The organism is Streptomyces sp. NPDC058289, from assembly GCF_042880975.1.
In the GTDB taxonomy this organism is placed as follows: domain Bacteria; phylum Actinomycetota; class Actinomycetes; order Streptomycetales; family Streptomycetaceae; genus Streptomyces; species Streptomyces stoeckheimensis.
Window position 1 is genome coordinate 1 of sequence record NZ_JBHVYI010000052.1, and the last position, 57,671, is coordinate 57,671.

The 57,671-nt window shown below is 73.5% G+C and carries 45 protein-coding genes; 20 read left to right on the forward strand and 25 right to left on the reverse strand.

Annotated elements, in window-relative coordinates; all coding sequences use genetic code 11:
- The first annotated feature begins 379 nt into the window (after window positions 1-379).
- The 9 genes from ACFVX6_RS24960 to ACFVX6_RS25000 all read left to right on the forward strand — a co-directional run bounded on the left by ACFVX6_RS24960 (window position 380) and on the right by ACFVX6_RS25000 (window position 10,790).
- The gene (locus tag ACFVX6_RS24960) at window positions 380-1,408 is read left to right on the forward strand and encodes a D-alanyl-D-alanine carboxypeptidase family protein (protein ID WP_389694917.1); all 1,029 of its coding nucleotides are present in this window, start codon (window positions 380-382) and stop codon (window positions 1,406-1,408) included.
- A gap of 38 nt (window positions 1,409-1,446) precedes the next feature.
- A complete protein-coding gene (locus ACFVX6_RS24965; RefSeq protein WP_389694919.1) occupies window positions 1,447-1,794 on the forward strand; it encodes a hypothetical protein in 348 nt (115 codons plus the stop codon).
- A 22-nt stretch (window positions 1,795-1,816) separates the two neighbouring features.
- Window positions 1,817-2,221, forward strand: coding sequence for an ATP-binding protein (locus ACFVX6_RS24970; RefSeq protein WP_389694921.1), 405 nt, complete (start codon window positions 1,817-1,819; stop codon window positions 2,219-2,221).
- A gap of 297 nt (window positions 2,222-2,518) precedes the next feature.
- Complete coding sequence (locus ACFVX6_RS24975; protein ID WP_389694923.1) at window positions 2,519-3,091, forward strand: DUF2231 domain-containing protein; 573 nt, start codon at window positions 2,519-2,521, stop codon at window positions 3,089-3,091.
- 201 nt (window positions 3,092-3,292) lie between these two features.
- Window positions 3,293-4,546 carry a tyrosine-type recombinase/integrase gene (locus ACFVX6_RS24980; protein ID WP_389694925.1) on the forward strand — a complete coding sequence of 418 codons (1,254 nt, stop codon included), beginning with the start codon at window positions 3,293-3,295 and terminating at the stop codon, window positions 4,544-4,546.
- A 1,339-nt stretch (window positions 4,547-5,885) separates the two neighbouring features.
- Window positions 5,886-6,959 carry a tyrosine-type recombinase/integrase gene (locus ACFVX6_RS24985; RefSeq protein WP_389694927.1) on the forward strand — a complete coding sequence of 358 codons (1,074 nt, stop codon included), beginning with the start codon at window positions 5,886-5,888 and terminating at the stop codon, window positions 6,957-6,959.
- Between the two features lie 569 nt (window positions 6,960-7,528).
- Entirely contained in the window at window positions 7,529-8,845 is a 1,317-nt protein-coding gene (locus ACFVX6_RS24990) for a PQQ-binding-like beta-propeller repeat protein (RefSeq protein ID WP_389694929.1), read from the forward strand.
- Window positions 8,846-9,191: 346 nt separating this feature from the next.
- Window positions 9,192-10,151: a Ku protein gene (locus tag ACFVX6_RS24995; RefSeq protein WP_389694932.1), complete on the forward strand. Its 960-nt coding sequence runs from the start codon at window positions 9,192-9,194 to the stop codon at window positions 10,149-10,151.
- Window positions 10,152-10,301: 150 nt separating this feature from the next.
- Entirely contained in the window at window positions 10,302-10,790 is a 489-nt protein-coding gene (locus ACFVX6_RS25000) for a DUF6328 family protein (protein WP_389694934.1), read from the forward strand.
- A 36-nt stretch (window positions 10,791-10,826) separates the two neighbouring features.
- On the opposite strand, the gene ACFVX6_RS25005 is transcribed toward ACFVX6_RS25000, so the two are convergent.
- From ACFVX6_RS25005 to ACFVX6_RS25090, 18 genes are all read right to left on the reverse strand, one after another.
- The gene (locus tag ACFVX6_RS25005; protein WP_389694936.1) at window positions 10,827-11,237 is read right to left on the reverse strand and encodes a DUF5133 domain-containing protein; all 411 of its coding nucleotides are present in this window, start codon (window positions 11,235-11,237) and stop codon (window positions 10,827-10,829) included.
- A 331-nt stretch (window positions 11,238-11,568) separates the two neighbouring features.
- Window positions 11,569-12,123, reverse strand: a complete 555-nt coding sequence (locus ACFVX6_RS25010; protein ID WP_389694938.1) for a type 1 glutamine amidotransferase domain-containing protein — start codon at window positions 12,121-12,123, stop codon at window positions 11,569-11,571.
- A 14-nt stretch (window positions 12,124-12,137) separates the two neighbouring features.
- Window positions 12,138-12,335, reverse strand: coding sequence for a hypothetical protein (locus tag ACFVX6_RS25015; RefSeq protein ID WP_389694940.1), 198 nt, complete (start codon window positions 12,333-12,335; stop codon window positions 12,138-12,140).
- A gap of 99 nt (window positions 12,336-12,434) precedes the next feature.
- Window positions 12,435-13,499 carry a hydrogenase expression/formation protein HypE gene (gene hypE / locus ACFVX6_RS25020; protein WP_389694942.1) on the reverse strand — a complete coding sequence of 355 codons (1,065 nt, stop codon included), beginning with the start codon at window positions 13,497-13,499 and terminating at the stop codon, window positions 12,435-12,437.
- On the reverse strand, window positions 13,492-14,634 hold the full coding sequence (hypD, locus tag ACFVX6_RS25025; protein WP_389694944.1) for a hydrogenase formation protein HypD: 1,143 nt from the start codon (window positions 14,632-14,634) through the stop codon (window positions 13,492-13,494). Before hypD ends, hypE begins: the two co-directional genes overlap by 8 nt.
- The gene (locus tag ACFVX6_RS25030; RefSeq protein WP_389694946.1) at window positions 14,631-14,927 is read right to left on the reverse strand and encodes a HypC/HybG/HupF family hydrogenase formation chaperone; all 297 of its coding nucleotides are present in this window, start codon (window positions 14,925-14,927) and stop codon (window positions 14,631-14,633) included. The genes hypD and ACFVX6_RS25030 overlap by 4 nt, the downstream gene beginning before the upstream one ends.
- Window positions 14,896-17,334, reverse strand: coding sequence for a carbamoyltransferase HypF (gene hypF, locus ACFVX6_RS25035; RefSeq protein WP_389694948.1), 2,439 nt, complete (start codon window positions 17,332-17,334; stop codon window positions 14,896-14,898). Before hypF ends, ACFVX6_RS25030 begins: the two co-directional genes overlap by 32 nt.
- A complete protein-coding gene (gene hypB, locus ACFVX6_RS25040; RefSeq protein WP_389694950.1) occupies window positions 17,334-18,269 on the reverse strand; it encodes a hydrogenase nickel incorporation protein HypB in 936 nt (311 codons plus the stop codon). Before hypB ends, hypF begins: the two co-directional genes overlap by 1 nt.
- 3 nt (window positions 18,270-18,272) lie before the next feature.
- Window positions 18,273-18,677, reverse strand: coding sequence for a hydrogenase maturation nickel metallochaperone HypA (locus ACFVX6_RS25045; RefSeq protein WP_389694952.1), 405 nt, complete (start codon window positions 18,675-18,677; stop codon window positions 18,273-18,275).
- A 116-nt stretch (window positions 18,678-18,793) separates the two neighbouring features.
- Entirely contained in the window at window positions 18,794-18,898 is a 105-nt protein-coding gene (locus tag ACFVX6_RS25050) for a DUF6893 family small protein (RefSeq protein WP_389694954.1), read from the reverse strand.
- Window positions 18,895-19,437: a hydrogenase maturation protease gene (locus ACFVX6_RS25055; RefSeq protein WP_389694956.1), complete on the reverse strand. Its 543-nt coding sequence runs from the start codon at window positions 19,435-19,437 to the stop codon at window positions 18,895-18,897. The genes ACFVX6_RS25050 and ACFVX6_RS25055 overlap by 4 nt, the downstream gene beginning before the upstream one ends.
- Window positions 19,434-20,852, reverse strand: a complete 1,419-nt coding sequence (locus ACFVX6_RS25060) for a hypothetical protein (protein WP_389694958.1) — start codon at window positions 20,850-20,852, stop codon at window positions 19,434-19,436. Before ACFVX6_RS25060 ends, ACFVX6_RS25055 begins: the two co-directional genes overlap by 4 nt.
- Entirely contained in the window at window positions 20,849-21,541 is a 693-nt protein-coding gene (locus tag ACFVX6_RS25065; RefSeq protein WP_389694960.1) for a DUF6084 family protein, read from the reverse strand. Before ACFVX6_RS25065 ends, ACFVX6_RS25060 begins: the two co-directional genes overlap by 4 nt.
- Window positions 21,538-22,191 (reverse strand): DUF5947 family protein, encoded by a 654-nt coding sequence (locus ACFVX6_RS25070; RefSeq protein WP_389694962.1) that lies wholly within the window; start codon window positions 22,189-22,191, stop codon window positions 21,538-21,540. Before ACFVX6_RS25070 ends, ACFVX6_RS25065 begins: the two co-directional genes overlap by 4 nt.
- Window positions 22,188-22,730 carry a hypothetical protein gene (locus tag ACFVX6_RS25075; protein WP_389694964.1) on the reverse strand — a complete coding sequence of 181 codons (543 nt, stop codon included), beginning with the start codon at window positions 22,728-22,730 and terminating at the stop codon, window positions 22,188-22,190. The genes ACFVX6_RS25070 and ACFVX6_RS25075 overlap by 4 nt, the downstream gene beginning before the upstream one ends.
- Window positions 22,727-24,511 carry a nickel-dependent hydrogenase large subunit gene (locus ACFVX6_RS25080; RefSeq protein WP_389694966.1) on the reverse strand — a complete coding sequence of 595 codons (1,785 nt, stop codon included), beginning with the start codon at window positions 24,509-24,511 and terminating at the stop codon, window positions 22,727-22,729. The genes ACFVX6_RS25075 and ACFVX6_RS25080 overlap by 4 nt, the downstream gene beginning before the upstream one ends.
- Before the next feature lie 106 nt (window positions 24,512-24,617).
- Window positions 24,618-25,691, reverse strand: coding sequence for a hydrogenase expression protein HypE (locus tag ACFVX6_RS25085; protein ID WP_389694968.1), 1,074 nt, complete (start codon window positions 25,689-25,691; stop codon window positions 24,618-24,620).
- 96 nt (window positions 25,692-25,787) lie between these two features.
- Window positions 25,788-27,614, reverse strand: a complete 1,827-nt coding sequence (locus tag ACFVX6_RS25090; protein ID WP_389694970.1) for an enoyl-CoA hydratase-related protein — start codon at window positions 27,612-27,614, stop codon at window positions 25,788-25,790.
- A gap of 883 nt (window positions 27,615-28,497) precedes the next feature.
- Here ACFVX6_RS25090 and ACFVX6_RS25095 point away from each other — a divergent pair.
- Genes ACFVX6_RS25095 through ACFVX6_RS25105 form a run of 3 tightly spaced genes read left to right on the forward strand, consistent with a single transcriptional unit; the run spans window position 28,498 to window position 32,288 of the window.
- Window positions 28,498-28,719, forward strand: a complete 222-nt coding sequence (locus ACFVX6_RS25095; protein WP_389694972.1) for a hypothetical protein — start codon at window positions 28,498-28,500, stop codon at window positions 28,717-28,719.
- Between the two features lie 51 nt (window positions 28,720-28,770).
- Complete coding sequence (locus ACFVX6_RS25100; RefSeq protein ID WP_389694974.1) at window positions 28,771-31,263, forward strand: SpoIIE family protein phosphatase; 2,493 nt, start codon at window positions 28,771-28,773, stop codon at window positions 31,261-31,263.
- A 29-nt stretch (window positions 31,264-31,292) separates the two neighbouring features.
- Entirely contained in the window at window positions 31,293-32,288 is a 996-nt protein-coding gene (locus ACFVX6_RS25105; protein ID WP_389695014.1) for a SigB/SigF/SigG family RNA polymerase sigma factor, read from the forward strand.
- Between the two features lie 3 nt (window positions 32,289-32,291).
- On the opposite strand, the gene ACFVX6_RS25110 is transcribed toward ACFVX6_RS25105, so the two are convergent.
- The 4 genes from ACFVX6_RS25110 to ACFVX6_RS25125 all read right to left on the reverse strand — a co-directional run bounded on the left by ACFVX6_RS25110 (window position 32,292) and on the right by ACFVX6_RS25125 (window position 33,382).
- Window positions 32,292-32,657, reverse strand: coding sequence for an STAS domain-containing protein (locus ACFVX6_RS25110; protein ID WP_389694976.1), 366 nt, complete (start codon window positions 32,655-32,657; stop codon window positions 32,292-32,294).
- A gap of 2 nt (window positions 32,658-32,659) precedes the next feature.
- On the reverse strand, window positions 32,660-32,839 hold the full coding sequence (locus ACFVX6_RS25115) for a CsbD family protein (protein ID WP_389694978.1): 180 nt from the start codon (window positions 32,837-32,839) through the stop codon (window positions 32,660-32,662).
- A gap of 96 nt (window positions 32,840-32,935) precedes the next feature.
- Window positions 32,936-33,172, reverse strand: a complete 237-nt coding sequence (locus tag ACFVX6_RS25120) for a DUF6213 family protein (RefSeq protein ID WP_389694980.1) — start codon at window positions 33,170-33,172, stop codon at window positions 32,936-32,938.
- Between the two features lie 54 nt (window positions 33,173-33,226).
- Window positions 33,227-33,382, reverse strand: coding sequence for a DUF6131 family protein (locus tag ACFVX6_RS25125; protein WP_243332865.1), 156 nt, complete (start codon window positions 33,380-33,382; stop codon window positions 33,227-33,229).
- Between the two features lie 298 nt (window positions 33,383-33,680).
- Between ACFVX6_RS25125 and ACFVX6_RS25130 the strand changes: the two genes are divergently transcribed.
- Window positions 33,681-34,994 carry an MFS transporter gene (locus tag ACFVX6_RS25130; RefSeq protein ID WP_389694982.1) on the forward strand — a complete coding sequence of 438 codons (1,314 nt, stop codon included), beginning with the start codon at window positions 33,681-33,683 and terminating at the stop codon, window positions 34,992-34,994.
- 67 nt (window positions 34,995-35,061) lie between these two features.
- Here ACFVX6_RS25130 and ACFVX6_RS25135 read toward each other — a convergent pair whose 3' ends face one another.
- The 3 genes from ACFVX6_RS25135 to ACFVX6_RS25145 form a co-directional block, all read right to left on the reverse strand.
- Entirely contained in the window at window positions 35,062-35,478 is a 417-nt protein-coding gene (locus ACFVX6_RS25135) for a GNAT family N-acetyltransferase (RefSeq protein WP_389694984.1), read from the reverse strand.
- Between the two features lie 360 nt (window positions 35,479-35,838).
- Window positions 35,839-37,149, reverse strand: a complete 1,311-nt coding sequence (locus ACFVX6_RS25140) for a hypothetical protein (protein ID WP_389694986.1) — start codon at window positions 37,147-37,149, stop codon at window positions 35,839-35,841.
- A 137-nt stretch (window positions 37,150-37,286) separates the two neighbouring features.
- Window positions 37,287-38,180, reverse strand: a complete 894-nt coding sequence (locus tag ACFVX6_RS25145) for a LysR family transcriptional regulator (protein WP_389694988.1) — start codon at window positions 38,178-38,180, stop codon at window positions 37,287-37,289.
- Between the two features lie 789 nt (window positions 38,181-38,969).
- Between ACFVX6_RS25145 and ACFVX6_RS25150 the strand changes: the two genes are divergently transcribed.
- The 7 genes from ACFVX6_RS25150 to ACFVX6_RS25180 are packed head-to-tail and all read left to right on the forward strand — an operon-like array spanning window position 38,970 to window position 57,530.
- Complete coding sequence (locus ACFVX6_RS25150; RefSeq protein WP_389694990.1) at window positions 38,970-47,369, forward strand: SDR family NAD(P)-dependent oxidoreductase; 8,400 nt, start codon at window positions 38,970-38,972, stop codon at window positions 47,367-47,369.
- Window positions 47,362-52,116, forward strand: coding sequence for a beta-ketoacyl synthase N-terminal-like domain-containing protein (locus ACFVX6_RS25155; protein ID WP_389694992.1), 4,755 nt, complete (start codon window positions 47,362-47,364; stop codon window positions 52,114-52,116). The genes ACFVX6_RS25150 and ACFVX6_RS25155 overlap by 8 nt, the downstream gene beginning before the upstream one ends.
- Entirely contained in the window at window positions 52,106-52,444 is a 339-nt protein-coding gene (locus ACFVX6_RS25160) for an acyl carrier protein (protein ID WP_389694994.1), read from the forward strand. The genes ACFVX6_RS25155 and ACFVX6_RS25160 overlap by 11 nt, the downstream gene beginning before the upstream one ends.
- A gap of 7 nt (window positions 52,445-52,451) precedes the next feature.
- Window positions 52,452-53,339: an alpha/beta fold hydrolase gene (locus ACFVX6_RS25165; RefSeq protein WP_389694996.1), complete on the forward strand. Its 888-nt coding sequence runs from the start codon at window positions 52,452-52,454 to the stop codon at window positions 53,337-53,339.
- Window positions 53,336-54,511, forward strand: coding sequence for a glycosyltransferase (locus tag ACFVX6_RS25170; RefSeq protein WP_389694998.1), 1,176 nt, complete (start codon window positions 53,336-53,338; stop codon window positions 54,509-54,511). Before ACFVX6_RS25165 ends, ACFVX6_RS25170 begins: the two co-directional genes overlap by 4 nt.
- Window positions 54,508-56,553, forward strand: a complete 2,046-nt coding sequence (locus ACFVX6_RS25175) for a methyltransferase domain-containing protein (protein WP_389695000.1) — start codon at window positions 54,508-54,510, stop codon at window positions 56,551-56,553. Before ACFVX6_RS25170 ends, ACFVX6_RS25175 begins: the two co-directional genes overlap by 4 nt.
- Window positions 56,550-57,530 carry a galactokinase gene (locus ACFVX6_RS25180; protein ID WP_389695002.1) on the forward strand — a complete coding sequence of 327 codons (981 nt, stop codon included), beginning with the start codon at window positions 56,550-56,552 and terminating at the stop codon, window positions 57,528-57,530. Before ACFVX6_RS25175 ends, ACFVX6_RS25180 begins: the two co-directional genes overlap by 4 nt.
- The last annotated feature ends 141 nt before the right edge of the window (window positions 57,531-57,671 follow it).

Genomic DNA, 57,671 nt, shown 5'->3' on the forward strand with positions numbered 1-57,671 from the left:
CTCAAGGACTAGCTCGGCAGGGCGACTTCTCTACACCGACGCCCAAACGTCAGCGGCCACGGCCTCCCTCCCCGGAAACGGGCGACGGAGGCCGTGGCCGTGGTCGTACCGACGCGTACGGCGATCCCTCCGCGGACCCCACGACGTTCCACGTCCAGGCCTTCCCGGGCGCCCTCGGGGAACGCGGCTGCGCTGCGGCTCCGGCTGCTGCGGAACTGGTACACGGTGGAGCGCCTGCCGATGGACGGCAGCCGGGGTTCCGATGCGTGGGGCGGCCATGCTCCGGTGTGTGCCCCCCGCTGCCGGGCGACCCGGGCCCGGACCGTTCCGGGCGCGGCAGGGCACTTGCCCCCACCGCGAACCCGATCCCGGGAGTGTCATGTCTGTCCACGCGTTCCTCCGACGGTCCGCCGAGCTGCCCGGGCGCGGCCGCCTCGCGGCCTGCCGGGCCGGTGACGCGGCCCTCGCCGCCGCCCGTCGCGCCGTGTCTACGGCAGCGCTGCCCTGGCCCCACGAGGGTCAGGCGAGCGTGCTGGTGGAGGGGGTCGGCAGCCTCGGTACGGTCGGCGAGCAGATCCCGGTGCCGATCGCGAGCCTCACCAAGGTGATGACCGCCTACGTGGTCCTGCGCGAGCACCCGCTCGGCCCGGGGGACTCCGGTCCCGTGGTCCGCGCCGACCGGGCTGCCGCCCGCGAGTCGGGCTCCGCCGTCGAATCGGTCGTGCCCGTGGAGGAAGGGCAGGAGTTCTCCCTGCGGCAGCTGCTCGCCTACCTGCTGATCCCCTCGGGCAACAACATCGCCAGGCTCCTCGCCCGCTGGACCGCCGGGTCCGAGGCGGCCTTCGTACGCCGGATGAACGAGGCGGCCGCGGAGCTGGGCATGGCCCGTACGACCTTCACCGGCTCCTGCGGCATGGACACCGGGAACACCAGCACGGCCGAAGACCTGCTCCTCCTGGCCCGTACGGTCATGCGGGACGAGGTGTTCCGAACCATCGTCGCCACCCCCTCCGTCCGTCTCCCGGGCGACCTGGGTGAGGCACGCACCACCAACCGGCTCCTCGGCCGGTACGGCGTCGTCGGACTCAAGACGGGCACCAGCACCCCGGCCGGGGGCAACGTCCTGTGGGCCGCCTACGCGGACGTCGGCGGCACCCGCAGGCTGGTGCTCGGCGCCGTCCTCGCCCAGCGGAGCGGCTGCTCGCCGGTGCGTGCGCGGGCCGCGGTCTGGGCCCACAGCAGGCGGCTCGTCGAAGCCGTCCAGCACGCGCCGCTCGACGCACTCGCAAGGCCCCGGCCGTGTGCGACGGCCGCGGCTCCGTCCCCGGTGCCGCCGACCCGTGTCGCGCGGCGGAATGCCGGGACGGGAGGTCCGGTCGCGCTGTCTGGTCGCGGCCGAGCGGGGTAGGCGGTCAGCAGGGGGCAGGCGCGACGGAGGAGGCAGCCATGAGCGAGCACGGACAAAAGGCCGCGGCAGGGAGCGGCTCCGCAGGGAGCGACCCGGCCCGGACTGACCCCGCACGGGGTGACACCGGTGGGCACGCCGCCAAGCGCCAGCGGCCGGGCATCGGACGCGAGGAGCAGGTACGTCCCGACCACCCCCGGGACAGCCGGCCCCAGGGCGGTCATCGCCCCGGGCTGCTGCCCGACGAGGGCGCCATGGTCGACGAGCACGGGCGCCCGCCCGGAGTTCCGTCGCGGACGGGTACCGGCTCCGGCTCGCCACCGTCCGACCCGGAACGCGTCGAGCGGGCCGCGGCGGGGGACGACGGGCCGGGCGCGCCCGGCCGGTGACACGACGGCCGTGGGAGCGGGGATGACTCTTCATCTGAGACAGCACAGCGATCTTGACGGCACGGCCGCGGCCGCTACCGCCCGCGACCTGACCCGGCACTTTTTCGACGACGCCTCGCGCGGCGGCCGCTCCGTAGCCCCCGAGGTCAGGGACACGACGCTGTTGCTCGTCAGCGAACTCGTCACCAACGCCATCCGCCACACGGCCGACGGCTGCGTACTGGACCTCGCACTCGAGCCCGACGAGATCGCCATCGACGTCACCGACTACAGCCCGGCGGAGCCGCGACTGAGGGCGCCCGATCTGGAGGGCGGCGGTGGATGGGGCTGGGCGCTGGTCCATCGGCTCGGCAGCGGCGTACGGATCCGGCACCGGCCGGGAGGCAAGACCATCCACACGGGAGTCCGGCTGTTCCCGCCGCAATGACCTCCACCGGCGCCGGTCGGCTCGTGTGTGCGCACCACCTCTCCGGGTAGGCGCCGGACGTGAGCGAGGGGTGCACGTACGACCGTACGACCACGGGCCGAAGGAGAGAACCGTGAAGGGGACACATCGGGGCCGGAGGCAGACGGCCCGTTCCGAGGAGACGGCGCGGAACTGCTGGGAGGACTTCGAAGCGGTGCGCGGCCAGATGGACCGCCTGTTCCGGCAGCCGCCCCACCGCATGCGGCAGACGGAGAGAACGGATACCGAGCACGGGGACGACGGAGGGCGGCGACGCGCATGAACGCGCAGATCAACACCGTGCCACAGACTCCCGGGCATGCCCTCGACCCGGTGTCCGGGGCGTGGCTCAAGGCCCTCGACGCCATCGAGCGGACCTCCGGCGGGGATCGGGCCGTCCGTGCGCTCCAGCAGCGGATCCGCGCCCTCCCACTGGGCGGCGTACGCGACGTCCTGCGCGGCAGGCAGCTCGGGCATCCCCTGCATCCCGTGCTGGTCCACGTCCCGGTCGGCTGCTGGTTGTCCGCCGCGGTGCTGGACGCGGTGCCCGGCGGACAACCCACGGCGGGGACACTCACGGCCGTGGGCCTGGCGGGTGCGGCGCCGGCGGCCGTCGCGGGCTGGGTGGACTGGGCGGAGCTGCCGCTGCCGCGCGCCCGGGTCGGACTGGCCCACGCCGTGTCGAACGTGGCCGTGATCGCCTGCTACACGCTGTCCCTCGCGTCGAGGGTGCGCGGGCACACCCTCAAGGGCCGGGGCTGGTCCCTGGCCGGTCTGGCAGCCCTCGCGGTGAGCGGTGCGCTGGGCGGGCACGTGGCCCATGGACGGACCGGCGAACCGATCGGGACGTGACGCCCTCGAGCAGCCCGCAGACCACGCTGGAGGACGCCCGCACGTGCATCCGCGACTGCGCGGGCGCACGAGAGGAGAACGGTGGTGGTGGACATGGCGAGACCAGTGTGGGCGGGCGTGCTGAGCTTCGGCCTGTCCCGTTGACTGAACTAAAGAGTGCGTATTCGCAGGTCAGGGAGGGTTTCTGCTAGCTTCCCGGCCATGCTTGAGACAGGTGGTTCTGACCGGGATCTGGTCGGCTTCACGCTGCCGGAATCGGGTGGGTTGGTGGAGTCGGCGGATCCGGCGCGGCCGTACGTGTTGCTGGACGCAGACGGAGCCGTGGTGGAGCCAGTGGAGCGGTTCTTCGCTGAGCTTCAAGCCTGCGGCCGACCACCGGCGACGGTCCGGTCGTATGGGATGGATCTGCTGCGCTGGTGGCGGTTCCTGGCCGGTTGGGGGCTGGCATGGAACCGGGTCAGGCGAGTGGATGCCCGGGACTTCGCCCGGTGGATGCAGATCGCGCCGAAGCCGGTTCGCGTCCACTGGCGCCGCAAGTCACAGGGGGCGTCCACCCCGCCTCTGGCGCGGCCGCTGCCGGGGGTGCCGAACGCAGTGACCGGCCGGGCCTCACCGGGGGTGATGTACTCGGCCAGGACTCGGGTGCACAGCGAAGCGGTGCTGAGGTCGTTCTACGCCTTCCACCTGGAGGAGGGAACGGGCCCGATCATCAACCCGTTTCCCGCCGGCCGGGATCGTCGACGCCCTCCAGGAACGGGGCGCTCTCTCCGCGTGACGAGCGGCGGCCGCTACCGGCCGTCCGTACCCACCCGGTTGCCGCGGCGGATCCCAGACCACCGGTTCAATGAGCTGTTCGCCGCTCTGAAATACAACCGGGACCGGGCTCTACTGGCGTTCTGGGTCTCCAACGGTGCCCGCACAGAGGAGCTGTTGACGAGCCGACAGCAGGATCCGCTTCCCGGCGATCAGCTGTTGGGGGTCATCCGGAAGGGTACGCGCGCCTACCAGCAGCTTCCGTCATCCCCTGACGCCTTCGTGTGGTTAAGGCTCTACCAGGAGGAGTCATGGCGGGCGGGAACGCCCCGGGATCCGGCGGCGCCGTTGTGGTGGACGTTGCGCCGACCGTTTCGGCCGCTGAACTATCACGCCGCCCGGGCGATGCTGAACCGGGCCAACACCCTGCTGGAGGCGAACTGGACACTTCACGACCTACGGCACACGGCCGCGTACCGGATGGCCCGGGATCCGAAGCTGGCGTTGACGGACGTGCAGTGGGTTCTTGGCCACGCCCACCTGACCACCACGCAGATCTACGTGCCGGCCGGGCGCGACGAGATCATCGAGGCCGTACGGGCACATCATCTGCGCCAAGAGCGGCTGGCACGCATCCCGGCAGTGCCCGCAGCCGGGTATCGGCCCCAGGCTCTCAACGACCTGTTCGGAGGATCCCTGTGACGTCCCGCGTCCGGCACCTCACGGGTACGCCCAGCGCCGGCCCAGGCGAACGGCGGCCAGTGCCCCAGGCCGCGGGCGGCCCCCTGGAACAGGCCCGCGCCCGCTTCCCTGCCCGTGCAGCCGGGACGAGCTGGCCAATGACGTGCAGGTCCGCGGACGAGGTACTCACCGCGCTCCAGCTGCCGCCGTACACCGGGGCCAGCATCAACACACGCTGGTACCGGCTCACGGGAGCACGCGCGATCCTCACCTGGCTGGCCACCTTCTCAGGAAGCAGCTGGCAGGAACGGTGGGAAGCCTCCCCCGCGTCGGCATCCGCGCGCGCATGGGCCGATGACGGGCACGCGTGGGTCACTTCGGTCACCGAGGTGAAGCGGCGGTCCACCGTTTTGTCGGGCCTGCTGTTGCTGGCCGGAGCTGATGTGCTGCGGCTCCCGGTGTCCTGGCTGTCCGGCCACAGCAGCAACCATCTGCGGGACTTCGTCGAGGAGGTCCGTGATCCTGCCGGATACGCACGGCTGAAGGCACACGTCGGACCGAAGCGGTGGGAAGAGCTCGGGGCCGGCAAGTCCCGCCGTGCACTGGCCCGGATTCTCCTCGCCAAGGGCGGCAGCCTGGCGGACATCACCGTCGGCGACGCGATCGAGCACCACACGCTCGTACGGGGCGAGGGCGGGAGCAGCCTGTTCTACTCGTGGCTGCGGGAGCTCGGCGATCTACCGTCCGACGCACCGGCGACGCTGCGGCTACTCAGCCGGGTCACCGGCCAACTCACTACCGAGCAGCTCGTCGACCGGCACGGTGTGGAGTGTGCACCTATTCGCGAGCTGCTGATCGACTACCTGGAAGAGCGCCGCCCCCGACTGGACTACGCCTCGTTGGACGGCCTTGCCCGCCACCTGACCAGGAACTTCTGGTCAGACCTGGAACGGCACCACCCCGGCATTGCCTCTCTCTACCTTCCCCCCGAAGTGGCCGCCGCGTGGAAGGAACGCCTGCGGACCCGAATCCAACGACGCCGGCGACCGGATGGCACGGTGGAGGAGACGGTGGTCGAGCGGGCGGACAAGGCCATGGTGCTGATGTCCGTCCGCGCGCTCTACCTCGATATCGCGCGCTGGGCAGCGGAAGAGCCGACCCGGTGGGGAGCATGGGCGGTCCGATGCCCGATCAAGGAAGCAGAGACCTTGAACGGCAAGCGCACCAAACGGATCAAGGCCCGGATGGACCAGCGCACACGCGAACGGCTGCCTTCGCGCGGGCCGCCCTCGACCACCATCGCCACCGCCTGGCGTGCCTCGAAGCGCTGCGAGCCGTACCGCAAGGCGCGGCTTTCACCGTGGCCGGCGGCTCCTTCATCCGCACCGAACACGGCGGCGACAGCGCCCGTGACACAGCCAGCAAGCTCATCCACTTCGACCGCGCCGAGCACCGCGCATTCTGGGCCTGGGCAGCGGTGGAGTTCCTGCGCCACACCGGCGCCCGCATCGAGGAGATGCTGGAGGCCAGCCACCACGCCCTGGTCCAGTACCGGCTGCCCACGACCGGCGAAATCGTTCCCCTCCTCCAGATCGCCCCCTCCAAGAACGACCAAGAGCGTGTGTTGCTGGTCAGCCCCGAACTCGCCGACGTCCTCTCCGCCGTCATCCGCCGGGTCCGCGACCCAAAGACGGGCACGATTCCCCTGCTGGCTGCCTACGACTACGAGGAGCGCACCTGGAGCCCGCCCGCTCCACTGCTGTTCCAATGGGACTGGGCCGGAGAGCGATCCCGCATGACCGGCGAGCTGATCCGAAGAGCCCTGGGAGAGGTCCTCAACTTCATCGGACTCACCGACACAACCGGTCAGCCCCTGGACTTCGCCCCCCACGACTTCCGGCGGATGTTCATCACCGACGCCATCCGCTCCGGCCTGCCGCCCCACATCGCCCAGGTCATCGCCGGCCATGCCGACATGAACACCACCATGGGCTACAACGCCGTCTACCCCACCGAGACCATCGAAGCCCACCGCGCCTTCATCAACCGGCGCCGCACCCTGCGCCCCGCCGAGGAGTACCGCACCCCCACCGACGCCGAGTGGGAGGACTTCCTCGGCCACTTCGAACGCCGCAAACTCTCCGTCGGCACCTGCGCCCGCGCCTACGGCACCGCCTGCATCCACGAACACGCCTGCGTCCGCTGCTCCCTCCTGCGCCCGGACCCAGCCCAGCGCGGCCGGCTCGTGGAGATCCGCGACAACCTCCTGGACCGGATCAGCGAAGCCGAGCACGAAGGCTGGCTCGGCGAGATCGAGGGCCTCCGCGTCAGCCTCGCCGGGGCCCAATCCAAGATCAGGCAGATCGACTCGGCGGCCCCGGGCCAGCCGGTCATGCTCGGGCTACCGATGCCTAGGACGGATCGGCATGGGTGAACCGCAGCACGTCCCAGCAGCCCAGCGCCTCCAAACGCCGTTCGGATTTTACTGATCCTTTCGTAAGTTCGGTGGGTGTGGTGGCCATGTAGATGTTCCATTTGGGTGTCTCGCGGAGCACGGGGATTCAATGCCGTCAGCTCGTCACGTTCACTCAGGCGGGCACGGCTGTACGGTCAGCGCTTTGCCCGGATGAAATCCGTTGGTCTACCCCGCCGCCCGACGGGATCATGAGCTGCCGCCGTGCCGCGCCAGGGACGGCGGTCGTTCATGTACCGCCCTGGGAGGAACCCTGTATGACCCTCGCACCGATAGTCCGACGTGTGCTCGGCGACGGCCCATTCGCCGAGATCGGAGAACCCGCACTGGCCGTCGCTGATGAGCGCTCGCGGACGGTCGCTGTGGGCGGGGACCTCGGACATGTCCAGTGGAGCGGCAGTGCGACCGCGGACTCCCGATGGACGGGGCACCGGATCGGTGTCTATGAGCAGGACGGGCTGAGGTGTCGGAACCTGGTCCGGTCTTGGTACCCCGTTCGGTCCCTCGCCTTCCACCCTGTTCTTCCCCTGTTGGCCGTTGGTACGGGGCGCTACGACGGCGGCTATTCGTTCGAAGGTGAGCTGCTGCTGGTCCATCTGGACTCCGGGGACGTGGTGTCCGCCCTGCCGCACCCGCGGGAAGTGCTCGGCGTGGAATGGAGCAGCGATACGGCACTTCGTCTGCTCTTGGCGCCGTATGACGACTGGGAAAACCCACAGGCACACGAGCAAGGGCATGCGGTCGTTGTGGCTCGCTCAGACTGGGGCGCCGTCGGGCAGGGGACGATCGGAGCCGAGGAACTGGCCGCCCCCGCGGAACCGGTCGTTCAGCCGGATCACAGCGCGGAAGCCCGCCAAATCCTCGCGGACCTCGCGTCCTCCGCCGGTCGGCAGTGGTCCGTACGCCGACGGGTATGGGCTGTCGAAGGTACCGAGGACGGCCGCGTGCTGGCCGCTTTGGACGGGATCCTGGCGGAGTCGTGGCTGCCGTCAGGAGACCTGCAATGGGCGGTCGAGGATGAGGAAGGCGGCCGACAGCTGGTTCCGGCCTCCGACGGCGCATCGGTCTGGACGAACGCCGAACGCCGCAGTCGGCGCAAGGGAAGGCGCTGGGAGACATCCGCACCCCGAGTCGCCCGGATCGCCGTCGACACAGGGCAGGTGCTGGAGACCCTGAGCCCAGGCGTGTTTACGGTTCTCGTCCCGGGCGGCCAGAGGACGATCCTGAGGCCGTTGGACGGCCGCCGCAAGCACCCCGAACGGCTGATGATGTTTGACCTCGACGGTCCGGTGAACGGTCCGGAGGTCGGCCACTTCGACGTGTTCAATCACCCGTTCGCAGTCCGTCGCGCAAGCCGCCCGTACGTCCTGGTCGGCACTGACCCGGACAAGCCACACAGGGACAAGTGGGTCACCGCCCTGGACCCCGATGGGACTTCGCGGCGGCTCTTCCCCCACTCCTGGGAACCGGCAGAACATCATTTCGGGGGTCCCGCAGCCGAAATCGGGCAGTCCCTGGTCTATGCCGGCGCCGTCCATCACGGCCAAGGACTCCAACCTGGTGGCGCCTACGTAGTGCGGCGATCCCTAAACGGCTCAGTGCGGTGGCAACACCGCACCGATCACCCCGCCACCGCCCTCGACACCGACGGGCACACCGTCTACGTGGCCTACAACTCCGGCGCTCTGACCGCGCTGGACGCTGACGACGGCTCGGTGCGATGGCATATCGATCTTGAGATTGACGGAGCACCGACCACCGCACTGTCCATCGCTGTGGCGCCCCAAGGACACTTGCTCATTGGGACCGTCGACGGCCGGATCCTGGAGTGTTCGCATCGGCCGTGACCCCGAGAGGGAAGCCTTGTTCTTCGCGATTCGTGTTTCTCACGAGGCGTGGCCTCTCTTCGTGGTGTGGGGATGGGCTTCATGCGCTTCGGGGGCCGGGTGAAGTGACGCGGCCATCAGAGGCGGATGAGAGTTCTTAGCGGAGTTGAGTGTTGTCGTGGTGGAGGGCGGCGATGGCTGTGGCCGCTGAGTCCAGACGTCTGCTGAGGAGGGTGTACTCGCGGGTCTTTTCCGTGAGTATCGACAAGGCGCGATCTTGTGCGTCGGCGACCACCACCGCGAGCAGAAGCGAGCAGTGGTCAGAGCACTCGGTCAGCCCCTTAGTTCAGAGAAGGTCAGCCTGCCCGTGGGCCTGTACACGGCGACCGACAGCCACACCATCCACTTTCATCAGCTGCAGCGGGGCACCTCCGACCGGGTCCGCAACAAGCGGGTCAACGAGCGGACCGGCGAGGAGGTGCCCTTCGAGGAGATCGTCAAGGGCTTCGACGACGGTGACGCATACGTGCTCGTCGAGCCGGAGGAGCTGGACGAGATCGCGCCGGGCCGCTCCAGATCGCTCGACATCGAGGGGTTCGTGGACCTGGCCGAGGTGGATCCGATCTTCTTCGACGCGACGTACTACCTGGCGCCGAAGGGCAAGGAGTACGGGAAGATCTACAGCCTCATCGAGCAGGCCCTCGCCAAGGCGGAGAAGGCGGGGATCGCCAGATTCGTGATGCGCAGCCACGAGTACCTGGTGGCCGTGAAGGCGGAGAACGGCCTGCTCACCTGCCACACGCTCCATTGGGCCGACGAGATCCGCGATCCCCGTGCGGAGATCGATTCCCTGCCGCGCAGGGCCAAGGCCTCGCAGAAGGAACTGCGCATGGCCGAGCAGTTGGTCGAGGCGCTCAGCATGGAGTGGAAGCCCGAGGAGTTCCACGACACGTTCCGGGAGAAGGTCGCCACCCTGATCAAGGCGAAGCGGGCGGGCGAGAGCGTGGAGAAGGCGGAGCCCGCGGCCGAGTCGACCAACGTGGTCGACCTCGCGGAGGTGCTGCGTGCCAGCGTCGAGCGGGCCGGCGGCTCCCGGGGGAAGCAGGGGAAGCGCGCGAAGCACGGGAAGCCCTCGACACATGTGGGGAACCGTGCAAGCGGTACGCCCGAGGCGGAGGACCCGGCCGGCATGACCAAGGCGGAGCTCTACGAGAGGGCCGCGGCGGCGGGGATCCCCGGGCGCTCGACCATGACGCGCGACGAACTCCGCGAGGCGCTCACCGCCTCCGACACCGGTTCCGGCCGCGGTTCGAGCAGGGCAGCCTGACGGGAGGCCTGCCCGACCGCCGGCTCACCGGCCGGGCCGAGTACGTGGCTGCCGTGCGCTTGCGCATCCCGCGGCGGGGGCACCGCGGAACATGATGCGGGAGCCCGGGGGTAGACGAGGGCGAAGACACCCCTTCAGAGAGGCGGCCCGATGGCGAACGGGACGGAGCAGGCGGGACGGGACGAGTCGGCGGAGGAACGCGCGGACCGGCAATGGCAGGAACTGGTCCAGGAGATCCGGGTCGCCCAGACGGGTGTCCAGATCCTGTTCGGTTTCCTGCTCACGGTGGCCTTCACCCCCGTGTTCGCGGGGCTCGCGCAGACCGAGAAGACGATCTACGTCGTGACCGTGGTCCTGGGATCCCTGTCGACCGGCGCCCTGATAGGCCCGGTGGCCTTCCACCGTCTCGTCTCCGGGCGCAGGATCAAGCCCGAGGCCGTCGCCTGGGCCGCGCGCCTGACCTTCACCGGCCTCCTGCTGCTCCTGGCCACGAGCACCTCGGCCCTGCTCCTCGTCCTCAGGGTCGCCACCGACAACGCCCTCGCGCCGTGGCTCGTCGGCGGAGTGTTCGCCTGGTACGTGCTGTGCTGGTTCGTGCTGCCCCTGTGGGCCCGTGTCCGCTACACCGCCAAGGGCTGACCGGGCGGCCCCCCCGGGGCGTGTCGTGGCCGCGCCTTAGAGCACGCCGGCGAGCTGCTCCTCCGCCGCGATGATGGCTTCGAGGGCGGTCGGCCTGCCCATCAGTACGCACAAGGTGTACGCGGTGTCGTCCATGGCCCGCAGGGCCGCGGGGTCCTGGGGTGCGGCCGCGAGCCGGGCCTGGCAGCCCCGCAGACGGGTCAGGACCTCCTCGGTCCGGGCGGGGTTCGGCGCGAGCCCGGCAGCGCGGGGACCGCCCGCCGGCCCGCGGGTCCGGGCGGCTTCGACGGAGCGGCGCAGGGCGCGTTCGAGGCGGGCGGGCAGGGCCGTGCCGCACGCGGTTGCGGTCATCGCGGCAGCCAGGTCCTCGACGGCGACGTCGGCCAGGTCCGCGGCCGTCGCGAGGATGCGCAGCGCGTCGCGGGCCGAGCAGGGTGTCGTGGCCATGAGCATCCCGACGGCCCAGTTGCCCGCCTGCGTCGGCTGCCCGTGCGTGCGTGCGGCGGCGGGGGCCTGTCGGGTCGGTGGAGTGGGTTCTCCGGGTGTCGGCACGGGGTTCCTCCGGTCCGGGTCGGTGGCGGCGGTGCGGTGGTCCGCGTACGGACGGTATGCCCGCCGTCTGAGCACGGGCCGCGCGGCGCGCTGGTTCAGGGTGCGAACACCCGCGATGACCCGTGCGGCCGACCGGCTCGGACCGTGCGGCGCCCCCGGCGTATGCCGCGAGTGCCCCCGGCGTGTGCCGCGGGCGCTCACAGGCGTGTACCGGGAAGCGCCCGCGTCAGGACCGCCCGTGCCCGTTCACGTTCCCGAATTCCTCGACGAGCGCCGCGCAGAAGGCGTCGAGGTCGTCCGGTTTGCGGCTGGTGACGAGCGTCGAGGGCGCCGCTTCGCACACGCGCAGGGGTTCGTCCACCCAGGTGCCCCCGGCGTTGCGGATGTCCGTGGCCAGGCTCGGCCACGAGGTCAGCGTGCGGCCCCGGACGACGTCCGCTTCCACCAGCAGCCACGGTGCGTGACAGATCGCAGCGACGGGCTTGCCCGTCTCGAAGAAGCTGCGCGTGAACCCGACGGCCCGCTCGTTCAGCCGCAGGGCGTCCGGGTTGGCGAGCCCGCCGGGCAGCACGAGGGCGTCGAAGGCGTCCGAGGTGTCGCCGGCGAGGACGTGGTCGACGGGGAAGGTGCCGGCCTTGTCGAGATGGTGGTAGGCGCGGACCCGGCCCGGTCCGGTCGACACCAGCTGCGGGTTCCAGCCGGCCCGTTCGACGGCCTTCCAGGGCTCCGTGAGCTCGATCTCCTCCACGCCCTCGGGCGCGGTCAGAAAGGCGATGCGCACCGGATTCGCCTCCTTCAGTCGGGGGGTTCCGGCACCACGGGCCGCTCGCCGGGCGAGGGCTGCGCGGGAACCGGGTCGGGGTCCTCGGGGCCGGGGCCGGGATCCGGACGCGCGGGCACCGGGTCGCGGGGCAGGGCGTCCGGCCCCTCCGGTGTGGGACCGGGGCCTTCCGGCGCCGGCTCGGGGTGCGGTTCAGTGGTCCGCCGCTCCATGCGCTTCACCTCCGGTCGGGCTCCCGTGCACCTCCGCGGGCTCCGTCCGTACGGGGACCCGGTGCACGGGGGGCGCCTGCCCCGTCCCGCGCGCCGCAATCAGCAGATCCGCGGCAGCTGCTCCCCGATCGGCAGGTCCACCACGCGGGTGCCGCCCAGCCGGGTCCGGGCCACGACCATGCCGGGGTGGGCCTCCACGGCCTCGCCGATGACGGTCGCCCCGCGCCCCAGCGGATGCGCCCGCATCGCGTCGAGCACGGCCTCGGCGTGCTCGACGGGCACGAAGGCCACGAGCTTGCCCTCGTTGGCCACGTAGAACGGGTCCAGGCCGAGGATCGAGCAGGCGTTCGCGACGGCCGGGGGCACGGGCACCCGCGCCTCGTGGACGAGGACGCCGGTGCCGGAGGCCGCGGCGATCTCGTTGAGGGCGGCGGCCAGACCGCCCCGGGTGGGGTCGCGCAGGACGTGCAGGTCCGGGGTGACCGCGAGCATGCTCCGTACGAGGCCGGCCAGCGGAGCGCAGTCGCTCTCCACGTCCACCCCGAACTCCAGGCCTTCGCGCACGCTCATGATGGCCACGCCGTGCAGCCCGATCTCACCGCTGACGATGACCACGTCGCCCGGTACGACCCGCTGCGCGCGCAGGTCCACCCCCGCAGGGATGACGCCGATGCCCGCGGTGTTGATGTAGACGCCGTCCCCGTGCCCGCTCTCCACGACCTTGGTGTCCCCGGTGACCACCTCCACGCCCGCGGCGCGGGCCGCCTCGCCCATCGCGCGGGCCACCCGCGAGAGCACGGACAGTTCCACGCCCTCCTCCAGGATGAACCCACAGGAGAGATAGGCCGGTTCGGCCCCCGACATCGCCAGGTCGTTGACCGTGCCGTTGACCGCGAGGTCACCGATGCAGCCGCCCGGGAAGAACAGAGGGCGCACGACGTAGGAGTCCGTGGAGAAGGCGAGCCGGACTCCGCCGAGGGTGAGCGCGGCGGAGTCCCCGAGCTGGGCGAGGGCAGCGCCGCCGAACTCCGGGAGGAAGAGGTGCTGGACGAGTTCGGCGGACAGCGCGCCGCCTCCTCCGTGGCCCATCACCACCCGTGGATGGTCGCGCAGCGGGGCCGGGCAGGTCCAGCCGGTGATGTCCAGCGGTGCGGTCTCAGCCAACGGGGCTCGCCTCCAGCGATGTCGTCGGGGAGGCCGGCGCGGCCTGGAGGTCGAGCCGGCGGTAGAGGTAGTACGCGGCGCAGGCGCCCTCGCTGGAGACCATCGTGGCGCCGAGCGGCGAGCGCGGTGTGCACAGGGTGCCGAAGGCCTCGCACTCGTGCGGTTTGATGAGTCCCTGGAGCACCTCGCCGCTGCGGCACTCGGCGGGCTCCCGCGTGGTGATCCCGGTGACCGAGAAGCGGTGCTCGGCGTCGAACTCGCGGTAGCGTTCGGACAGTCGCCAGCCGCTGTCCGGGATGATCCCGATGCCGCGCCAGGCCCGGTCCGTGACCTCGAAGACGTCTTCCAGCATGGCGAGGGCGGCGGGGTTGCCCTCCGGGCGGACGGCGCGCGCGTAGGCGTTCTCCACGGTGTGCTCGCCCCGTTCGAGCTGGAGCACGGTCCGGCGTACGCCTTCGAGGATGTCCAGCGGCTCGAAGCCCGTCACCACGATCGGCACCCGGTACCGCGCCGCGAGCTCCGGGTACTCCGCCATCCCCATCACGCTGCACACGTGCCCGGCGGCGAGGAAGCCCTGCACCCGGCAGCTGGGGGAGCGCATGATGGCCTCGATGGCGGGGGGAACCCGGACGTGGGAGACCAGCAGGCTGAAGTTGGGGATGCCCAGCTTCTTCGCCTGATGGACCGTCATCGCGTTCGGCGGGGCCGTGGTCTCGAAGCCGATGCCGAAGAACACGACCTCCCGGTCCGGGTTCTGCCGGGCGATGGTCAGGGCGTCGAGCGGCGAGTAGACCACCCGTACGTCACCGCCCTCGCTGCGGACCCTGAACAGGTCCCGGCCGGTTCCGGGGACGCGGAGCATGTCGCCGAAGGAGCAGAAGATCACGCCCGGCCGGGAGGCGATCTCCAGGGCCTTGTCGATGACCTCCAACGGGGTGACGCAGACGGGACAGCCCGGTCCGTGAATCAACTCCACCTGATCTGGGAGGAGTTGATCGATTCCGTGCCGGATGATGGTGTGGGTCTGGCCGCCGCACACCTCCATCAGCGCCCAGGGCCGGGTCACCGCGGAGTGGATGTCGTCCAGGAGCCGCCGAGCGAGGGCAGGGTCCTGGAACTCGTCGATGTACTTCACCGCGGACCTCCCTCGCCCCCGTCGGCGGCATCCGCCGCCAGCTCCCACGGGTCGCCGAACTCCTCCTGGAGCATGCCGAGTTCGGCGAAGAGCTCAAGGGTCTGCTTGGCGGACTCCTCGTCCAGGCGCTGCAGGGCGAAGCCCACGTGGACGATGGCGTACTCGCCGACCTGGAGGTCGGGCAGGTACTCCAGGCACACCTCCTTCTGTACGCCGCCGAAGTCGACCGTGGCCATGCGGGTTCCGTCCTTCTCCGCGATCTCAAGCACTCTGCCGGGTACCGCCAAGCACATGGGCCTCTCCTCGCTGTGGGGGGTCGGTGGCGCCGCGGGCGGCCGCCACCATGAGCTGACCGAGTGCCAGCCCGCCGTCGTTCGGCGGGACCTGGCGGTGCCGCAGTACGGTGAAGCCGCGCTCGCGCAGCACGCGGGCGCAGGCCGAGGACAACAGGGTGTTGGCGAAGACCCCGCCGGTCAGCACCACCGTGTCCAGCGCGTGCCGTTCGCGCGCCAGAACGCACAGCTCCGCGACCAGTCCCGTGGTGGCGGCATGGAAGCGCGCCGCGATCACGGACGGATCCACCCGCGCCCGCAGGTCGGCCACCACCGACGTCAGCAGGGGGGTCGGATCGGCGGTGACGGGGGCCTCGAGGCCGGGTGCCGGCCCGTTCAGGGCGAAGGTGTAAGGGAGCTGTCCGGGCCCGGAGACGGGGCCGGTGTCCGAGTCCGGTACCGCCCCGTGCCCCGTGCGTTCCACCGCCCGCAGCGCGGCGGATTCGAGCTCCATCGCGGCCTGGGCCTCGTACCCGGAGTACTGGCAGATGCCCGTCAGGGAGGAGACGGCATCGAAGAGCCGTCCCATGCTGGACGTGGCAACACAGTTCAAGCCGAGCTCCAACTGCCGCGACAGCACCCGGAGTTCCTCCTCGGGACAGCTGCTCGTACACGGCAGGTCCGGATCCCAGGGGATGCCCGCCGCCCGCAAGTGGGACAGGGCCATCCGGTACGGCCGCTGCACCGCGGCGTCACCGCCCGGCAGAGGCACGTACGCGAGGTGGGCGAAACGGGTGTAGCCGGCGTAGTCGGCGAGGAGCACCTCGCCGCCCCACACCGCGCCGTCGTCGCCGTAGCCGGTGCCGTCGAACGCGACGCCGATCACCCGGCGGCCGCCGTCCAGGCCGTGTTCGGCCAGAGCGGCCGCGATGTGCGCGTGATGGTGCTGGACGCGCACCAGCGGCCGGCCCCCCGCGTTGCGGGCCGCCCACCGGCCCGACCGGTAGCCGGGATGCCGGTCGGCGGCCAGCAGGACGGGCGAGACTCCGGTGACGGACTCCAGCTGCCGTTCGGCCCGCTCGAAGGCGATCTGGGTGGCCAGGTCGTCCATGTCGCCGATGTGCGCCGACAACCAGGCCCGGCGGCCCTCCCCGAGACAGAGGGCGTTCTTCAGATCGCCCCCCGTCGCCAGCGTGGCGGGGACCGGAAACGGCAGCGGCAGCGGCAGCGGGGCGTAGCCGCGCGAACGCCGGACCAGCAGCTCGGCGCCGTCGCAGACCCGCACCACGGAGTCGTCGCACGGGACGTGGATGGGCCGGTCGTGCGTGAGCCAGCCGTCGGCGAGACCGGCCAGCCGTTCCAGGGCCTCGTCCTCCTCGGTGACGATGGGCTCACCCGCGAGGTTCCCACTGGTCATGACGAGCAGCGCCGGCCCCGGGGGATCGCCCGGAAGTCCGAACAGCAGGTGGTGGAGCGGGGTGTACGGGAGCATGACGCCGAGGTCGGGGCTGCGCGGCGCGACCTCCTCGGCCGGTCCGGGGACGCCGGCCCGCCTGCGGAGCAGCACGATGGGCCGCACGCTGCCGGTGAGCAGGTCGCGTTCCTCGGGGCCGAGGTGCGCCAGCCGCTCCGCTTCGGCGAGATCGCGTGCCATCACGGCGAAGGGCTTGTCGTCGCGCGACTTGCGCCGGCGCAGTTCCGCCACGGCCTCGGGCCGGGTGGCGTCGCAGGCCAGGTGGTATCCGCCGAGCCCCTTGACCGCCAGGATCGCGCCCCGGGCCAGCATGCGGCGCGCCTCGGCGACCGGATCCGTACCGGTGTGCTCGTACGGGTCCCGCCCCCCGCCGTCGACCAGCAGCCGCAGCCGGGGACCGCAGGCCGGGCAGGCGACGGGCTGGGCGTGGAAGCGGCGGTCGGCCGGATCGGCGTACTCGCGGGCGCAGTCGGGGCACATCGGGAAGCCGGCCATGGTGGTCTGCGCGCGGTCGTAGGGCAGCCCGGTGACGATCGTGAAGCGGGGGCCGCAGTGCGTGCACGTGATGAAGGGGTGGCGGTGGCGCCGGTCGGCCGGATCCGCCAGCTCCGCGAGGCAGGCGGCGCACGTGGCCGTGTCCGGGGAGATCAGGGTCCGGGCCGGGCCGCCGCTCCGGGAGGCGATGATCGCGAATCCGGCGCCGCCGACCACCGGCACCTCGCAGTGGTCCACTGCGTCCACCACGGCCAGCGGCGGCGCGTCCGCCGCGAGGCGCTCGCAGAACGCGGAGACGGCGGCCGCCGCTCCCTCGACCTCGGTCACCACGCCCTCCGGGGTGTTGGTGACGTGCCCGGCCAGCCCCAGCCCGGTGGCGCGGGCGTAGACGTACGGCCGGAAGCCGACGCCCTGCACCACGCCCTGGACGGTGACCCGGCGGCGCTGTACGGAATCCATCAGAGGCTCTGCCCGCGTGCTCGCCCTGTCGCCGGAGTGCCGGTCGGCATCGGTGCGTGCTCCGGGCCGTGGTCATGGCTGTGCCCGTGCCCGTGCTCGTGCTCGTGCCCGCTCTCCGGCCGGTGCGGGTGACCGTGGTGGTGGTGGTGGTGGTCGTCGTGGTCGTGGTCTTGGGCGTGGTCATGGTCGCCGTGCACGTGGCTGTGGTTGTGGCCGCCGACCGCAGCGGCGCTCTGCGCCGGAGCGCACGCGCGGGCCATCACCGGGATGTGCGCCGCGGCTCCCGCGCCGACCGCCTGTGCCCGGTCCAGCAGGAGGCCGAGGCCCTCGCCGGTGCGGGCCGAGGTGAGTGCCACCTCCACCCCCGGGTTGACCCGCTGGACGTTCGCGCGGAAGGCCGCCTCGTCGAAGTCGACGGCCTGCGCGATATCGGTCTTGGTGACGATGACGAGCTGGGCCAGCCCGAAGGCCGTCGGGTACTTCAGCGGCTTGTCCTCGCCCTCGGTCACGGACGCGAGGACCACGCGCAGCGACTCCCCGAGGTCGTACGAGGCCGGGCAGACCAGGTTGCCGACGTTCTCGACGAAGAGCAGCCGCGTCTCCTCGGGCAGCCAGCCGTGCAGGTGGCGGCCCAGCATCACGGCTTCCAGGTGGCAGAGCCCGTCGGTGAGCACCTGCTTGACCGGCGCCCCCGAACGGGCCAGCCGTACCGCATCGTTCTCGGTGGCCAGGTCCGCGGTCAGGGCGGCAACGGCCACGCCCCGCTCCCGGGCGAGCAGGAGTTCGCGCTCCAGCAGGGCGGTCTTGCCGCTGCCCGGACTGGACAGCATGTTGACGACCGTCGTGCCGCGGGCGGTGAGTTCGGCGCGCAGGGCCTGTGCGGCCCCGTCGTTCTTGGCGAGAACCGCCTGTTGCAGGTCGACCACTCGGCACATGGTTCAGGCCTCCTCGGAGATCGGTGCGCGGCAGGGGGTCACGGTGGCCCCGGCGGCCCGTGCGTCCTCCCAGGTCACCGTGAGGATGCGCAGCTCGCGTCCTGAGAGCAGCTCCACCTCCGTCGCCCTTCCGCACGTGGGGCAGCACAGTTCGGGAGGCATCCCCACGGCCCAGTCGCCCGTGCAGGCGCCGCAGCGCGCACGGGCCGGTACGGACCGGACGACGAGCTCGGCCCCTTCCAGGACCGTTCCGGCGCAGGCCAGTTCGAAGCAGAAGCCGAGTGCGTCCGGGACCACCCCGGCCAACTCGCCGACTTGGAGCTCCACTCGGCTCACGACGCTGCCGGCCTCCGGGGCCGCCTCTTCCACCTGGCCCACGACGGCCATGGCGATCGACATCTCGTGCATCGGATTCGGTCTCCGTCCTGCCGGGGCTCATTACACCGGCAGGACCGGGGCGGCACGGCCGGGCACGCCGGGAGCCGTACGCCCCGTACTCCATTCGGAGGCCGGGGCGTACGCGTTCACATGCGGCGGATGCGCAAGTAGCGCCTGATGTCGGGCAGGATCTGCTTGAGGACGGCGACCAGGGCCAGGGCGGCGGCCCCGCCGACGACGACCTTCTTCATGGGGTACTCCTCAATTCTCGGCGGTTCGGGTCATCCCTCTCGGGTGCGTACGGCTCCTCCTGCCCGAGCAGGTCCAGGAGCGCGCGCACGGCCTCCGGCACCGCGTCTGCCACCGGCCGGCTCAGCCCGATGCCCTCCACGACGCAGGCGGGTTCGCAGCCGAGGACGAGCACGCGCCGGGGCGCTTCGGTGCCGGTCCCGGCGCACAGGGTGTCCAGCAGGGCGAGGACGGTGGCGGGCGACATGTCGTGGCCGTCGAGGGCGCACCCGCCCGGCGCGGCGTGCACGTCGTCCACGCCGACCTCGATCAGGTACAGGGTGCCGGGGGCCCCGCCGCGCGCGGTGGCGTCGACGAGGACGGCCGTGTCGTAGCCGTCCAGCAACTGGTAGGCGAGGTGGACCCCGCGGACCCCGAAGTCCACCGCCTCCACGCCCGGCGGCAGCGGGTGCGCCGACAGGGCCCGCAGGGTCTCCACACCGAAGCCGTCGTCACCGAGGAAGACGTTGCCGATGCCCGCGATCAGGGTGCGGCCGCTCACGCCGGCTCCCCGGGGGCGACGGTGACCTCGTCCGGCTGGAAGTACAGGAACCGGCCCTGCTCCCGGCGGATGTCCGCGCCCGGGTCGCCCTCCACGGTGACGGCGAGGTGGACGCCTCCGTCGACATCGTGCAGCACGGTCTCCACCAGGGCGGTGCGGCCCCGGAGGAACAGGTCCTGGGCGTCGGTCCGCCGCAGCCCCGGTCGCAGCACCACGCGGCTTCCGGCGCCCACCCGGACGCCGTCGACCGTCACGTGATCGGGTACGGGAGCGGCGGAGTCCGCCCCGGCCGGGTCCCACCACGGTGTCCCGGGCCGGAACAGTGCGTCCGGGTCCGGCACGGCGTCCTCGCCGGTGATGTCGCGCAGGCCCCGTACGGCCCCGTGCAGCCGTTCCAGTACCTCGGGCGGCATCGAGTCGGCCAGTTCGATCACGGCCGCGGCACGGGGATCGGTGCCGCGGGCCTCCCGTTTCTCCTGGTCGGTGAGGGCGGCGGTGCGCAGGGCCAGGATCTCGTCGATCTCGGTGGCGTCGTACATGGCGCCGGCGCTCTCGGGGGCGATGGCCGGATGGTCCTCGAGGATGATGGGGGAGGACAGGACCACGTCCGCGCGGCCCGGCTCGCCCGCGAGCACCGGCCAGGTGTGCCGGTTCTCGCAGGCGGCGACCGCCCCCTTGGCCCACTCGGGCGGGTCGGTCATCGACAGGAAGGAACCGGAGCTCAGCGCCAGCAGGAGATGGGCGGCCACCAGGGAACGGGGCAGCGCTTCTTCGCGGGGCGCGGACGGATCCGCCGGGGTCCACGGGCTGGTGTTCTCCACCACGGCGGTGAGCTTCGACACCCGGTAGGGGCCTTCGAGTTCGACGGCCCGCAGGCGCAGGACGCCCTCGATCCGCTCCGTACGCCGCACCAGGCGACCGACGGGGCGGCCGTCGGTGTCGAGGACCGGCTCGACCTCCTCGCGGGCCGGCCGGGAGAAGGGGAAGACAGCTTCGGAGCCTGTCAGTTCGGCGGCCGGAACGTACAACTCGACGCGTTCCTCGGTCCCTTCGTCCCAGGGGACCAGCACCCGGTCGTCCAGCTGGAGTTCGGAGACCTCCTCGAACGTGCCGTCGGCGCAGGCCCGTTGGACCGTACGCCGCTGCGCGTGCAGGAAGCGCAGTTCCAGGGAGAGGGTCGCCGCACCCCGGGGCTCCAGCAGGATCTCCGTGCGCTGGAAGGAGTGCTCCCCGTGGGCGGGGGCCCAGGCGGGCGGCACGAGCACGCCGAACTGCCACCGCATCCGGTTCTTCGCCGCGGAGGCCCGGTACGGGTAGAGGACGTACCCCTCGAAGAGGACGGCGTCGGCCACCTGCCGGGCCGTGGCGAAGCGGCAGTCCTGGGCGCCGGCGAGGCCGGAGGCGGTCGTGGTCACGGCGCGGTCCTCTCGATGACGAGCGGCGGCGGCGCCCCCAGCCGGACCGGGGCGGGCGCCGGCCCGTCCGCGCTGTCCAGGAGGGCGCGCACGGTGGCCTCCCAGGAGGGGAGGGCGTGCCGCGAGCGGAAGGCGAGCAGATCGGCCATGGTGTCGGCGGGCAGCCGCAGCCAGCCGCATCCGGGGAAGTGCTGCTCGACCATCTCCCGCCACACGGCCACGGGCATCCGGTACGCGGCCTCGCGGTCCCAGGGCACCGGTTCGACGTGGAAGCCGCCCGCCCCGGTGAAGGCGGTCCCCGAGAACAGCATCAGCATCGGGACCTCACCGCCCCGCAGCGCGGCGAAGTAGCGGGTCGCCGCGATGTCCATGTCGTAGCTGCACGGCACCACGAGGTCCACCTCGGTTTCGCCGGTGAAGCTCGGGACCATCACCGAGACCTGCGCGAACTGCACCGGCTGGAGGGTGGACCCCCAGCGGGAGGGGTCGCCGAACAGGTCGGCCAGGCCGTCCGCCTCGGCGGGGCCGTAGCGCCGCTTGGCGGGCTCCACCCTGAGCTGGCAGCGCAGGGCGACGGCGTGCACGCGCACCCCGGGCGAGGCGGTCAGCCGCAGCCGGAACACCAGGGTGGGTCCGGCGGCGTACGGGTCCGCGCGCACCCCGGTGCAGGTGAAGGCGAAGTCCGTCACGGCCGCCCCGCTTCCACCGCATCCGGGGCGAGCACGCGGGCCCGCCGCTCCACCCGCTCGAAGAACACGCGCAGCGCCTCCCGGGCTTCGGCGCCTCCGTCGAAACCCTGCCAGAGCATGCGCATCCGGCCCACCAGCTCGTAGCAGATGTCGATGGGGACCAGGTGGCAGGTGGTCTCCCCGTCCGCGCGGTGCAGCAGCAGGGCCTCCACGTCGGGCTCCAGCAGGCCGGCCAGGCGTCCGGCGCCGAGCACCTGCTGCCAGGTTTCCGGGTCGAGTTCGCTCTCGGTGGCCCCGGCGGGGCTCGGGTAGAGCGCGACCAGGCGGTCCAGCGCGGCGTTGCGGAAGAGGAAGGCCACCCCGACGGGGATCTGGAGGGCCTCCCAGGCGCCGTCGCCGAGCGGATGCGCCGGGTCGGTGAGGTAGCGGTCCGGGACGGCGCGGAACCGGCCGGCGGCCGCGCCGGGCCGGTCGAAGAGCAGCGCGCAGGCGGTGCACGCGCAGACCAGGGCCCGCCGCTCGGTCTCCACCAGGTGGCGGTGCCCGTCCTCGGCGACCGCCACCGCGCACAGTTCGCAGGTTTCGGGGCGCGGCGGACGGGCGCCGGCGAACCTCCGCAGGCCGCGAGCGGCCGGAGCGGGCGCGCTCACCGCGCCCGTGCCGGGGTCTGCGGGCGGGCGCCGATCTGGAGGAGGGCCGGGGCGGGGGCCGCCTTCTCCACCTCCACCGAGGTCACTTCGGGGGCGAAGGCCGCCAAGGCGTCCGCCACACCGCGCGGGACCCCGTCGGTGCCGGCGTCCGAACTGCCGCAGCCGCAGCCGCCGCCGGCGGGAACGCTCAGCCGCAGGATGCCCGAGGCCGGATCGAAGCCGAGCAGTTCCGCTTGCTCCGGCGCGGACCGCAGGGCCCGCCCGATCCGCAGGTGCACGTCCTCGGGGTTGAGGTCGTGCAGGGCCAGCAGGCTCGCCACGAGCTCGTCGTCCAGCAGCGGAGCCAGGCCGTGGTCGCCGAGCCGCTCCGTGATCCGGGCGAGCCCCGCCCCGTAGAACTCCATGAGTCCGCGGACCAGTTCCTCGGCGGCGGCGCAGGCCGCCCGGTCTCCCGTGGCGGCGAGCCGGTCGAGGACCTCGTCCACCCGCTGCCCGGCCTGTCGTGCGTCCAGTGCGACGCCCGTGCGCGCGGCGCTCATCCGCCCAGCCCGCTCAGGCCGGTGGGCACGTGCATGGTCTTGACGGTCTTGCCGCCGCCGACGTACATGTGCACCCCGCACGGCAGGCACGGGTCGAAGCTGCGGACGGCCCGCATGATGTCGATGCCCTTGAAGTTCTCCGGGGTGTTCTCCTCGAAGATGGGGGTGTTCTGCACGGCGTCCTCGTACGGTCCCGGTGTGCCGAAGGTGTCGCGGGTGCTGGCGTTCCACGGGGTCGGCGGGTACGGGTGGTAGTTGGCGATCTTCCCGTCGCGGATGACCATGTGGTGCGACAGGACGCCCCGTACGGCCTCGGTGAAGCCGACGCCGACCGCCTGGTCCGGGACCTCGAACTTCTCCCAGGTCTGGGTGCGTCCGGCGCGGACCTCCGCCAGCCCCTTCTCGGCGCAGTGCAGTGCGATGGCGGCCGCGTACGCCTGGAAGTAGGTACGGGCCCGGTTGCGCTCCAGGGCGTTGCTCCACTTGGGGATCTGCCACTCGAAGGTCGTCTCGGGCTTGGTCATCGTCTTCGGCAGGTTGATGACCACGCTGTGCCCGGTGGCCTTGACGTAGCCGACGTCCACCAGCCCGGACAGCGCCGTGGACCACAGCCGGGCGAGGGGGCCGCCGCCGGTGTCGAGCGCCAGGTGGTCCTTGCCGTCGAACCAGCGGGGCGACATCACCCAGCTGTACTTGTCGTCGAAGTTCCGCTTCTGCGGGGCCGGGATGGTGTGCTGGTTCCACGGGTGGCGCGGGTCCACCGGGTTGCCGAGCGGGTCGTGCGTGACGAACTGCTCCTGCCCCTGCCAGTCGTCGTAGTACGAGCTGCCCAGCAGGATGCGGATGCCCAGGTTGATTTCCGTGAGGTCGTTGGTGACCAGTTTGCCGTCCACCACCACGCCCGGGGTGACGAACATCTTCCGTCCCCAGTCGGTCATGTTGGCGTACGTGAAGTCGCAGTACTCGGGGTCGTTGAGGGCGCCCCAGCAGCCCAACAGGACACGCCGGCGGCCGACTTCCTCGTAGCCGGGCAGGGCCTCGTAGAAGAAGTCGAACAGGTCGTCGTGCAGCGGCACCACCTTCTTCATGAACTCCACGTACCGCATCAGGCGGCTCATGTAGTCGGTGAAGAGCTGGACCGAGGCGATGGTGCCGACGCCGCCCGGGTAGAGCGTGGAGGGGTGCACGTGGCGGCCCTCCATCAGGCAGAACATCTCCCGCGTGTAGCGGCTGACTTGGAGGGCCTCGCGGTAGAACTCGCCCTCGATGGGGTTGAGCGAGCGCATGATGTCGGCGATGGTGCGGTAGCCGTGCTCGCCCGCGTGCGGGGCGGCGGTCCGCTCGGCCAGCTCCAGGACCCCGGGGTTGGTCTCGCGGACCATCTTCTCGCAGTAGTCGACCCCGACCAGGTTCTCCTGGAAGATGTTGTGGTCGAACATGTACTCCGCGGACTCGCCGAGGTTGATGATCCATTCGGCGAGGTGCGGGGGCTTCACCCCGTAGGCCATGTTCTGCGCGTACACGGAACACGTGGCGTGGTTGTCGCCGCAGATCCCGCAGATGCGGCTGGTGATGAAGTGCGCGTCACGGGGGTCCTTGCCGCGCATGAAGACGCTGTAGCCACGGAAGACCGACGAGGTGCTGTAGCACTCGGCGACCCGCTTCTGCTTGAAGTCGATCTTCGTGTGGATGCCGAGGCTGCCCACGATCCGGGTGATCGGATCCCATGCCATCTCGACCAGGCCGCTGCCGTCGCCGGCCGCCTTCGTCTTCGGTTCCATCGTGTGTGCCGTGACCCTTCGTCAGCGCGGGTGGAGGAGGAGCGGGTGGAGGGGGGAGCGGGTGGGGGAGGTGTGCGGGGCGGGTGGGCGGCCGCCGGGCCGGGGTTCACCAGGGCGGGCGGTAGCCCGTCGTCAGCTTGTCGCCGGTGTGGCGCCACTTGGGCTCTTGGTCGACGGTGTGCAGGGTGATCGCCCGGAGCCTGCGGATCACGGCGCCGTACGCGCCGCTGGCCTTGGTGGAGACCTTGGCGCCCGGCGGTTCGTCCATGAAGGGCATGAACTTGTCCGGGAAGCCCGGCATCGTGCAGGCGATGCAGATGCCGCCCACGTTCGGACAGCCGCCGATGCCGTTCATCCAGCCGCGCTTGGGCACGTTGCACTTGACCACCGGACCCCAACAGCCGATCTTGACGAGGCACTTGGGGGAGTCGTAGGTCTCCGCGAACTCGCCCTGCTCGTAGTAGCCGGCCCGGTCGCAGCCCTCGTGCACCGTGCTGCCGAACAGCCACGTGGGCCGCAGCTTGTCGTCGAGCGGGATCATCGGGGCCGAGCCGGCCGCCTGGTAGAGCAGGTAGGTGAGCGTCTCAGAGAAGTTGTCCGGCTGGATCGGACACCCCGGCACGCACACGATCGGGATCCCGGCGTGCGACTTCCAGTCCCAGCCCAGATAGTCGGGCAGGCCCATCGCACCCGTCGGATTGCCCTCCATCGCGTGGATGCCGCCGTACGTGGCGCACGTGCCGATGGCCACCACGGCGAGCGCCTTGGGCGCCAGCCGGTCGATCCACTCGCTGGTGGTGATGGGCTGGCCCGTCGCCGGATCGTCGCCGAAACCGCACCAGTAGCCCTCGGACTTGATCTTCTCGTTGGGGATGGAGCCCTCGACCACCAGCACGAACGGATCGATCTCGCCCCGCTCGCCCTTGAAGAACCACTCGATGAACGTGTCCGCGCCCCCGACGGGACCGCACTCGAAGTCGATCAGCGGCCAGTGCACGGCGATCCGGGGCAGCCCGGGCAGCGTCCCCGTCACGATCTCCTCGATGCTCGGCTGCATCGCGGCGGTCAGGGACACGGAGTCACCGTCACAGCTCAGGCCCGCGTTGATCCAGAGGATGTGGATCAGCGGATCGTCCGCTGCCGGGTCGTCTGCCACCGGGGCCGGCGTTGCTGCGTCCATGCGGAAGCCTCCTTGGGGAGGGGGAGGAGGAAGGGCGGCGGCGGGGCCCGCAGGGAGGCCCGTCACCACGGGGGCTCATCGGCCCCACCTTTCTTGCTAGCACCGACCGGGGTCCGGTGCCGCGTCGGGTACACCCGGTCCGGTGACGGGAACCGGTCGCGCGGCCGGCGGCGCGCCGTGCCGGGCCGGTACGGCGCGCGCGAGGTGCGGCGGCGTGGCGTCCGGGCGCACCTTGCCCACGAAGGCCCGCCGCAGCGCGTGGTACGGGGCCTGCGGGTCGAAGAAGGTCTGCCGCATCCGCTCCAGCTCGGCCGTCCGGTAGGAGGCCAGCGGACGCCGCGCCTCGTCCAGCTCCCTGCGCGCCTTCTTGGCGGCGATCCGGGCGGTCGTGGCGGGATGGCCGGCGAGGCGCGCCGCGAGCGCAGAGGCCCGGTGCGCGAACTCCCCGGGCGGGCAGTCGACCGTCCGGTCGACCAGACCCAGCCGCCGGGCCGTACCGGCGCTCAGCGGCAGGGCTTCCGCGGTGAGGAGCTCGGCACCTGCCGGGCCGATCCGGCGCGGCAGGGTGTACGTCCAGAACTCCGATCCGTACAGGCCCATCAGCCCGTAGTGCGGATTGAGGACCACGCCGGATCGGCACCACACCTCGTCGGCCGCGAGCGCCAGCACGGCTCCGCCGGCGGCCGCGTTGCCGCCCAGCGCGGAGACCACGAGCCGGTCGGTGGTGGTCAGAACGGCCTCCACCAGGTCGTCCATGGCGTTGATGTTGGCCCAGGACTCCTCGGCGGGATCGGCGGCGGCCTCGATGACGCCCAAGTGGATCCCGTTGGAGAAGAAGTCCCGTCCGCCGCCGAGCACGAGCACCGAAGTCGGCCGGGCGCAGGCCGCACGGTAGGCGTCCAGCAGGCGGCGGCAGTGGGTGGTGCTCATCGCACCGCCCGGGAAGGAGAACGACAGGAACCCGGCCCCGCGCTCCTCGTGGTAGCCGATGTCGGACCAGGTGCGGGGCCGGGGCCGGGGCCGGGGCCCGGGACTCCGGCCGCCTTCCGCCGGGGCTGCCGGCTCCGGCCGTTCGGGTGGATGGGGCCGTTCCGGCAGCTCGGGCAGCAGCTCGCCGAGCGCGAGCACGGCGGGGAGCTTGGGGGCGGCCGGTTCCCCCGGGGCGCGGTGGGCCCGCAGCTCCGGGATCCACACGGCTCCGTCCACGGTGGCCCGGCAGATGGCCCCCGCCCTGGTCGCCAGCAGTTCGCCGGGGCGGCCGCGCATCCGGTCCTCCGGGTGGCCGCCGTGCAGGTACCACGTACCGCCGAGGAGCTCGTCCCGTACGCCGGGCCGGGAATCCGCCGCGCGCAGGGTGCGCAGCACCCTCTCGGTACCGTCCCGCAGCCAGTCGATCCTGCGGTGCTCCTGGCGCAGCAGGGGGCGGGCCAGGCCCTCGGTCTGCGGCTCGGGGACGTACGTTCCGGAGGCGAAGCGTTCCACGGCGAGCAGGACGGCCTCCAGGGCCGCGTCGGCTACCTCGCCCCGGTACCAGGCGCTCTTCGACCCGCCCGGGTCCGGCCCGGGACACTCCACCGAGGCCCACACGTCGCCGGCGTCCATCTCCGCATTGGCCTGCAGCACGGTGACGCCCCACCGCGGGACCCCGTCGAGCACCGCCCGGTCCAGCGAGGAGGGACCCCGGTCCCCGACCGGACCGGGATGCACGATCAGGCAGGTGTGGGCGGACCAGACCTCCTCCGGCACGGCCGAGGTCAGCATCGGCGCGACGATCAGCTCGGGGCGGTGGCGCCGGACGGAAGCCACCAGGTCGGCCGCGGGGAGCGCCAGCTCCACGGCGACGCTGTGGCCGTGATCGCGCAGCTCTGCGTGGACCCGCTGGGTGAGACTGTTGAAGGCGCTCGCGACGAGCAGGACGTGCACGGGGACTCCCTGCGACGGACCGGTGCCACGGCACGGGGTTGCCCGGCCGGATCGGCGGTGCGGGCCGGCGCGTGACCAGCCGCCAGAGATCCTTCGCTACGCCGCGGGGCGAGCGCGCGCACCCCGCTGCCCTTGTCACCCGTACGCGCCTCCCCACAGGGCCGCTCGGCGGCAGCCCCGGAGCCTGCTCGACGGCCCCCGGCCCCCGGTCCTCGGTCCTCGGTACCGGCCCTGCTGCGGCCCGGTGTCCACGGGGTCGCGGGCTCGGGCAGGCGCGGAGTGCCGTGCGTGCTGCCGTGAGGCGGCGATCCGCGCGCGGACAGGCTGCTGCGGGAGCCGGCCGACGTGGGGACCACGGCCCTGCTCACCTGGGTCCCCGAGCCCCTGGGCGTCGCCGACATCGGCACCGCGCCCGGGCGGCCCTCACCGCCAAGACCGTCGTGGACGACGCCTGCGGCATGCTGTCCGCCGCCACCGCATCCCTCCGGCCCCGCGAGGAGGAACCGCAGCTGCGGGCCTTCACCGCACGGCGCCGGCTCCCGGCCGCCGACGTGGCCGCGCGCCTCCGTACGGCGTGGGATCCTGCCCGCGGACCTCCTGGCAGAGGTCATGGACGGGAAACGGGGCACCCGGCGGTCGCGCGGCCCCGGTGCGGTGGCCTCCGGCGACGGAGTGCGGCCCCCGTCGCAGCCATGATGGCCGAGGCCGCACCCCGCACCGGGCGCCTACCCAGCCGTGCGGGGCCGACGCGGAACCGGTCGTAGGGCCGGGACCGCAGGACGGGGCGCCCGCCGCCACCGGTTTGCGCCGCCCCGGGCGGGGCAGTCGCCCGTGCGGGGCCGCCGCCGAGCCGCGCGGCTCCCGTCGAGCGAGGAGGACGGCCATGGACGAGCAGGGTGGTGCTGGAGGAGTGCCGTTGGAGGGCGGGGGAGAGCAGGGCCGGCGCCGCAAGGCGAAGGCGCCCGCCGACCGCCGTGACGGCGGTACCACGCCCGCGGCCGACACGGACGAAGCCAGCCGTCTGGACCGTCCGCAGCAGCCGGAGAAGCCGAGCGGGAAGCCGGGTCGGAAGGGGACGCGGTGGGTCGGCCCGCGCGATGAGTGACGCCGGTGCCGCACCCGGGCGGGAGACAGGCGGGCGTGGCATGCTCAAGGGGTGAAGGGCGATGCCGCACCCGTGGGTGAGAGCGCCGCACCCGAGGTGGTGGCGCTCGCCAGGGTCGTGGCCAGACTCCGGTCGGAAGTCGTCGACCTGGAAGGCGTTGCCGCGACCACGGCCGTGGTCGAGCGGGCCAAGGGCGTACTCATGGCCCAGGCGGGCATCTCCGCCGACGCGGCGAACGAGTTGCTCCTCGAGCGGGCCCGCCGACGCGGCCGGACCGTCCTGGAAGAGTGCTGGATCACGCTGGGGCAGGTCCGCGTGCGCCAGTCGCCGGGGACCGCGCGGATCTCCCTGCCCACGGCCTCGACCACGGGCCCGAGGAACGAGCCGGGCACCTCGGCGTTCAACCGTCGCCGCTATCTCGCCGGGCACCACCATGGCGACGGCGAGCTGAACCGGCTGCTGGCGCGGGTCGCCGACGGCCTGGCCGCGGCGCACGGCGGCGACGACATCGCGGAACTGTTGGTGACCGTGCTCGGCGGGGCCACCGACGTGGACGCGGTGATGATCTACACCGTGGCCGCCGCCGGGAGCCTGGATCTGACCGGAAGCGCCGGAATCGACGAGGCGCTCGCCGAGCAGTGGCGCCACATTCCCCCGCTGAGCGGAGTCGCCGCCCTGGAAGCGATCGCCGCCCGCCGTGCCCTCTGGCTGGAGGACCCCCGTGAGGACGCCCGGCGCTATCTGCTGATCGGAGACCCGCCGGAGCGGTGGCCGGCGCGCGCCTGGGTCCCGGTGCCGGTCGACGGGCAGCCGAGGGCGGCCATCGGGTTCCTGCGCACCCGGCCGGGCCCCTTCGCCGCCGAGACGCGGGCCCTGTTGCGCAAGGCCGGCCGGCTGTGTGCGGGGCCCCTGGGGGCGCCGGAACAAGCCCGGGACGCCGAGGCCGTGGGAGCGGCCGGCAGCGACTACGTGGCGTCCGTCCAGCTGATCCTGGACACCATGGCCGGACCCGCGACCCTGCTCACCCCCCTGCGCTCGGAGACGGGCGAGGTGGAGGACTACCGCATCGACGCGGCGGCACCCGAGTCCGTGGACGTGGCCGGCCGGCGCGGCAAGGAGCTCGTGGGCCGCCGGATCCTGGAGACGTACCCCACCGTTGCGGGCACAGCCCTCTGGGAGGGGTACCTCGAGACGCTCACCACCGGAACGAGGTACGAGGGGGAACCCTTCACCTACCAGGAAGTGGTCGCCGGCGTCCCCCGGCAGTCCGTCTACTCGGTCCGGGCGTCCAGGCTCGGAGACCACCTGGTCGTGTCCTGGGTCTGCCATGACACCAGCCAGCGCGAGGTCCGCCGGCTGGCCGACATGCAGCGCCTCGGCAACCTCGGCTGGGCGGGCTGGAACCTGGTCACCGACACCGTCACCTGGTCCGACCAGGTGTACGCGATCTTCGACCGCGATCCGGGCCGGGGGCCCATGACGCTGGAGGAACTGCCGAGCCACCTCGTCCCCGACGACCTTCCCCTGCTGGGTGCCGCCGTCGAGCGGCTGCTGAGCGAGGGGGAGCCCATCGACCAGCCGTTCCGGATCACCACCGGGCGCGGAGTCCGGCACCTGCGGATCGTCGCCGAGGCCCAGACGGACGCCGACGGCACACCCGTCGAGGTACACGGCTTCTTTCAGGACCTGACCGCACAGCACGACATCGAACACGCCTTGCACGAGAGCGAGCGGGCCGTCCTCCTCCAGCGGGGCATGCTCCAGGCGGAACGCGCGCTCGCCGCATCGCTCCAGGACGCGCTGCTGCCGATCCCCGAACAGTCCCTGGAACTGGCCGGCCTGTGCATCGATGTGGCCTACGTCCCCGCCGACAGCGGGATCAACGTCGGAGGCGACTGGTACAGCGCCATCGAACTCCCCGACGAGAGCGCCCTGTTCGTCGTCGGAGACGTGGCCGGCCACGGGCTGGCCGCCGTCGGGACCATGGCCCAGCTCCGGTTCACCGCCAAGGGCATGGCGATCACCGGCTCTCCCCTGCCCGTAGTCCTCCGTCGACTCAACACCCTGCTGCTGCACACACGTTCGGACCCGTCGGGCAGTGCCACCGCCACCATGGTCATGGCCCGCTACCGGCCCCGGGACCGGCGGCTGATCTGGGTACGGGCAGGCCACTTGCCGCCCCTGCTGATCCGCGACAACCGGGCGGAGTTCCTCGAGCAGCCGCAGGGCGCCCTTCTCGGCGCGACCTTCGAAGCCTCCTACGAGCAGGCCGCCGTCGACCTGCTGCCCGGCGACCACCTGCTCTTCTACACCGACGGGCTCGTGGAGGAACCGGGCGAGGACATCCAGACCTGCCTCGACCGCCTGGCGGAGACGGCCGTGCGACTCCTCCGGGAGGGCCTCGGGGAAATCCTCGCCCCCACGCTCGCCGCGCTGTGCACGGCCCACCGCGACGACATCTGCGTGCTGCACGTCCACGTCCCGGACGAGGAGGCATCGGGCGGGGAGGCGGACGAGGGGGTACCGGACGAGGAGGTTCCGTAAAAGAGGGGTCAGCCTTCCCCCGTCCGGGTATATCCCCTCGGGAAGACCACGACGGTTCCCGCCGCCCTCCTCGGGGCGGCCGGTGGCCACCAATCCGTCGGAGGAAGCTCATGGCACCCGTTTCCAGCGACACCACGGATCCGCTCCGCATCGGCCTCCGCAGCGAGACGCCCGATGTCCCGGAGGATCCGCTCACCGTCAGCACCGGCGAGGCGCGGACCCTGTCCGTCGCGCTCTTTCGACGACTGAAGGAGCTGGACGAGGGGACGCCGGAGTACTCGTACGTGCGCAATACGCTCGTGGAGCTCAATCTCAGCCTGGTGAAGTACGCGGCACGCCGGTTCCGCAACCGTTCCGAGCCGATGGAGGACATCGTCCAGGTCGGCACGGTGGGCCTGATCAAGGCGATCAACCGGTACGACGTCGAGCGGGGGGTCGAGTTCACGACGTTCGCGATTCCCACCATCACCGGTGAGATGAAGCGGTTCTTCCGCGACACCAGCTGGTCCGTGAAGGTCCCGCGGCGCCTCCAGGAACTGCGCCTCGACATCGCCAAGACCCACGACGTGCTCGAACAGGGCCTGGGACGGCAACCGACCGACCTGGAGCTGGCAGAGCACCTCGGCATCACCACGGAGGCGCTGGACGAGGGCCGCCGCGCCGCCAACGGCTATGTGGCGGGCTCCCTCGACGCCCCTGTGGGACCCGAGGGGGACGGCGCCCCCCGGGGGTGGCCGCTGGGGGAGGAGGAGGCTGCGTACGACCGCATCGAATGCCTGGAGACGCTGAAGCCGCTGCTCGCCACGCTCAGTGACCGCGACCGGCTGATCCTCTCGCTGCGCTTCGGTCAAGAGCTGAACCAGTCCGAGATCGGCGATCGACTCGGCCTGTCCCAGATGCACGTCTCACGGTTGCTGAGCCGCATCATGGCCAGGCTGCGGACCGGGATGCTGGAGGACGCGGACGCGGACGAGGGTGAGGGCGAGGACCAGTCCGACCTGGAACGCGGGGGCCGGGTCGGGTAGGCGTCAGGGGCCGGCGGACCCGGGCGGGACGGCGTCGATGGGGAAGAGGGGGAGGGAGCCGGTGATCTCCAGCAGCCGCAGCATCTGGGCGCGCGGCGCGGCCAGGCGCAGCGTGTGGCCGGACTCCGATGCCTGCAGGCGGGCCCGGAGCAGCAGGTTCAGTCCCGCGGAATCGCAGAAGGCGAGACCGCTGAGGTCGACGATGATGTCCGCGCGGCCGCCCGTACGGGTCACCGCTTCGAGCAGCAGGGCGCGCACCTCGTCGACCCGGCTGATGTCCATCTCGCCGGACAGACGGACCACGGCCGCCTCCTCCGTGGCAGGGGGAGGCGGCCCGGCGGGATCGTGCGCGCCCTGCTCGTGCGGCATCCTCAGCGCTGTCCCTTGGCCTTCTTCATCTTGTCCGCGGCATCGGAGGTCATTTCCTCGGCCTTGCCGGCCATGCGCTCGGTGCTTCCCTCCGCCTGCATGCGCTTGTCGTCCATCGTGCTGCCGAGGCTCTCCTTGAGCTTCCCCTTGGCCTGCTTCGCCTTTGCCTTTGCCTTGCCCATGACGGGGTTCTTCCTTCCTGAGGGGGTACTGCTGCCACCATGCGTCAGGGGACGGTGGCCTGCAATTTGTGGCGAATCGCCGGATATGGCGCTGCCCTACGGGCGTGGAGAGACCGAAGCGAACCCGATGCATTCGACGTCGATCTGATCGGCCAGTTCGGTCAGTACGCCCGCCAGGTCCCGGACGGTCCGCTCGTCGCCGCACATCTCTCCGGTGCGTTCCGACTCCAGCCAGTCGGCCGCGAGGCGACGCAGGAGTGCGGTGACGTGATCGGCGGGGATCAGCAGTGCGCCGTCATCCGCGGGTATCAGCGGTATGGACATCTGGATCATGGAGCCGCTCCCGGGGAGCGCGTCGGTGCGCGACCGTGCGCGCCCGTGTCCGCGCTACCAATAGTGCCGCCGCCCTCCGACCGCGTGCCCGACGGATCCGAGCACCCACAGCACGACCCCGATGACGACGAGGATGATCCCCAAGGTCCACAGGATCGAAATGCCGAGGAGGTAGCCGACGATCAACAGGACGATGCCAAGCGCGATCATGATGTTCTCCCTTCTCGCAGGCTGCTTATGCCCCGATCTCGTGCCGGAATGCGTGGGGGCGGCCCGGTCGGAAATATCTTGACGTCAAGATTGATCTCGGGCAGGCTTCCGCTGGTATCTCGATATCGAGATACCTTCGCGGGGGCTCGGAGGTCATGGGATGCGGCGGCAGCGCGGTACGGGGATTGGGAAGGGTTCGCAGGGATGGCGGAGGCGGTCGGGGCAGGGGCGGGAGCCGCGACGGCCCGGGCTGGTGGCCCAGTTGAGGCGGCCACCGGGGGGTCGGGACGCCCGGATCATGTTGCTCGCCCAACTCCTCGACCGCGCCGGTACGGGCATGTGGGCCGCAGTCTCGGTCCTCTACTTCACCTTCGTCCTAGGCCTGGACTCCGGCCGCATCGGCCTCATGCTGGGCGCCGCGGCCGTGGCGGGCATCGCCGGATCCCCCCTGGCCGGACACCTGGCCGGACGGTTCCCGGTACGGTCCCTGCTGATCGGCTGTCACCTGCTGCGCCTCGGAACTCTCGGCGCCCTGCTCGTGGTCACCCGCTTCGACGTGCTCCTGCCCCTGGTCGCCGTCACCTACCTCGGCGACCGGGCGGCCAAAGCAATGGAGATGCTCTTCGCCACACGGGTGGCGGGTGAGCGGCGCGTCACCTATCAGGCGCTGTCGCGCAGTACGGCGAACGCGGGCTACGCGGTGGGCGCGGGAATCGCCGCCGCCGGTCTCGCGCTCGGGACCCCGGAGGCCTACCGGGCGCTGATCCTGGCCAACGCGCTGTCGTTCCTCGCGGCCGCCGCGTTGGTCTGGCGCACCCGGGAACCGCGAGCCGAGGGCCGGGTGGCCGCGGGCGCGGGGGATGCGGCGACCGCGGGCACGGTGGATGCGGCGGCCGGACCGGCGGCGGCCGCGGATGTGGCGCCCGGGGAGGCGGCGCCCGGGGAGGCGGCGCCCGGGCGGACGCGGCCGCCGAGCCCCTGGCGGGACCGCGGCTACCTGCGCTTCGTCCTGCTCGACATCCCGATGAGCCTCGACGACTCGGTCCTGGCGGTCGGCCTGCCGCTGTGGCTGGTGGTCCACACCGACGCGCCGCACGCCCTGGTCCCGGCCTTCCTCGTCATCAACACGGTGCTGGTCGTCGTACTCCAACTCGGCGTCTCGGCCAGGTTCGAACAACCCCGGCAGGCCTCGGCGGCGGTCTCCCTGTACGGGCTGACGATGCTCGCGTGCTGCGTCCTGCTGGCCCTCAGCGCCGGGACCGGGGTCGTGGCCGCGTCGGTGGCCCTGCTCACCGCGTCGGTGCTGGTCACGGGGGCGGAGCTGCTGCGGTCGGTGAGTTCCTGGGAACTGGCGGTCTCGCTCGCCCCCGAGCAAGCGCGGGCCTCGTACCTGGGAGTGGCGGGCATGGCCATGTCCGTCCAGAAGTCGGCCGGTCCGCTGCTCCTGACCGGCGCGGTCATGACGGCCGGGCCCGCGGGCTGGCTGGCCCTCGGTGTGGGGATCGCGGCCCTGTCGGTGGTCCAGCGGCGCTCCGCGGTCCGCCGCTTGGACTCCGTCCTGGCCCCGCCCGCGCCTGCGGCACCCTCGCCGTGCGCCACGAACACGGGCTGAAACCGCGTACCCCCCGGTGCCCCGGTGTCCCGGTGCCGGGGGCACCGGGGCACGTGTACGGCACGACTCAGGCCTTCTCGGCCGGACCGTCCATCGTCCAGGCGGAGTTGTGCGCGGTGAACCCGATGTGCGGGTAGTAGTTCACGGCCGCCGGAGCCGCCAGCAGGATCAGGCCGGCCTGGGGCGCGGCCTCCCGGGTGGCACGGATGAGGTCGCGGCCGACGCCCTTGCCCTGGTAGGCGGCGCCGACGGCAAGGTCGCTGAGGTAGGTGGAGTACGCGCCGTCGGTGATCGAGCGGGAGATCCCGATGAGGCGGCCGTCCTCGTCACGGGCGACGATGACGAGGTTGGAGCCGGCGAGCATCCGGGTGAAGCGCTGAGTGTCCTCCACGGGACGGCGTTCCGCGAGGGTGGACGCCCGGTACAGGGCGGCCGCCTCCTCCACGTCGAGGGCGCCACCGATGACCTGTTCACACTTCCACATGCTGGTGCTGCTCCTTGCTGGGGGGATCCAAGAGGCCGGAGGGGGCGATGACCCCGCGGGTCGCCAGGCATCGGCCAACGCACTCTTTGTACGCCAGGTTTCGTCGGCGGCCGCGTGGACCAGCCGGTACGCGTGCTCGCGTTCCGTGCCGTCGGCGACGGGGCACGGGCGGACTCGGCGCCGACTCGCCGAGCGCGACGCCTGCCGACACCGTCAAACCGGCCCTGCGCGGCGGACTCGCGGCCAAGGCGGGCTGGACATGAGCGCGCACCCCGTCGAGAACTACCGGGCCACCGCCGAGTGGCTGACCCGGCGAGGGGCGGATCCCGGGCGGTCCGGGGTCCGCCCCTCGCGGTTCCTTCAGAACCAGGTGAGGGTGAGGGGGAAGGTGGTGGTGGCGGTTGTCGGGGTGGTGTCGGTGGCGGTGGCGGTGATCTGGATGGTTCCGGTGGCCCAGGGTTTGCCGGTGATGCGGCCGGTGTTGGCGTCGAGGGTCAGGCCCCAGGGGAGTCCGGTGGCGGTGTAGCGGACGGGGGGTTTTCCGCCTGTGGTGGTGAGCTGGATGGTGCAGTTCTGGTTGAACTTGCAGTTCTGCGGGCCGGGGTTGGTCAGCTTCAGGTCACCGGGGGTGGGCGTCGAGGTGGGCGTCGGCGTCGGGGTGGGCGTCGGCGTCGGGGTGGGCGTCGGAGTCGGAGTGGGGGTCGGCGTGGGCGTCGGTGTGCCGCCGCAGTCCGGTGTGGCCTCCGGGGGCAGCGGGACGCGCCAGATCTGGGTGTCGTTCTCCGAGCCGACGAGCAGGCTGGTGCAGTCGAGGTACGTCACCGTCTCGCCCTGCGACTGCGCGGGCAGGGCCACGTCCGCGAGCTTGGTGCCCGAGGTGTCGTACACCGAGGCCGTGTTGGTCCCCAACGGTCCGCCGCTGCGCAGGGTGTAGGAGGCCCCCGACGGGGAGAACGCGCCGTCGGTGGCGAAGACCGGGCCCGGCCGGACGGCGGTCAGGGTGCCCAGTTGCCCGGGGACCGGTGACAGCGGCGCTTGGTACAACTGACCTGCTGCTCCGATGAGTTTGCTCGCGATGTGGATCCGGCCGGTGACGGGATCGGCGAGCAGGGATTCGGCGTCGTGCTTGCCGTCGGAGTAGGCGAAGCGGTACGTAACGGGAGTCACCGAGGCGTTGGCGAGCTGGTCGGGCTCGGTGAAGGAGTGCACGGTGATCTCGGCGCGGTTGCCGAAGTTGTCTCCGATGTCGCCGACCAGGATCGCGGGGCGGCCCGAGGAGTCCTTGCCGATGGCCAGCCCCTCCCAGTCGGTGTTGCCGACCCCGGAGACCGTGTACGTGGCCTTGAGCAGGCCGGTGGCGCCGCTGCAGTCGATGGCGAAGACCTGGTTGGTGTTCCCGCTGTCGTTGACGGCGTAGAAGACGCCGGGGTGTTTGCGGCTCATGGCGAGCCCGCTGAGCTCCGCCAGGCCTCCGGGGAGGGTGCACTTGCGCTCGGGAGCCGCGGCGGCGCCGGCCGCGCCGGACAGGGGTGCGGACGCAGGCGTCAGGGCGGCGGCGTCGGCGGGCCCGGCGGCGGGTCCGGTCAGCCAGGCCGCGGCCGGCAGGGCCGTGGCGAGGACCGCGGTGGCGAGGGCTGCGGCGCGCGGGGGTGTGAGGAGTAGTCGTGACATGCCCACCATGTGAGGGGGAGTCAGGTTCCGGCGCCAGGGTCAATCGCCGTCCGTTTGAGCATCGTTCAATGCCGGGCGGGCATGTCCGGCCGTCCGGAGGAGCCCTGGTCGGCCCGCCCGGGACGCGGCCCGCACGGTCACCGGGAGGGCTCGCGCATGGGTGCCTTGTGTCGGGCGTGCGCGATGAAGGCGCGGGCCGCGCGGCTCAGCGGCCGGCGGGCGTGCGCGATGCCCACCGGGCGCAGCAGGGGCGGGGTGAAGGAACGTATCTCCGCCCTGCTGCCGAAGGCCCTGGCGACCACGTCGCGGTACCAGATGAGGGAGCCGCGGCCGTCGGTCACCCCCGTCACCCAGCCGAGGCGTTCGTCCACCTCCAGACAGGGCACCGGGCGCACGCCCAGGCAGCTGAACATGGCCTCCATCTCGGTGCGCCGGCCGGTCCCGGGGGTGGGTAGCACCATCGGCAGCCCGTCGAGTGCGCGGAACGGTATCGGGTCGGGCAGCGCGGACCCGACGGGGGAGATGAGCACCACCTCGCGCTCCTGGATGTAGTGGGTGGAGAGTTCCTTGTCGAGGGGGAGATCCACGAGGGCCAACTCGGCCCTCCCCTGGGTGAGTTCCTGGACCACGGCCTCGCGGCTGTCGTGCTGGTGGAGTCTGACGTCGAGGCCGGGGTGCCGCTCCGTGAAGGTATGTACCAGCTCGGAGGCCAGATCGAGGGCCAGGGTGGGGGTGGTGACCATGGACAGGGCGGCCCTGGCACCCTGTCCGTGAGGAGCGCCGATGTCGTCGATGGCCTCCACCGCGTCGAGCACGGTGCGGGCCAGCCGGACGACCCGGGCCCCTTCCGGTGTGAGGTCCACCCCCCTTCCCCGGCGGGCGAGGAGATCGACCCCGAGGTCGCGTTCCATGGCCTGGACGGCACGGGACAGGGCGGACTGGGCGACGAAGACGGAGGCGGCCGCGCCGGTGATGGAACGGCAGTCGGCGACGGCGACGAGGTAGCGGAGCTGGGCGAGGGTGGGGGTCATGACCGGACGGTAACCGCGCAAGGGTGTACCTGTAAGACCGCGTCGGGTGAACAACCGTCAGACTTCGCAAAGGTGCTCATGCCGGACCGGTGACAACTCATACCCATGCGGCATGAGCCCGTGCGGATGCGGAACGCCGGCCGGTGGGCCGAAGGCGGACCTTTCAGGCGCAACGCCGCAGGCCACGGCCTCGGCGGGAGGGCGCCGACGCAATGGCCGGGGGGTCGTCGGAGTGGGTGGGGGCCGACCGGGCCGCGAAGTGAACGGCTCCGGATGACCGTTGACAGTGCAGGGCCGTCACCGCACGATGCATCCCGGCAACAGGGAATTTGACCACCGCTCAACCCTGTCCCCGCCGGATCGCCCGGCCGTTCCGCGGGTCGTCCACCGCGGATCCCGAGCGGGAGGGCGTCTCGTCCGCCGTCTTTCCCGCACACCCTCCTGCGCTTTCCCCCGTCTTCCGTCCCGCACTGCGCCATGTCACACAGCACTGGAAGAGGAGCGTCCGTGTCCCCCCAGCCCGAGCCGTCCCCCCAGCCCTCGCGTGCCCTTCCGCCCCGGCCGTCCCCGCGGGCGCTCCCTGCGACGCTTCCTGCGCGGACCCCGCGGCCTCCGCGCTCCGCACGGTCCGCGCGGTCCGCGACGACCGAGCGGTCGGGGGAGAAGGCGGCGCCGCCCGGGGACAAGCCGGCGCCGCCGGGGGAGCGGAGCGAGCCGTCGGGCTCCGGGGGGCCCGAGCGGTCGGCTTCCGCCCGGCAGCCCGGGCGGCTCCGCGCCGGGGACCGGGACATGGTCGTCGCGGTCAGCCCGTTCGAGGAGCCCAACCCGCGGATCGTCACTGCCGCCGAGCGCGCCGGCGCCCTGGGCCTGCTCGACCTCGGCCGGGACGCCGGGTCCGCGCGGTGTGCCATGGCCGAGATCGCCCGCCGCCTCGGAACCGGCCGCTACGGGGTACGGGTGCCCGCCGGCTGCCCGGTCGGGCCCGGGGAGCTGCCGGCCGAGGTGGACACCGTGCTGCTCGCCGACCCCGCGCACCACACGCCGGACGCGGTGGCCGGCTGGGCGGCCGCAGCCGGACGGCCCCGGGTGTGGGCCGAGATCACCGATCCGGCCCAGGCCGCGGCCGCGGTGGCCGCCGGGGTGGAGGCGCTCGTGGCGAAGGGGCACGAGGCGGGCGGCCGGGTGGGCGGGACCACCACCTTCGTGCTCCTCCAACAGCTGCTCGCGGACGAGGCGTTCGGGCTGCCCGTTCGGGCGTACGGCGGGATCGGGCCGCACACCGCGGCCGCAGCCGTTGCGGGCGGAGCCTTCGGGGTGGTGGTCGACGTACAACTGGCCCTCACGCCCGAGGGGGAGGCCGGGCTGCCCGCCGAAGTGGCCGCGGCCGTACGGGCCATGGACGGATCCGAAACCAAGCTGCTGGCCGGTCACCGGGTGTACGCGCGCCCCGACCTGACCCCGCCGCAAGGTCCGGTCGCCACCCTGCTCGGTGCCCGGAACCTGCGCACGCAGCTGCTCCCGGTCGGGCAGGACGGGGCCTCGGCGGCCCGGCTGGCCGCACGCTACCGGACGACCGGAGGCATCATCCAAGGCATCCGGTCGGCCGTCGCGGGACACCTGGAAGCTGTCGTACGGGCCCGGCCGCTGGGGGGCGGCCACGGCCCGGGGCGACCGCTCCCGGTGGCGCAGGGGCCGATGACCCGGGTCAGCGACCAGGCGGCCTTCGCCGAAGCGGTGGCCGCCGGAGGCGGGGTCCCCTATCTGGCGCTCGCGGTCATGGAGGGACCCCAAGTGCGCCGGCTCCTCGCCGAGACCGCCGAACGGCTCGGCGAGCGGCCCTGGGGCGTGGGCATGCTCGGCTTCGCCCCGGCCGAACTGCGGGCCGAGCAGCTCGAGGCCGTCGCCGAGGTGCGTCCGCCGTACGCGATCATCGCGGGCGGCACTCCGGGGCAGGCGGCCCCGCTGGAGGCCGCCGGGACCCGGACGCATCTGCACGTGCCCTCGCCGGGTCTGCTGGAGCGGTATCTCGCCGACGGGGCAAGGCGGTTCGTGTTCGAGGGGCTGGAATGCGGGGGCCACGTCGGGCCGCGCGCCTCGTTCCCGCTGTGGGAGGAACAGATCGAGCTGCTGCTCGGCTGCCCCGAACCGGCCGCGCTCGACGTGCTGTTCGCAGGCGGAATCCACGACGCCCGATCCGCCGCGATGGCCGCCGCCGCGGCGGCCCCGCTGGCCGAACGCGGCGCGCGCATCGGGGTGCTCATGGGCACCGCCTACCTGTTCACCGAGGAGGCGGTGGCGGCGGGCGCGGTCCTTCCCCGCTTCCAGCGGGCGGCGCTGGAGTGCGCGGACACCGTACTGCTGCACACCGCACCCGGACACGCCACCCGCTGCGCGGTCACCCCCTACGTGGACACCTTCGAGGCCACCCGGCAGCGGCTCGCGGACGGTGGCGCCGAGCCGCGCGAGGTGTGGGAGGAGCTGGAGCGGCTCAACCTGGGCAGGCTCCGGATCGCCAGCAAGGGACTGCGCCGCGGGGCCGAGGGCGACGGGCTGGAGCCCGTGGACGAAGAACAGCAGCGATCCGAGGGGCTGTTCATGCTCGGGCAGGCCGCCACCCTGCGCTCGGGGACCACCACGATCGCCGCCCTCCACGCCGAAGTCACCCAGGGTGCCTCTGAGTTGCTTGAGCAGCGGGCCAGGGAGCTTGCCGGTCCGGAACTCGAGGGAGATCAGGCGGCCGTGACGACCGGCGCCTGGGGCGCCGTGCGACCCGATCCGCTGGACGTCGCCGTCGTCGGCATGGCCTGCGCCTACCCCGGCGCACCGGACCTCGCCGCGTACTGGGCGCGGATCCTGGACGGGAGCGACGCCGTGACCGAGGTCCCGGCCGAACGCTGGGACCCCGAGCTCCACTTCGACCCCGACCCGGCACGGGCCGGGGAACGCACCCCGTCCCGCTGGGGCGGCTTCCTCGGCCCGATGCCCTTCGACGCCCTCGCGCACGGCATCCCGCCGGCCTCGCTGGCCGGGATAGAGCCGGTGCAGCTGCTCGCCCTGGAGATCTCGGCGCGGGCCCTGGCGGACGCCGGGTACGGCAAGGACCGGGAGTTCGACCGGTCCCGGACCTCGGTCGTGTTCGGCGCGGAGGCAGGCACCGAACTGGCGGGCGCATACGGGCTGCGCGCCCTGTACCCCGGATACCTGGGCGAGCTCCCTCCCGAACTGGACGAACAGCTACCGCGGCTCACCGAGGACTCCTTCCCCGGGGTGCTCGCCAACGTCATCGCGGGCCGGGTCGCCAACCGGCTGGACCTCGGCGGCGCGAACTGCACCGTCGACGCCGCATGCGCGTCCTCGCTGGCCGCACTCGACCTCGCCTGTCGCCAACTGCGCGACAAGGACAGCGACATGGTGCTGTGCGGCGGCGCCGACGTCCACAACGGCATCAACGACTACCTGCTGTTCTCCTCCGTCCGCGCGCTGTCCCCCGCGGGCCGCTGCCGCCCCTTCGACGCGGCCGCCGACGGGATCGCCCTCGGAGAGGGGGTGGGCGCGCTCGTGCTGAAGCGGCTCGCGGACGCTGAACGGGACGGCGACCGGGTGTACGCCGTGATCAAGGCGGTCGGGGCCGCCAGCGACGGACGCTCCCTCGGCCTGACCGCGCCCCGGCCGGAGGGGCAGCGCAGGGCCCTGGACCGGGCCTACGCACGGGCCGGGATCAGCCCCGGCGAGGTCGGCCTGATCGAAGCGCACGGCACCGGCACCGTGGTCGGCGACACCACCGAACTGGCCGTGCTGACATCCCTGTTCACCGAATCGGGCGCCGCTCCCGGAGCCTGCGCACTGGGGTCGGTGAAATCGCAGATCGGGCACACCAAGTGCGCGGCCGGGCTGGCCGGACTGATCAAGGCGGTCCGGGCGGTCCACACGGGCGTACGGCCGCCGACCCTGCACCTCGACGCACCGGTCCCGGCCTGGAACGCGGAGGACAGTCCCTTCTCCTTCGACACCGGGGCCCGCCCGTGGGCGGTCCCCGCCGAGCGGCGGATCGCCGGAGTGAGCGCCTTCGGCTTCGGCGGCACGAACTACCACGCGGTGCTGACCGGTTACGCGGGAGCCGAGGAGCCCCGCCACGGACTGGAGGAATGGCCGGCCGAACTGTTCTGCTTCCGTGGCGAGGACCGGCGTGCCGCGGGCCGGGCGATGGCCCGGCTGGCGGCCAGGCTGGAGGAGAACGACGCGGCCGGGCGCCCGTGGGCGCTGCGGGACCTCGCGGCCGAGGCGGCGGCCGGAACCGGCGCTGTACGGGTCGCTGTCGTGGCCGCCGACCTGGACGAGCTGGCGGCCCGGCTGGAGCGGGCGCGGGCCTTCACCCCGGGCGCGGGGGTCCACGTACGGGAGGAATCGGCGGAGCCCGGGCAGGTGGCCTTCCTCTTTCCCGGCCAGGGCAGTCAACGTCCGCGGATGCTGGGGGAGTTGTTCACCGCCTTCCCCCGGCTGCGGGAACTCCTCGACACGGCGCCGAGCGCGGTGGTCTCCGCGATGTTCCCCCCGGCGGCCTTCACCGCACAGGGGCGGACCGCCCAGCGGGCCGCGGTCACCGACACCCGGGTCGCCCAGCCGGCCCTCGGGCTGGCGGGCTCGGCGGCGCACCTGCTGCTGGGGGAGTTGGGCGTACGGCCGGACTGCGTCGCCGGGCACTCGTACGGAGAGCTCACCGCACTGTGGGCGGCGGGGGTGTGGGACCAGGAGAGCCTGCTGCGGCTGAGCGCCCGCCGGGCCGAAGCCATCGTCGCGGCCGCCGGGACGGATCCGGGCTCGATGGCGGCGGTGACGGCCGCGCCGGAGGAGGTGCGGGAGATCGCCGCACGGGCCGGATGCGTGATCGCGAACCACAACGCACCCCGGCAGTGCGTGATTTCGGGGCCCGCCGCCGCCGTGGCCGAGGCGGTGGCCGCCCTGCGGGACGCGGGATTGACGGCGTCCCCGCTTCCCGTCGCCTGCGCCTTCCACAGCGAGGTCGTGGCGGGGGCGGCCACGGCCCTGGCCGAGGAACTCGCCGGGACGGAACTGGCCGACGCGGCCGTCCCGGTCTGGTCGAACACGACGGCCGGCCCGTACCCGGCGACCGCCGATGCGGTACGGGACCTGGTGGCCCGTCAGGTGGCCGAGCCGGTCCGGTTCGTGGAGCAGGTGGAGCACATGTACGCCTCCGGAGTACGGACCTTCGTGGAGGCCGGGCCGGGCCGCGTCCTGTCCGGCCTGGTCGGCCGCATCCTGCGCGACCGGCCGCACACGGTGGTGCCGCTGGACGTGCCGGGCGAGCACGGCCTGCTCCGTCTGGTCACGGCGCTGGCGGAACTGGCGGCGGCGGGCGTGCCGATGGCACCGGAAGCCCTGTTCCGCGGCCGTACCGGCCGACTTCCCGAGCGCGCTCCGCGCCGCCCGGGCTGGCTGGTCGACGGCCACCTGGTCCGCACCCGGGACGGCAACCCCGTCCCCGGCGGCCTCCGCCCGGCCCGCCGGGTCCACGTCGCGGTATCCGAAGGAAAGGGAGCCCACCAGATGACTCAGCCGATGAACGGCACCGAACCGGCGCAGGACGCTGTCGGCCTGGGGGCCGGCGGGAACGGGGTGCCCGACGCTTGGGGCGACCGCGGGAGCGGCGGCCCCGGCGAGGGGGCCCCGGCGGCCGGACCCGGGAACGGCCGCTTCGTGAGCAACGGGCACGGCGCCGCCCCGGGGGCGGGTGGGCCTTGGCTGCCGGGTGCGGGCTCAGGCGTGGTCTCCGGCGCGGGTGGTTCGGGCGGGGGTGCCGGTCCTGCGGGGAGTGCGGGCGGCGGGCCCGCGGAGCCGGGGACCGGCGGTCGTGCCGGGGGCGGGCACTGGTTGCCGGGCGGGGGCCCCGGTGTGGGCTCCGGTCCGCTGGGGGGCTCGACGGGCGGCCCTACGGACGCGCTCCATGGCCGGGCCGGGCTTCCGGCGGCCGAGGGGGCGCCGGCCCTCCCCGGAAGCGGCGGGCCGGGGGCCGGTTCGGTCGGTCGGGGTGGGGACGGCCGACAGCTCCGGACCACGAACGGCGTACCCGGCAGGGGCCTTGAGCCGCTTTCGGGCCCGGCCGCCTGGGTGGGCGCCCGGTCCGGCCACCCGGCCGAGCACGCCGAACCTGCTCCGGCCGACCGCCGTGAGGAGGCGGTCCTGGAGTATCTCCGGGGCTCGCGCGAACTGGTGCAGGCGCAGCGGGACGTGATGATCGGTTACCTGGCCTCGACGGCATCGCCTTGGGCCGGTCCCGATCCGTCCGCGCCCGGGTACCGCGCTGTCACCGGCCCGACCCTCGCGATCGAACCCTCGACCTCCGGTGCCCTCCAAGGTCACGAGGGTCCGCAGGGCGTGTGGGTGGCCTCGGACCAGCTCGTCGGACAGGGGTTCGCGGGCCCGCAAGGTGCGGGTGGCGCCCCGGGGATGCTCCAGAGCGCAGCTCCGGCCGCCCTCTGGGCAGAGCCCCGGCCGGACGGCCAAGGCCAGTCGGGGGGTGCCTATGGCGCCTGGTCCGGGGCTCAGGCGGGTGCGGATCCCGGTGTCGGCGTCGGGGCGGCCGGGCCGTGGCCGGGGGCCCCTGCTTCCGGACCGTTCGGCGGTGGGGAGGCGGGCTCCGGGGGATTCCCGAGCGCAGCTTCGCCCGCCTACGGGGCTGGTCCCGGACCGGACGGCCGCGGCGTGCAGGGGGGACCCGGCGGCGCCGGGGGCATGGCCCACGGCGCGGCTCCGGCAGGCCCGGTGCGCGGCTTCGGGGACGCCGGCCCATGGCCGACGGCCGCCGACGGCGCGGCTTCGGGGGCCGGACTGCCCGGCGGCCCGGAGGCGTTCGCGGACGCAGCCGCTCACTATGCGCGGGCGGAGTCCGGGCCTGGCGGCGCAGGCCTGGCCGGAGGCGCCGATGCCTCCTGGTCCGCCACCCACGGCGGGGGCGCGGCCCCGGTCCCCGGAAGGCCTGGACCGTGGCCGGCCTCTGTCGGGGGTGACGCTGGAGTCCCGAGTTCGGGGATTCCCGGCGGCATGGCCCCGGGCAACGGGTTGCCGGGCGGTGCGTTCCCGGGCTCCGGGATGCCCGACGGCATGGCTCCGGGGTCCGGGATAGCCGGTGGCGGGTTCCCGGGTTCAGGGTTCCCCGGTGGTGGAGTCGCAGGTTCCGGGATGTCCACCGGTGCGTTCCCGGGCTCTGAGATGCCCGGTGGTGCGTTCCCGGGTTCCGGGATGCCCGGTGGTGAAGCCGTAGGTACGGGGACGCACGCCGGGGCGGCCTTGGGAGTTGGGGTGGCCGGCGGTGTGGTTCCGGGGGGTGGTCTGCCCGGGGGTGAGGGTCGTGGAGGTGTTGGCGGCAGCGGGGACGCGGGTCTTGGGGGGACTCGGTCCGCCGAGGAGGTGATGGACGTGATCGTGGAGATCGTCCACACCCGGACCGGGTACCCGCGGGACATGCTCGCTCCCGAGCTGGACCTGGAGGCGGACCTGTCCATCGACTCCATCAAGCGGGTCGAGATCATCGGCGCCCTGGCCGACCGGATCGGTCTGCCCCAGGACCCGGGCGGCTCCGCCGAGTCCGCGATCGAGGAGCTGTCCCGGATCAAGACCCTGCGCGGCATCGTGGACTGGGTCTCCGGCCACACCGCCCGCCCCGAGGCCCCGGCTGTCGAAGCGGTGGCCGCGGCAACGGCCCCGCCCGCGCTCGACCGCCTCCGGGTGGACCTGCAGGCGCTGCCGCCCGCGCCCGGGGACCCGGAGGTCCTGCGGGGTCTGCGGATCGGCGTCGTCGGGGACCTCGGAGACGGCCAGGGTGTCGGGCCCGCGGTCGCCGGCGCCCTCCGGTCCCAAGGGGCGGAGGTACGGCAACTGGCCGAAGCCGAAGCCGGGTTCGACGCCGTCCTCGACCTGTCCGGCCTACGGCCGGGAACCGCGCCCGTCCTGCCCGAGGCCTTTCCCGGGCTGCAACGGGCCCTGACCGGCGGTGTGCACCGGCTCCTCCTGGTCACTGCCCGGGGCGAGTCCGCGGGAGCGGGAGTGCACGGCTTCGCCCGCAGCGCCTCCCTCGAATACCCCGGCAGGCTGATCCGCGCGGTGGAAGTCCACTCCAAGGAGGACCCCGAGCGGATCGCGGCGCAGCTCCTCGCCGAGCTGAGCTGCGAACCGGCCGCCGCGCCCGACCCGGGCGATGCCGCGCAGTCCGTGGAGGCGCCCGCCTCCGTCGTCTACACCGCCGACGGCCTACGCGTCACCCCCAGGCCGGTCCCCGCACCGCTCGTCCCCGGCGACGGGACACCGCCCCTCGACGCGGGCTCGGTGGTCCTGCTCACCGGCGGGGCCCGCGGGATCACCGCGCGGACCGCCCTGGCGCTGGCCACGGCCACCGGATGCCACGTAGAACTCATGGGGCGTACGCCCCAACCTGCCGCCGAGGCGGATGAGTTCGGGCACGCGACCGACCGGGTCGCCCTGCGCGCCGCACTGATCGCCACCGGCCTGCGCACCCCCGTGGAGATCGAGGCCGCGGCCTCGCGGATCCTCGCCGAGCGCGAGGTGCGGGCCACCCTGGCCGCACTCGCGACCGTGGCCGCGTCCGTCGGCTACCACTGCGCGGACGTCACGGACGAGCAGGCGGTACGAGCCGTCGTGGCCGCCGTACGGGCCCGCCACGGCCGGCTGGACGGGATCGTGCACGGAGCCGGGACCCTGAGCGACGGACTGCTCCGGGACAAGCAACCGGTCGCCTTCGCCGAGGTGTTCACCACGAAGGTGACCGGTGCGCGCCACCTCGCCGCCGCCGCGGCCGAGCACGGCGCGGCGCCCGCGCCCCGCTTCCTCGCCCTGTTCGGCAGCGTGGCGGGCGTGTACGGAAACCGGGGCCAGACCGACTACGCCGCCGCCAACGACGCCCTCGACGGCCTCGCGCACCTCTGGGCGGAGAACTTCCCGGGCCGGGTGCTGTCCGTCGACTGGGGTCCCTGGGCCGCAGAGGCGGGCGGGATGGTCAGCCCCGAACTGGCACGCGCGTACACCCGCCGCGGCATTCCGCTCATCGACCCGGATGCGGGCGGCGCGGCGTTCCTCGCCGAACTCGCGCACGGGACCGACGTACAGGTGGTCCTGATGGCGGCCGAGGGGCGCGAGGGGAGTGAGCGGCGTGGCTGACCGCCAGGGCCAGGGCCAAGGCCAGGCTCAGGGCCGGCAGCAGGGCCAGGGTCAGCCGCAGGGCCGGCGGCGGCACCACCGCGGCCCGCGGCCCACCGATGCGGCGATCGTCGGGATGGGCGCCGTGTTCCCGGGCGCCGCCGACCTCGCCGCGTACCGCCGCAACCTGCTGGCCGGCACGGACTGCATAGGCGACGTCCCGCCGGGGCGGTGGGACCCCGAGGTGTACTACGACCCGGACGGCGCCACCGGGCCGGTCTCCGGCGACCGGTTCTACTGCCGGCGCGGGGGCTTCGTGGACGGGCTCGCCGCCTTCGACCCGACCCGGTTCGGCATCATGCCGGCCACCGTGGAGGGAGCCGAACCGGACCAGATGCTCGCCCTGCACGCCACGGCCGAGGCCGTCGCCGACGCGGGAGGCGAAAGCCGCCTCCCGGCCGACCGCTCGCGGATCGGGATCGTGCTGGGGCGCGGTGGGTTCATGGGCGTGGCCACCGCCCGGCTCGACCAACGCGTTCGCACGGCACACCAGTTGGCGCAGACCCTACGGGAGCTCGCGCCCGAACTCGGTGAGCGGCGGATCGCCGCGGTGCGCTCCGCCTTCCAGGAGGCCCTGGGTCCCGAGCGGCCCGACGCGTCGATCGGACTCGTACCGAGCTTCACGGCCGCCCGGACCGCCAACCGGCTCGACTTCCACGGACCGGCCTACACCCTGGACGCGGCCTGCGCCTCCTCCTTGCTGGCGGTCGACCAGGCGGTCGGGCTGCTGGCCGGCGGGCGCTGCGACGTGGTGGTCGCCGGGGCCGTGCACCACTGCCACATCGCCACCCTGTGGAGCGTCTTCACGCAGCTTCGCGCCCTGAGCCCCAGCGAGCGGATCCGCCCCTTCGACCGGCGTGCCGACGGAACCCTGCTGTCCGAGGGCACCGGAGTGGTGCTGTTGAAGCGGCTGGCCGACGCGGAGCGCGACGGCGACCGGATCTACGCGGTGATCCGCGGCACCGGCGTGGCCGGGGACGGCAAGGCGGCGAGCCTGATGAGCCCGCTCGTCGCGGGCCAGGTACGGGCGCTGGAACGGGCCTGGCGGGAGGCCGGTCTCGATCCGCGCGCGCCCGGCGCGCTGGGGCTGCTGGAGGCGCACGGGACCGGGACCCCCGTGGGGGACGCCGCCGAACTGGACACGCTGGCGCAGGTGTTCGGACCGTACGCGGGCGGCGGTACGCAGTCCGGGATCGACACCGACCTCGACGCCGGGAACGCGATCGGCTTCGGCTCGGTGAAGTCGATGCTCGGCCACACCATGCAGGCCTCCGGCATGGCCGGGCTGATCAAGGCCGCACTCGCGGTGCACGAGGGGGTGCTGCCGCCGACGCTGCACCTGGAGGAGCCGCACCCGGGCCTGGCCCGGACCCGGATGCGGCCGGTGACGGCGGCCCTGCCGTGGGAACGCGGGCCGGGCCCGCGCCGCGCCGGGGTGAACGCCTTCGGCTTCGGCGGCATCAACGCGCACGTGGTGCTGGAGGAGGCTCCCGGCGCCGCGCGAAGGTCCGCACCCGCGCGGGGATCCGCACCCGCGCGAGGGCCCGCACCCGCGGGCCGGACGACGCCCGCGCGACCGCCCGCGCCCGTACGCCGGTTCCTGCCCCTGGGCGATCAGGCCGCGCCGATCGGGGCGCCCGCACGGGAGGAGGTGCTCCTGCTGGCGGCCTCCGGCGCGGCGGAGCTGGCGGACCGGCTGGCCTCCGGCTCCCCGGTATCGGGCGGCGACGGATCCTGCCGGCTCGCGGTCGTCGGGCCCACGCCCCAGCGGCTCGCGCTGGCCGCGAAGGTGGTGGCGCGCGGCCGGGCGTGGCGGGGGCGCGGGGAGGTGTGGTTCACGCCCGAGCCGCTGGGCGGCCGGCTGGCCTTCCTGTTCCCGGGCCTGGAGCCGGAGTTCGCCCCGGCGCTGGACGACGTGGCGGACCGGCTCGGGCTGGAGCGGCCCCGGCTGACCAGGGGCGAGGAACTGACGGAGCGGGCCCTGGACGCCATCGCGACGGGCCGTTTCCTCGCCGGGGCCCTGCCCGAACTCGGCATCCGGGCCGACGTGCTGGCGGGTCACAGCCTGGGGGAGTGGGCGGCGATGGTGACCGCCGGGATGTACCGGCAGGACGCGGCCGACACCTTCCTGGACTCGCTGCGACCCGGGTCGGTGAAGGTGCCGGACCTGGTCTACGCGGCACTGGGATGCGGGACCCGCCGGGCGGAGGCCGCGCTGCACGGACTGGACGGGGTGGTGGTCAGTCACGACAACTGCCCCCACCAGTCGGTGGTCTGCGGCGATCCCGCCGAAGTGGCCACGGTCCTCGAACGGTTGAAGGCCGAGGGTGTCCTCGGTCAGGAACTCCCCTTCCGCTCCGGCTTCCACACCCCCATGTGGGAGCCCTACCTCGGACAGGTCCGCGCCGCCTTCGCCCGACTGCCGCTCCAACCCGGCACCTTGCCCCTCTGGTCGGCGACCACCTGTGCGCCGTTCCCCCCGGAGCCCGAGGCGGTGCGCGAGCTCGTGGTCCGCCACCTGCTGGAGCCGGTCCGGTTCCGGGAACTGACGCTCCGGCTGTACGAGGACGCGGGCGTCCGCGGCTTCGTCACGCTGGGCCCGGGCAGCCTCCCGGGCTTCATCGAGGACACCCTGCGCGACCGCCCCCACCTCTCGGTGGCGGCCTCCTCGCCCCGGCTCACCGGGCTCGCCGCCCTGCGGCGCACCTGCGCCGCCCTGTGGACCGAGGGCCACGCGCCGCGCTGGGACCGGCTGGCCCCCGACGGGCCGGAAGGCCCCGAGCGGGCCGCCGCCAGACGGCCGGCAGTGCCCACGGCCGGGCGCAGCGTGCTCCTGGACCTCGGCTCGCCGCTGGTCCGCCTCGGCGAGGCCGCGCGCACCACCCTCGCCGGCCTCCTGCCACGGACCACCACCCCGACGGCCCCTCCCGCCACCCCTGCCGCCCCGATCCCACCCGCCCCCGCCCCGCCCACCCCGGTGGCCGCGGGCTCCCGGCCGGTCCTGCTCTCCGCCCTGGACGCGGCCCCCACCGAAGGACAGGCGGAGCCGCGCACCGCGACGCAGGCGGCGCGCACCGAGCCGCGCACCGCGAAGCAGCCCGAGCCGCAGCCCGACCGCCGCCCCGGCGCCCGCGCCGGGAGCCACACCCTGCGCCTCTCCCTCGCCGCGCTGCCCTACGTACGGGACCACTGCGTCTACCTGCAGCCCGAAGGCTGGACGGAGGACTCCGACCGGTTCCCCGTCGTCCCCATGACGACCATGCTGGAGCTGGCGGCCGAAGCCGCGCTGCGGGACGCACCGCCGGGTCTGGCCGTCATCGGCTACGAACGGGTACGGGCCCTGCGCTGGCTCCCCGTGGAGCCGGCCCTCGACGTGGAGGTCACCGTACGGCCCGCCGGGCCGGGCCGGGTGCGCGTCACCCTCGGGGAGTACGCCGACGTGTTCGTGCTGCTCGGCGAGCGCTACGGGCCCCTGCCCGGCCCCGACACCACCCCGCTGCGCGAGCCCGGGCCGGCCCCCGTCAGCGCCGAGGCCCTCTACCGGGACCGGTGGATGTTCCACGGCCCCCGCTTCGCCGGGGTGCACGAGGTGCGGGCCGTCGCCGCCGACGGCATCCGCGGCGTGCTGCGGGCTCTGCCCGACCCGGGGGCGCTGCTCGATGCCGCCGGGCAGCTGTTCGGGCACTGGATGCAGTTGAGGCTTCCCGTGGACCGGCTGGTGTTCCCGGCCACCGTGGACGCCATCCGCTTCTCGGGGCCGCCGCCCGCCCCGTACGAGCTCGTCGGGGCCACGGCCCGGATCCGCGAGGTCCGCGATGTCACCGTGCGCGGCGACATCGAGCTGCTGCGGGCCGACGGCCGGGTCTGGGCCCGGATCGACGGCTGGACGTACCGCCGCTTCGGCGCCGACGAGCGGGTCTGGCCGATGAAGTTCACCCCGGAGGTCTGCGGCATCGGCGAACCCCGCCCCGAGGGCTGGTGCCTGGCCCGGCGCCGCTGGACCGACCCCGCCTCGCAGGAGCTGGTCATGCGCCGCTACCTCGGCGCCGCCGAGCGCGCGGCCTACGAGCGGCTGGCGCCGCGCGCCCGGGCGCCCTGGCTGCTGGGCCGGATCGCCGCCAAGGACGCGCTGCGCCACCTGCTCTGGGACGGCGGGGCCGGGCCGGTCTTCCCGGCCGAGGTGCCGATCGGCAACGACCCGGCCGGGCGGCCCCTCGCCGGGGGAGCCCTGGCCGGGGGAGTCCGCCTGACGATCGCCCACAAGGACCGGATCGCCGTCGCCCTCGCCCACCCCGACCTGCCGGTCGGCATCGACGTGGAGCAGGTGACCACCGACCCGGACGCGCTCATCCGCATCGCCCTGGCGCCGGGCGAACTCGGCCTCGCCGAGCGGCTGGCGGCCCGGGAGGGCACCGGAATGCCGGCCGCGCTCACCGCCCTCTGGTGTGCCAAGGAGGCGGCGGCCAAGGCCGCCGGAACCGGCCTCGGAGGCCGCCCGCGCGACTGGCGGACCACCGGCGACCCGGGCTCCGGCGAACTGCGCGTGCTCTCCCCGGACGGGCACCCGTACCCGGTCCGCACCACCTTGCTCGCGGATTCGCCACTCGACCACCCCGACCATCCCGGCCACGTCGTCGCCTGGACCGACCGGCCGGCGACCCCGTCCCCCGTCCCCTTCCACCTCACGGAGACCAGTCATGGCAGCTGACATCCTCGCCGAGATCACCGGCATGCTCGTGGAGATCGTCGGTGACGAGCACCTCCTCGCGGACGAGGTCACGATGAAGACGACGTTCAACGAGGACCTCGCCCTGGAGAGCATCGAGTTCGTCGCCCTCGCCGAACTCCTCCACCACCGCTACGGCGCCGGCGTCGACCTGATGGGCTTCCTGTCCGAGAAGGACATGGACGGCATCCTCGCCATGTCCGTGGGCGAACTCGTCACGCACATCGGCCGGATCACCCACGCCTCCCTCACCCACGCCTCCCTCACCCGTGCCTCGGCGGGAGCCGCCGCGACCGGATCGGACGGCTGATCCCGCCATGGCCTTCGTTCCCGCGGGTACCGTCCGCTTCCACGTCCAGCAGCTCCCGGCCACCGCGCACGCGGACGGCCCCGACACGCCCGACCGCCCCGTGGTGGTGTTCCTGCACGGGCTGGTCGTCGACAACCTCTCCTCCTTCTACTGCCCCCTCGCCGTCCCGGTGGCCCGGGCCGGGCACGAGGTGGTCCTCTACGATCTGCGCGGCCACGGCCGTACCGAGCGGCCGGCCACCGGCTACGACAGCCGCACCGCCGTACGGGACCTCTTCGCCCTGCTCGGCGCCCTCGGCCTCGGGCGCCGCCCGGTCCACCTCGTCGGCAACAGCTACGGCGGAACCCTGGCGCTGCACGCCGCCCTGGCCCGGCCCGACCTGGTCGCCGGGCTCACCCTGCTCGAACCCCCGCTCAGCGGGGCCTGGGTGGACAACATGGTGGACACCCTGTCGGCGGCCGCGCTCGGCCTGGAGGACAGTGCGGTACCCGCCGAACTGCTCACGCTGCGACTGCGCAAGGCGGCCAACCTCACGGCCATCGCCGACGACCTGCTCAACCGCACCACCCTCATCGACGACATCGCGGCGAGCCGCACCTTCACTCCGGCCGACTACGCCGGACTGCGCTGCCCCGTTCTGATCGTCTGCGGCGAGCACTCCGAACTGGTCCCGGGCGCCCTGGAACTGGCCCGCCACGCCCCGCGCGTCACCGCCGTCGAGATCCTGCCGGGCCTCGGGCACGACGTGCTGAAGGAGAACAGCGGGGCGCTGCGAGCGGCCGTACTGGCCCACCTCGATGCCACGGCCACGGCGGGGGCGCTCCCGGCGACGGCAAAGGCGCCGGCGGCCGCGACGACGACGGCGCGATCGCGGGCGGGAGCGCTGGTCCGATGAGGGTGCTCTTCACGGTGCCGCCGCTCGCGGGGCACGTCAATCCGACCGTCGCGGTCGGCGCCGAACTGGCCGCCCGCGGGCACGAGGTCGCCTGGACCGGCCCGCCGGGGGCGCTGTCCCGGCTGCTGCCCGAGCACGCCCGGATCCTCTCCGCAGGCGCCGAAGCGGGCGGCGACTACGCCCTGCTGCACGCCCGCTGGCGGGATCTGCGCGGGGTCGGGGCGCTGCGGTTCCTCTGGGAGGAGGCGCTGGTCCCGCTGGCCAGGGCGATGCTCCCGGGCGTGGGCCGGGCGATCGGCGCCTTCCGGCCGGACGTGCTCGTCGCCGATCAGCAGGCCCTGGCCGGGCCGGTGGCCGCGCGGCGGCTCGGGGTGCCCTGGGTGACCTCCGCCAGCACCTCGGCGGAACTCACCCTGCCCTTCGCGGACTTCCCGAAGGTCGGGGAATGGGTGGCCGCGCAGATCGCCGGACTGCTGGCGGACTGCGGGGGCGGTCCCGAGCCGGCCGGAGAACCGTGGGATCCGCGGTTCTCGGAGCGGCTGGTCCTGGTCTTCTCCAGCCGTGAACTGGTGGGAGGGGAAGGGAAGTTTCCGCCGCACTACGCCTTCGTCGGTCCGGCCTTCGGGGCCCGCCCGCCCGCTCCTCGGTTCCCCTGGGAACAGCTGGACCCGGAACGGCGACGGGTACTCGTCTCGCTGGGAACCCTCAACCAGGAAGCCGGGGGCCGCTTCTACGGTGCGGTCCTGGGCGCCGCCGAACGGCTCGGCGAAGGAGTCCAGTTGGTCCTTGCGGCCCCCGCCCCGCTGGTCGGGGCGGTCCCCGGGAACGTACTGCTGCGCGACAGCGTCCCGCAGCTGGACCTCCTCCCGCACCTGGACGCCGTCGTCTGCCACGGCGGCCACAACACCGTCTGCGAGGCCCTCGCGCACGGGCTGCCGCTGGTGGTCGCCCCGATCCGGGACGACCAGCCGATCGTCGCCCGGCAGGTAGTGGAGGCCGGGGCCGGGGTGCGGGTGCGGTTCGGCAGGACCGGGGCCGAGGAACTGCGCGACGCACTGACGGCCGTACTGGACGAACCCGGCCACCGCCGGGGTGCCCGGCGGATCCAGGCCTCATTCGCAGCGGCCGGCGGCGCCGCCGCCGCGGCCGACCGGTTGGAGGAACTCCTATGACGCACCCCCCGCTCCCTTCTCCCGCCCGGATCCGCCTCACCGCGCGCCCGCTGCTGTCCGGCGTCCGGTGGACCTCCGTCCTCCTGCTCGCCGCCCTCGGCGCGGGCACCGTACGCACGGCCCGCCGGCTGCGGGCGGTCCCGGTGCTGCCCATGGCCGCCCCCGCGGACGCCGGGGTGCCGCGCGCCGCCGGCTGGCGGCTGCTCACCGCCGGCGGGGTCGAGCCCGACGCCGTCACCTTCCTCGCCGCCTGCGCGCACGCCGACCGGGAGGGGCTGCGGGTACTGGACCTGCTGCCCGGGGACCTGCCCACCGAGCGGGTGCTCGGCCTGCTGCGCCTGGTCGACCCGGCCGGCTACCGGCAGGACCGGCTCGGCGAGGGGCGCGGGGCCGGTTTCGCCGTGCTCGTCGCCGAGGAGGTGCTCGCCCGGGCCGGGGTGGATCCGGCGGGCCCGGACGCCACGCCGGCAGAACTCATGGCCGTGATCCGGCGCGTGAAGGAGTACGCCGCCGACGCCACGGGACTGGCCATCGCCCCCTCCCTGAGCTGCGGACCACCCACCGCCGCGGGCGGACCGGCGCGGGCGGCCGAACTGCGGGCCCAGGGACTGCCGCCCGGGGCGCTCGCCGCCGCCCAGCTCGCCGGGCTGGCCCTGCTCGCCGGGGTCGCCGTACGCCAGGGCCGGTGGGGGGCCGCCGCGGCGGGGCTGTACTGGATCCAGCCCTACCTGGCCCTCGGCCGGCCCGGCGCGCCCCTGCGACCCGGCGACCTCGCCCGGGCCACGGCTGCCCGGCCCGTACGCTCCCTCGGCGCGGCCGTGCGGACGGCCGCCGCGACGACCCGTACGCCGCGACCCGGGGCCGCCGTGCCGGCGAACGGCCCGGCCGCCGGGCAGGACGCGGAGCGGACCGGCATCCGGGCCGAGGGGGTCCGGGCGGAGGCGGTCCGGGCAGAAGCAGTCCGGGTCGAGTCGGTCCGGGCCGAGGCGGACCGGGTCGAGTCGGTCCGCGCCGAGGCCGTCCGGGCGTACCGGGCCGACCTGGCCGACGGGACCGACCGGTTCCTCGAACCGCGCCGGCCGGACTGCCCCTGGTGCGGCTCCGGGGACCTGACCGTCCGGGTCCGGGTGCCCGACCTGCTCCAGGGCAAGCCGGGCCGCTTCACCCTGGAACAGTGCGGAGCCTGCGGGCACGTCTTCCAGAACCCCCGGCTGTCCCCGGAGGGACTGGAGTTCTACTACCGCGACTTCTACGACGGCCGCGGCGGCGAGGGCGCCGCCACCGTCTTCGGCCGGCTCGGCGCCGCCTACCGGGGCCGGGCCGAGATGCTCCGTCCCCACACCGATCCCGTGTCCTGGCTCGACGTCGGCACCGGCCACGGCCACTTCTGCAACGCGGCCCGCGCCGTCTGGCCCGACACCCGCTTCGACGGGCTGGACATGGGCGACGGGGTCCGCGAGGCCGAGCGGCGCGGCTGGGTGGAGACGGGATACCAGGGCCAATTCCCGGAGTTCGCGGTGAAACTTGCCGGCCAGTACGAGGTCGTCAGCATGTACCACTACCTCGAGCACACCCGGGACCCGCTCACGGAACTGGACACGGCGGCCGCCGTGCTCGCCCCCGGCGGCTACCTCACCATCGAACTCCCCGACCCCGAATCCCGGATGGCCCGGCTGCTCGGGCCGGCCTGGCTGCCCTGGTTCCAGCCGCAGCACCAGCACCTGATCCCCTCCTCGAACCTGCGCGAGGCGCTGGCCGACCGTGGCTTCACCGTCCTCGCCGAGGAACACGGGGCCGCCCACCAGGGCAACGACTTCTTCGGTGCGGTGGCCCTGACCGCGACCCGGCTGGCCCCCGACCCGGACCGGCCCTGGGGACCCCCGGCCACCGTCGGCCGACGCGCCCTGACCGGCGCCGTCCGGCTGGCCTCGCTGCCCTGCTTCGCCGCCGCGGCGGTGCTCGACGGGCTGCGCACCGCCGCGGCCCGCCGCACGGACGGCGGCAACGCCTATCGGATGCTGGCCCGCAAGGACGAGCGGTGACGGGCTCCGGCGCACGAACCGGCCCGGCGCCGTCCGCCACCGGCCCCGCGGCCGTCCCCGGAGGCGACCTCGCCCGCCGGGCCACCGCCGACCCGCTCTTCCGCCTGGTCGCGTACGCCCTGGAGGCCGCGCACGGCCGGCCCCCGGCCGCGGTCTGGAGCGCCCCGTACACCTTCCACCTGGGCTCCCCGGGCCTCGTCGCGGCAGCCGGCTGGCCGGTGGCGGCCGCAGCGGCCCCGCGCACCGACGGTCTGGTCCGGCTCAGTTCCCTGGCCCACCCGGCGGACGGCTGCGACCTGCCGCTGACCCTGTCCGGGCCGCCGCCCGCCACCCCGGCCTGGGCCGCCCGCCCGTACGCCCTGCTGCGCGCGCTGGCCCGGGCCGGCTACGGACGGGGCGGGACCGACCTGCACCTCCAGGGCTCCCTCACCCCGGCCGCCGGGCTGGCCACGGAGGAGGCCGCCGACTGTGCGGTGGCGCTCGCGGTGGCCGACGTCCACAGACCGCCGGGCGAGGACCCGGACCGGGTGCGGCTGGCCCGGCTGATGGCGGAGGCGCTGCCGGACGGCGACGACCGCCTGCGCCGGGGCGCCCTCTTCGCCCGGCCGGGCAGGGCCCTGCTGCTCGGCCACGGCTCGCCCCGGCCGGAGCCCCGGCGGCACCGGCAGCGGTACGTGGTCTTCGACCCGGCCGGGTCGGGTTCCCGCCTGGTGCTGCTGGCCCTGCGGCCGGACCCCGACGGCACGCAGGACCGTACGGCCGAACTGGCCCGGGCCGTCGGGTGCGCCCGCCGGGCCGGGGCCCTGAGCGCCTGGCCGCCCGGGCAGCGGCCGGGGCGGAGCGTCTTGGTCCTGCTGCCCGAGGCCCGGCTGACGGCGGTCCGGGCGGCGGTCGCGGAGGACTTCCGCGACCGGGGCCTGCCCGTGCCCCGGTTCCTGAACATCACCGTGGCCGGCGCGGCCCGCCGCGAGGCGTGAGACCGGGCCCCCGAGACCGGGCCCCCGAGACCGGGCCCCCGAGACCGGGCCCCGAGACCGGGCCCCGAGACCGGGCCCCGAGACCGGGCCCCGAGACCGGCCCCCGAGACCGGGCCCGGGCCCTGACCCCAGGCCTCACAC

Excerpts from the sequence above, each read along its gene's own strand:
- ACFVX6_RS24960 (WP_389694917.1), top strand. The coding sequence starts at position 380 with ATGTCTGTCCACGCGTTCCTCCGACGGTCCGCCGAGCTGCCCGGGCGC.
- ACFVX6_RS24965 (WP_389694919.1), top strand. The coding sequence starts at position 1,447 with ATGAGCGAGCACGGACAAAAGGCCGCGGCAGGGAGCGGCTCCGCAGGG.
- ACFVX6_RS24970 (WP_389694921.1), top strand. The coding sequence starts at position 1,817 with ATGACTCTTCATCTGAGACAGCACAGCGATCTTGACGGCACGGCCGCG.
- ACFVX6_RS24975 (WP_389694923.1), top strand. The coding sequence starts at position 2,519 with ATGAACGCGCAGATCAACACCGTGCCACAGACTCCCGGGCATGCCCTC.
- ACFVX6_RS24980 (WP_389694925.1), top strand. The coding sequence starts at position 3,293 with ATGCTTGAGACAGGTGGTTCTGACCGGGATCTGGTCGGCTTCACGCTG.
- ACFVX6_RS25000 (WP_389694934.1), top strand. The coding sequence starts at position 10,302 with ATGGCGAACGGGACGGAGCAGGCGGGACGGGACGAGTCGGCGGAGGAA.
- ACFVX6_RS25005 (WP_389694936.1), bottom strand. The coding sequence starts at position 11,237 with ATGGCCACGACACCCTGCTCGGCCCGCGACGCGCTGCGCATCCTCGCG.
- ACFVX6_RS25015 (WP_389694940.1), bottom strand. The coding sequence starts at position 12,335 with ATGGAGCGGCGGACCACTGAACCGCACCCCGAGCCGGCGCCGGAAGGC.
- ACFVX6_RS25030 (WP_389694946.1), bottom strand. The coding sequence starts at position 14,927 with ATGTGCTTGGCGGTACCCGGCAGAGTGCTTGAGATCGCGGAGAAGGAC.
- hypF (WP_389694948.1), bottom strand. The coding sequence starts at position 17,334 with ATGGATTCCGTACAGCGCCGCCGGGTCACCGTCCAGGGCGTGGTGCAG.
- hypB (WP_389694950.1), bottom strand. The coding sequence starts at position 18,269 with ATGTGCCGAGTGGTCGACCTGCAACAGGCGGTTCTCGCCAAGAACGAC.
- ACFVX6_RS25045 (WP_389694952.1), bottom strand. The coding sequence starts at position 18,677 with ATGCACGAGATGTCGATCGCCATGGCCGTCGTGGGCCAGGTGGAAGAG.
- ACFVX6_RS25050 (WP_389694954.1), bottom strand. The coding sequence starts at position 18,898 with ATGAAGAAGGTCGTCGTCGGCGGGGCCGCCGCCCTGGCCCTGGTCGCC.
- ACFVX6_RS25075 (WP_389694964.1), bottom strand. The coding sequence starts at position 22,730 with ATGAGCGCCGCGCGCACGGGCGTCGCACTGGACGCACGACAGGCCGGG.
- ACFVX6_RS25080 (WP_389694966.1), bottom strand. The coding sequence starts at position 24,511 with ATGGAACCGAAGACGAAGGCGGCCGGCGACGGCAGCGGCCTGGTCGAG.
- ACFVX6_RS25085 (WP_389694968.1), bottom strand. The coding sequence starts at position 25,691 with ATGGACGCAGCAACGCCGGCCCCGGTGGCAGACGACCCGGCAGCGGAC.
- ACFVX6_RS25095 (WP_389694972.1), top strand. The coding sequence starts at position 28,498 with ATGGACGAGCAGGGTGGTGCTGGAGGAGTGCCGTTGGAGGGCGGGGGA.
- ACFVX6_RS25110 (WP_389694976.1), bottom strand. The coding sequence starts at position 32,657 with ATGCCGCACGAGCAGGGCGCGCACGATCCCGCCGGGCCGCCTCCCCCT.
- ACFVX6_RS25115 (WP_389694978.1), bottom strand. The coding sequence starts at position 32,839 with ATGGGCAAGGCAAAGGCAAAGGCGAAGCAGGCCAAGGGGAAGCTCAAG.
- ACFVX6_RS25120 (WP_389694980.1), bottom strand. The coding sequence starts at position 33,172 with ATGATCCAGATGTCCATACCGCTGATACCCGCGGATGACGGCGCACTG.
- ACFVX6_RS25125 (WP_243332865.1), bottom strand. The coding sequence starts at position 33,382 with ATGATCGCGCTTGGCATCGTCCTGTTGATCGTCGGCTACCTCCTCGGC.
- ACFVX6_RS25130 (WP_389694982.1), top strand. The coding sequence starts at position 33,681 with ATGTTGCTCGCCCAACTCCTCGACCGCGCCGGTACGGGCATGTGGGCC.
- ACFVX6_RS25135 (WP_389694984.1), bottom strand. The coding sequence starts at position 35,478 with ATGTGGAAGTGTGAACAGGTCATCGGTGGCGCCCTCGACGTGGAGGAG.
- ACFVX6_RS25140 (WP_389694986.1), bottom strand. The coding sequence starts at position 37,149 with ATGTCACGACTACTCCTCACACCCCCGCGCGCCGCAGCCCTCGCCACC.
- ACFVX6_RS25145 (WP_389694988.1), bottom strand. The coding sequence starts at position 38,180 with ATGACCCCCACCCTCGCCCAGCTCCGCTACCTCGTCGCCGTCGCCGAC.
- ACFVX6_RS25150 (WP_389694990.1), top strand. The coding sequence starts at position 38,970 with ATGGTCGTCGCGGTCAGCCCGTTCGAGGAGCCCAACCCGCGGATCGTC.
- ACFVX6_RS25160 (WP_389694994.1), top strand. The coding sequence starts at position 52,106 with ATGGCAGCTGACATCCTCGCCGAGATCACCGGCATGCTCGTGGAGATC.
- ACFVX6_RS25165 (WP_389694996.1), top strand. The coding sequence starts at position 52,452 with ATGGCCTTCGTTCCCGCGGGTACCGTCCGCTTCCACGTCCAGCAGCTC.
- ACFVX6_RS25170 (WP_389694998.1), top strand. The coding sequence starts at position 53,336 with ATGAGGGTGCTCTTCACGGTGCCGCCGCTCGCGGGGCACGTCAATCCG.
- ACFVX6_RS25175 (WP_389695000.1), top strand. The coding sequence starts at position 54,508 with ATGACGCACCCCCCGCTCCCTTCTCCCGCCCGGATCCGCCTCACCGCG.